Source organism: Streptosporangium pseudovulgare (assembly GCF_014648055.1).
Classification (GTDB): Bacteria; Actinomycetota; Actinomycetes; order Streptosporangiales; family Streptosporangiaceae; genus Streptosporangium; species Streptosporangium pseudovulgare.
Genome location: NZ_BMQJ01000017.1, coordinates 111,867 through 169,537, shown reverse-complemented (window position 1 = coordinate 169,537; position 57,671 = coordinate 111,867). Strand labels below are relative to the sequence as shown.

Annotated in this window: 48 protein-coding genes (2 of these 48 cut by a window edge); 22 read left to right on the top strand and 26 right to left on the bottom strand. The window is 74.3% G+C overall.

The genetic code is table 11. From position 1 onward, the window contains the following. Both IEZ10_RS29655 and IEZ10_RS29650 read left to right on the top strand, forming a co-directional pair. Window positions 1-181: the final stretch of a ThiF family adenylyltransferase gene (locus tag IEZ10_RS29655; protein WP_189249810.1), read on the top strand. The gene continues 920 nt to the left of window position 1, outside the view; only the last 181 of its 1,101 coding nucleotides appear in the window; its start codon lies off the left edge, out of view; its stop codon occupies window positions 179-181. 63 nt (window positions 182-244) lie between these two features. Beyond that, window positions 245-1,579, top strand: coding sequence for an ABC1 kinase family protein (locus IEZ10_RS29650; RefSeq protein ID WP_189249809.1), 1,335 nt, complete (start codon window positions 245-247; stop codon window positions 1,577-1,579). A gap of 426 nt (window positions 1,580-2,005) precedes the next feature. On the opposite strand, the gene IEZ10_RS29645 is transcribed toward IEZ10_RS29650, so the two are convergent. The 5 genes from IEZ10_RS29645 to IEZ10_RS29625 all read right to left on the bottom strand — a co-directional run bounded on the left by IEZ10_RS29645 (window position 2,006) and on the right by IEZ10_RS29625 (window position 6,126). Then, window positions 2,006-2,200, bottom strand: a complete 195-nt coding sequence (locus IEZ10_RS29645; RefSeq protein ID WP_189249808.1) for a hypothetical protein — start codon at window positions 2,198-2,200, stop codon at window positions 2,006-2,008. Between the two features lie 96 nt (window positions 2,201-2,296). Continuing rightward, window positions 2,297-2,566 carry a WhiB family transcriptional regulator gene (locus tag IEZ10_RS29640; RefSeq protein ID WP_179826406.1) on the bottom strand — a complete coding sequence of 90 codons (270 nt, stop codon included), beginning with the start codon at window positions 2,564-2,566 and terminating at the stop codon, window positions 2,297-2,299. Between the two features lie 128 nt (window positions 2,567-2,694). After that, window positions 2,695-3,030 carry a hypothetical protein gene (locus IEZ10_RS29635; RefSeq protein ID WP_189249807.1) on the bottom strand — a complete coding sequence of 112 codons (336 nt, stop codon included), beginning with the start codon at window positions 3,028-3,030 and terminating at the stop codon, window positions 2,695-2,697. 115 nt (window positions 3,031-3,145) lie between these two features. After that, window positions 3,146-4,012 (bottom strand): acyl-CoA thioesterase, encoded by an 867-nt coding sequence (locus IEZ10_RS29630; protein ID WP_189249806.1) that lies wholly within the window; start codon window positions 4,010-4,012, stop codon window positions 3,146-3,148. Beyond that, window positions 4,009-6,126: an ATP-dependent DNA helicase UvrD2 gene (locus IEZ10_RS29625; protein ID WP_308426321.1), complete on the bottom strand. Its 2,118-nt coding sequence runs from the start codon at window positions 6,124-6,126 to the stop codon at window positions 4,009-4,011. The genes IEZ10_RS29630 and IEZ10_RS29625 overlap by 4 nt, the downstream gene beginning before the upstream one ends. 188 nt (window positions 6,127-6,314) lie before the next feature. Here IEZ10_RS29625 and IEZ10_RS29620 point away from each other — a divergent pair, with 188 nt between their 5' ends. Continuing rightward, entirely contained in the window at window positions 6,315-7,334 is a 1,020-nt protein-coding gene (locus tag IEZ10_RS29620; RefSeq protein ID WP_229811769.1) for an alpha/beta hydrolase, read from the top strand. A gap of 184 nt (window positions 7,335-7,518) precedes the next feature. After that, the gene (locus tag IEZ10_RS29615; RefSeq protein ID WP_189249805.1) at window positions 7,519-7,773 is read left to right on the top strand and encodes a mycoredoxin; all 255 of its coding nucleotides are present in this window, start codon (window positions 7,519-7,521) and stop codon (window positions 7,771-7,773) included. Between the two features lie 105 nt (window positions 7,774-7,878). Here the strand turns inward: IEZ10_RS29615 and nudC are convergent, their stop codons facing one another. Next, complete coding sequence (gene nudC, locus IEZ10_RS29610; protein WP_189249832.1) at window positions 7,879-8,856, bottom strand: NAD(+) diphosphatase; 978 nt, start codon at window positions 8,854-8,856, stop codon at window positions 7,879-7,881. Between the two features lie 216 nt (window positions 8,857-9,072). Between nudC and IEZ10_RS29605 the strand changes: the two genes are divergently transcribed. From IEZ10_RS29605 to IEZ10_RS29590, 4 genes are all read left to right on the top strand, one after another. Then, window positions 9,073-10,368 carry an ATP-grasp domain-containing protein gene (locus IEZ10_RS29605; protein WP_189249804.1) on the top strand — a complete coding sequence of 432 codons (1,296 nt, stop codon included), beginning with the start codon at window positions 9,073-9,075 and terminating at the stop codon, window positions 10,366-10,368. 113 nt (window positions 10,369-10,481) lie between these two features. After that, window positions 10,482-12,275: an IucA/IucC family protein gene (locus IEZ10_RS29600; protein WP_189249803.1), complete on the top strand. Its 1,794-nt coding sequence runs from the start codon at window positions 10,482-10,484 to the stop codon at window positions 12,273-12,275. Then, complete coding sequence (locus IEZ10_RS29595) at window positions 12,272-13,846, top strand: IucA/IucC family protein (protein WP_189249802.1); 1,575 nt, start codon at window positions 12,272-12,274, stop codon at window positions 13,844-13,846. The genes IEZ10_RS29600 and IEZ10_RS29595 overlap by 4 nt, the downstream gene beginning before the upstream one ends. Further along, window positions 13,843-15,015 carry an alanine racemase gene (locus tag IEZ10_RS29590; RefSeq protein ID WP_229811768.1) on the top strand — a complete coding sequence of 391 codons (1,173 nt, stop codon included), beginning with the start codon at window positions 13,843-13,845 and terminating at the stop codon, window positions 15,013-15,015. Before IEZ10_RS29595 ends, IEZ10_RS29590 begins: the two co-directional genes overlap by 4 nt. Here IEZ10_RS29590 and IEZ10_RS40110 read toward each other — a convergent pair. Further along, on the bottom strand, window positions 14,991-17,270 hold the full coding sequence (locus IEZ10_RS40110; RefSeq protein ID WP_189249801.1) for an ATP-binding domain-containing protein: 2,280 nt from the start codon (window positions 17,268-17,270) through the stop codon (window positions 14,991-14,993). The genes IEZ10_RS29590 and IEZ10_RS40110 overlap by 25 nt on opposite strands. A 64-nt stretch (window positions 17,271-17,334) precedes the next feature. Here IEZ10_RS40110 and IEZ10_RS40105 point away from each other — a divergent pair, with 64 nt between their 5' ends. Further along, the gene (locus tag IEZ10_RS40105; RefSeq protein ID WP_268246389.1) at window positions 17,335-18,111 is read left to right on the top strand and encodes a TetR family transcriptional regulator; all 777 of its coding nucleotides are present in this window, start codon (window positions 17,335-17,337) and stop codon (window positions 18,109-18,111) included. A gap of 243 nt (window positions 18,112-18,354) precedes the next feature. Beyond that, on the top strand, window positions 18,355-19,557 hold the full coding sequence (locus IEZ10_RS29570; RefSeq protein WP_189249800.1) for an erythromycin esterase family protein: 1,203 nt from the start codon (window positions 18,355-18,357) through the stop codon (window positions 19,555-19,557). 42 nt (window positions 19,558-19,599) lie between these two features. Here the strand turns inward: IEZ10_RS29570 and IEZ10_RS29565 are convergent, their stop codons facing one another. The 11 genes from IEZ10_RS29565 to IEZ10_RS29515 form a co-directional block, all read right to left on the bottom strand. Next, a complete protein-coding gene (locus tag IEZ10_RS29565; protein ID WP_189249799.1) occupies window positions 19,600-23,430 on the bottom strand; it encodes an ATP-dependent DNA helicase in 3,831 nt (1,276 codons plus the stop codon). A gap of 133 nt (window positions 23,431-23,563) precedes the next feature. Further along, window positions 23,564-27,001 carry an ATP-dependent helicase gene (locus IEZ10_RS29560; RefSeq protein WP_189249798.1) on the bottom strand — a complete coding sequence of 1,146 codons (3,438 nt, stop codon included), beginning with the start codon at window positions 26,999-27,001 and terminating at the stop codon, window positions 23,564-23,566. Between the two features lie 363 nt (window positions 27,002-27,364). Next, window positions 27,365-30,271: a CDP-glycerol glycerophosphotransferase family protein gene (locus IEZ10_RS29555; protein ID WP_229811767.1), complete on the bottom strand. Its 2,907-nt coding sequence runs from the start codon at window positions 30,269-30,271 to the stop codon at window positions 27,365-27,367. Between the two features lie 67 nt (window positions 30,272-30,338). Further along, entirely contained in the window at window positions 30,339-30,659 is a 321-nt protein-coding gene (locus IEZ10_RS29550; RefSeq protein ID WP_189249797.1) for an MGMT family protein, read from the bottom strand. Next, window positions 30,647-31,015 (bottom strand): hypothetical protein, encoded by a 369-nt coding sequence (locus IEZ10_RS29545; protein WP_189249796.1) that lies wholly within the window; start codon window positions 31,013-31,015, stop codon window positions 30,647-30,649. Before IEZ10_RS29545 ends, IEZ10_RS29550 begins: the two co-directional genes overlap by 13 nt. A gap of 131 nt (window positions 31,016-31,146) precedes the next feature. Further along, window positions 31,147-32,424 (bottom strand): S8 family peptidase, encoded by a 1,278-nt coding sequence (locus tag IEZ10_RS29540; protein ID WP_189249795.1) that lies wholly within the window; start codon window positions 32,422-32,424, stop codon window positions 31,147-31,149. After that, window positions 32,418-33,362 carry a hypothetical protein gene (locus IEZ10_RS29535; protein ID WP_189249794.1) on the bottom strand — a complete coding sequence of 315 codons (945 nt, stop codon included), beginning with the start codon at window positions 33,360-33,362 and terminating at the stop codon, window positions 32,418-32,420. The genes IEZ10_RS29540 and IEZ10_RS29535 overlap by 7 nt, the downstream gene beginning before the upstream one ends. A gap of 32 nt (window positions 33,363-33,394) precedes the next feature. Next, window positions 33,395-34,930, bottom strand: a complete 1,536-nt coding sequence (locus tag IEZ10_RS29530; RefSeq protein WP_268246388.1) for a S8 family serine peptidase — start codon at window positions 34,928-34,930, stop codon at window positions 33,395-33,397. After that, window positions 34,924-35,658, bottom strand: coding sequence for a hypothetical protein (locus IEZ10_RS29525; RefSeq protein ID WP_229811766.1), 735 nt, complete (start codon window positions 35,656-35,658; stop codon window positions 34,924-34,926). Before IEZ10_RS29525 ends, IEZ10_RS29530 begins: the two co-directional genes overlap by 7 nt. Before the next feature lie 260 nt (window positions 35,659-35,918). Beyond that, window positions 35,919-37,100 (bottom strand): adenylyltransferase/sulfurtransferase MoeZ, encoded by a 1,182-nt coding sequence (gene moeZ / locus IEZ10_RS29520; RefSeq protein WP_179825278.1) that lies wholly within the window; start codon window positions 37,098-37,100, stop codon window positions 35,919-35,921. Between the two features lie 90 nt (window positions 37,101-37,190). Next, window positions 37,191-38,132 (bottom strand): alpha/beta fold hydrolase, encoded by a 942-nt coding sequence (locus IEZ10_RS29515; RefSeq protein WP_189249793.1) that lies wholly within the window; start codon window positions 38,130-38,132, stop codon window positions 37,191-37,193. Window positions 38,133-38,433: 301 nt separating this feature from the next. Here IEZ10_RS29515 and IEZ10_RS29510 point away from each other — a divergent pair, with 301 nt between their 5' ends. Both IEZ10_RS29510 and IEZ10_RS29505 read left to right on the top strand, forming a co-directional pair. After that, window positions 38,434-38,793, top strand: coding sequence for a hypothetical protein (locus IEZ10_RS29510; protein WP_189249792.1), 360 nt, complete (start codon window positions 38,434-38,436; stop codon window positions 38,791-38,793). A gap of 378 nt (window positions 38,794-39,171) precedes the next feature. Further along, window positions 39,172-39,558 (top strand): hypothetical protein, encoded by a 387-nt coding sequence (locus tag IEZ10_RS29505; RefSeq protein ID WP_189249791.1) that lies wholly within the window; start codon window positions 39,172-39,174, stop codon window positions 39,556-39,558. A gap of 174 nt (window positions 39,559-39,732) precedes the next feature. On the opposite strand, the gene ku is transcribed toward IEZ10_RS29505, so the two are convergent. Next, complete coding sequence (gene ku / locus IEZ10_RS29500; protein WP_189249790.1) at window positions 39,733-40,659, bottom strand: non-homologous end joining protein Ku; 927 nt, start codon at window positions 40,657-40,659, stop codon at window positions 39,733-39,735. Window positions 40,660-40,865: 206 nt separating this feature from the next. Between ku and IEZ10_RS39335 the strand changes: the two genes are divergently transcribed. The 3 genes from IEZ10_RS39335 (at window position 40,866) to IEZ10_RS29485 (ending at window position 42,252) form a co-directional block, all read left to right on the top strand. Beyond that, entirely contained in the window at window positions 40,866-41,186 is a 321-nt protein-coding gene (locus tag IEZ10_RS39335; protein ID WP_229811779.1) for an Rv3202a family protein, read from the top strand. 59 nt (window positions 41,187-41,245) lie between these two features. Beyond that, window positions 41,246-41,875, top strand: coding sequence for a TetR/AcrR family transcriptional regulator (locus tag IEZ10_RS29490; RefSeq protein ID WP_179825285.1), 630 nt, complete (start codon window positions 41,246-41,248; stop codon window positions 41,873-41,875). A gap of 146 nt (window positions 41,876-42,021) precedes the next feature. Beyond that, window positions 42,022-42,252, top strand: coding sequence for a DUF3107 domain-containing protein (locus IEZ10_RS29485; protein WP_189249789.1), 231 nt, complete (start codon window positions 42,022-42,024; stop codon window positions 42,250-42,252). 560 nt (window positions 42,253-42,812) lie between these two features. Here the strand turns inward: IEZ10_RS29485 and IEZ10_RS29480 are convergent. Further along, on the bottom strand, window positions 42,813-43,463 hold the full coding sequence (locus IEZ10_RS29480) for a ferritin-like fold-containing protein (RefSeq protein WP_189249788.1): 651 nt from the start codon (window positions 43,461-43,463) through the stop codon (window positions 42,813-42,815). A gap of 176 nt (window positions 43,464-43,639) precedes the next feature. On the opposite strand from IEZ10_RS29480, the gene IEZ10_RS29475 reads away from it, so the two are divergent. Further along, window positions 43,640-45,691, top strand: a complete 2,052-nt coding sequence (locus IEZ10_RS29475) for a DEAD/DEAH box helicase (RefSeq protein ID WP_189249787.1) — start codon at window positions 43,640-43,642, stop codon at window positions 45,689-45,691. A 177-nt stretch (window positions 45,692-45,868) separates the two neighbouring features. After that, a complete protein-coding gene (locus tag IEZ10_RS29470; protein WP_189249786.1) occupies window positions 45,869-46,741 on the top strand; it encodes an alpha/beta fold hydrolase in 873 nt (290 codons plus the stop codon). A 42-nt stretch (window positions 46,742-46,783) separates the two neighbouring features. Here IEZ10_RS29470 and IEZ10_RS29465 read toward each other — a convergent pair whose 3' ends face one another. The 3 genes from IEZ10_RS29465 to IEZ10_RS29455 all read right to left on the bottom strand — a co-directional run bounded on the left by IEZ10_RS29465 (window position 46,784) and on the right by IEZ10_RS29455 (window position 49,143). Beyond that, a complete protein-coding gene (locus IEZ10_RS29465) occupies window positions 46,784-47,692 on the bottom strand; it encodes a RecB family exonuclease (protein WP_189249785.1) in 909 nt (302 codons plus the stop codon). A 4-nt stretch (window positions 47,693-47,696) separates the two neighbouring features. After that, window positions 47,697-48,419, bottom strand: a complete 723-nt coding sequence (locus IEZ10_RS29460; RefSeq protein ID WP_189249784.1) for an MBL fold metallo-hydrolase — start codon at window positions 48,417-48,419, stop codon at window positions 47,697-47,699. Window positions 48,420-48,480: 61 nt separating this feature from the next. Further along, the gene (locus IEZ10_RS29455; RefSeq protein WP_189249783.1) at window positions 48,481-49,143 is read right to left on the bottom strand and encodes a DUF6758 family protein; all 663 of its coding nucleotides are present in this window, start codon (window positions 49,141-49,143) and stop codon (window positions 48,481-48,483) included. Between the two features lie 74 nt (window positions 49,144-49,217). On the opposite strand from IEZ10_RS29455, the gene IEZ10_RS29450 reads away from it, so the two are divergent. Further along, window positions 49,218-49,616, top strand: coding sequence for an NUDIX hydrolase (locus IEZ10_RS29450; protein ID WP_189249782.1), 399 nt, complete (start codon window positions 49,218-49,220; stop codon window positions 49,614-49,616). Window positions 49,617-49,646: 30 nt separating this feature from the next. Here the strand turns inward: IEZ10_RS29450 and IEZ10_RS29445 are convergent, their stop codons facing one another. Together IEZ10_RS29445 and IEZ10_RS29440 are read right to left on the bottom strand one after the other, a co-directional pair. Beyond that, complete coding sequence (locus IEZ10_RS29445; protein WP_229811765.1) at window positions 49,647-52,712, bottom strand: sialidase family protein; 3,066 nt, start codon at window positions 52,710-52,712, stop codon at window positions 49,647-49,649. 403 nt (window positions 52,713-53,115) lie between these two features. Continuing rightward, entirely contained in the window at window positions 53,116-54,057 is a 942-nt protein-coding gene (locus tag IEZ10_RS29440) for an HpcH/HpaI aldolase/citrate lyase family protein (protein ID WP_189249780.1), read from the bottom strand. 161 nt (window positions 54,058-54,218) lie between these two features. On the opposite strand from IEZ10_RS29440, the gene IEZ10_RS29435 reads away from it, so the two are divergent. Further along, entirely contained in the window at window positions 54,219-54,788 is a 570-nt protein-coding gene (locus tag IEZ10_RS29435; RefSeq protein WP_189249779.1) for a biotin transporter BioY, read from the top strand. 37 nt (window positions 54,789-54,825) lie between these two features. Next, window positions 54,826-55,191: a hypothetical protein gene (locus IEZ10_RS29430; protein ID WP_189249778.1), complete on the top strand. Its 366-nt coding sequence runs from the start codon at window positions 54,826-54,828 to the stop codon at window positions 55,189-55,191. A 91-nt stretch (window positions 55,192-55,282) separates the two neighbouring features. Here IEZ10_RS29430 and IEZ10_RS29425 read toward each other — a convergent pair whose 3' ends face one another. After that, window positions 55,283-56,227, bottom strand: a complete 945-nt coding sequence (locus tag IEZ10_RS29425) for an EamA family transporter (RefSeq protein ID WP_189249777.1) — start codon at window positions 56,225-56,227, stop codon at window positions 55,283-55,285. Window positions 56,228-56,358: 131 nt separating this feature from the next. On the opposite strand from IEZ10_RS29425, the gene IEZ10_RS29420 reads away from it, so the two are divergent. Both IEZ10_RS29420 and IEZ10_RS29415 read left to right on the top strand, forming a co-directional pair. Beyond that, window positions 56,359-57,606, top strand: a complete 1,248-nt coding sequence (locus IEZ10_RS29420) for a magnesium transporter MgtE N-terminal domain-containing protein (protein WP_229811764.1) — start codon at window positions 56,359-56,361, stop codon at window positions 57,604-57,606. Continuing rightward, window positions 57,599-57,671, top strand: partial view of a DUF1003 domain-containing protein gene (locus IEZ10_RS29415; RefSeq protein WP_189249775.1) — the beginning only. Its footprint extends 389 nt past the window's final position; 73 of the gene's 462 nt are visible here — the first part of the coding sequence; its start codon is at window positions 57,599-57,601; its stop codon lies off the right edge, out of view. The genes IEZ10_RS29420 and IEZ10_RS29415 overlap by 8 nt, the downstream gene beginning before the upstream one ends.

Sequence of the window (57,671 nt, the reverse complement as noted above, 5' to 3'; positions counted from 1 at the left end):
CGCGGCAGGTCAGGCGCTTGCCCTGCTCGACGACCGTGAGCCTATTGTGACCAACAGCACATTAGATGTATTGCCTGATTGGAGATGGAAGCGGCGATCCTGGAGTGTTCATCCTCAATGTCGTTGCTTCCGAAACGACTTTGGTTCCCCAACAATGGTCGCGTCGGCTACCTGCCGCTGATAGACACCACACCGAAGGGAGGGAGCGGCGTCTCGCTGTACGGGGACCGGCCGCGAAGCCAAGGTGAGTGACCTTCCGCGCCGCGCCGTCGCGCGCTCCGCCAAACTGGCGTCCCTTCCGATCGGTTTCGCCGGGCGCACCGCTCTCGGCCTGGGAAAACGGATCGGGGGCAAGTCCGCGGAGATCGTCTCCCAGGAGATCCAGCAACGCACCGCCGAGCAGATCTTCAAGGTCCTGGGAGAGCTCAAGGGCGGGGCGATGAAGCTGGGCCAGGCCCTGTCCATCTTCGAGGCCGCACTGCCCCAGGAGATCGCCGGGCCCTACCGCGCGACCCTGACCAGGCTCCAGGACGCCGCTCCGCCGCTTCCGGCGGCGACCGTGCACAAGGTCCTCATCGAGCAGCTCGGGAACGACTGGCGGGACAACTTCCTGTCGTTCGAGGACAGGCCGACCGCGGCCGCGTCGATCGGGCAGGTGCACAAGGCGGTCTGGCACGACGGCCGGACGGTCGCGGTCAAGATCCAGTATCCGGGCGCCGGCAAGGCGCTGCTCTCCGACTTCGCCCAGCTCGCCAGGCTGGGAAAGCTCTTCGGCGCGCTGCTGCCCGGGCTCGACGTCAAGAGCGTGCTCACCGAGCTGCGCGAGCGGGTCGCCGAGGAGCTGGACTACCTCAACGAGGCCCAGGCCCAGCACGCCTTCGCCCTGGAGTTCAGGGACGACCCCGACTTCGTGGTCCCCGACGTCATCGCCGCCAACGAGCAGGTGCTGGTCTCGGAGTGGGTGGACGGCACGCCCCTGTCGCGGATCATCACCGACGGCACCAAGGAGGAGCGTGACCGCGCCGGGCTCCTGCTGGTCCGGTTCCTGTTCTGCTCCCCCGCGCGGGTGGGCATGCTCCACGCCGACCCGCACCCGGGAAACTTCCGGATCACCGGCGACGGCCGGCTGTGCGCCCTCGACTTCGGCGCGGTCAACCGGCTGCCGCAGGGTTACCCGCCCGCCTTCGGGCAGCTCACCCGCATCTTCAACAGCGGCGACATGGACAGCGTGGTGCAGGGACTGCGGGACGAGGGTTTCATCCTCCCCCACATCGAGGTCGAGCCCGAGGCCCTGCGGGCGTTCCTCGCCCCCTACGTCGAGCCGACCACGGTCGAGGAGTTCACCTTCAGCCGCGAATGGCTTCAGGAGCAGGCCGCGACGGTCACCGACCTGCGGCCCGGCAACGTCACGCGCCAGCTGAACCTGCCGCCCTCCTACGTGCTCATCCACCGTGTCCACGCGGCCGGGATCGGCGTGCTCTGCCAGCTCGGCACCACCGCCCGTTTCCGTGACGAGGTGGTCCGCTGGGTTCCCGGTTTCGACGAGGACGACCCCTGGGAACAGGCCGCCGCGGGCTGATCCACCGTGAACGGGGGCAGGTCGCCGCGGGCTGGGAACGTCGCGGATCGGGACACCGGGGGCGGGAACACGAGGGCTGAGGCGGCACGGGGAGACACCGCCTACCGGGATGCCGCGGCGAGCCGCCGCGGGAGGGGGCGGGAGACGACGAAGGGGCCCGCCGTGGCGGGCCCCTCTGGCTCATCTCGTGCAGTGCGATCGCGTGGCCGTCCGGCCCCCGTGAGTACGGCCGCGTGACCAGTCCGGTCCCCGTATGTGCAGCCGCGTGACCCCCGGTTCCCGTGCGCCCGGCCGGGTGGTCGTCCGGTCCTCGCGGGCCGGCCGTCCTTCACGAAGCCCGGTGGCCTTCACGAAGCCCGGTGGCCTTCACGAAGCCGGGTGGCCGGCCGCCCGTCCGGTGGACGTCCGGCCATCCCGTCTCTTCGATCAGCCCAGGCGCAGCAGCGCCCGATGGAGACGCGAGGTGGCGCGCTCGGCGTCACGGCGCGCGCGCTGAAGGCGCAGGACGCCGGTGGCCAGGCGCTGCTCCTCGGCCTCACGGTGAAGGGTTCGTATTCGGTCCCTGACCAGTTCTTCTTGCATAGAGGAGACGGCCTGGCCCTGGGTGGTGAAGTAGGTCATCGGAAGTGGTCCTTTCGGAAGGTTCTGGGTTCTCGGTCGATCAGTTCTTGGTCTACCGGGGTTCGGTCTACCGGGGTTCGGTGTGCCGGGTCTCGGTCAGGCGGCGAGGGGGGTCTTGCGAGGACGCCCGCGCGGACGCTTCCTCGGAACGATGACCCCCCTCAGGATGAGCTCACCGCCCCACACGCCCCACGGCTCCTCGCGCTCGAGCGCGCGGGCCAGGCAGGCCTGCCGGATGGGGCAGCCTCCGCAGAGCGCCTTGGCGAACTCCACATCCTCAGGAGACTCGGCGAACCAGAGGTCCGGGTCGGTACGACAGGGGATTTCGGCTTCGTCGATCAGGTCCATGATCGTCTGGGCCCCCATCTTGTTCACCTCTCTGTATGGGTGTTGATCTTTGGTTACCTCTGGGTGGGGGTCAGGAATGACGCGGACAAACAAGAAGGCCGCGGATCCTGATTGCGGATCCGCGGCCTGGAGGCTCTTTACCCCGGTCAGGTGATGACCGGAGGTTTCCTCCAGGGATGCGGACCACGCAGTCCACCGATTCGGACGTGCTTGGTCGGGGCGTAGCTGCCGCCCGCGAGAGCCGGAGCGTCTGCGAGAGCCGGAGCGCCCGCGAAAGCCGGAGCGCCCGCGACGCCGGCCGCCACCTCAGCGGCGGCGGCAGCGACGAACAGACGACCGGCCTTGATCTGGGCAGACTTCTCCTGCCGACGCCGGGAGACCAGATCAGCCGCGAGGATGGCCCGGCCGCCACAAGGCAGGGCGGTGTCACCGCATGCGAAAGCGAGCCCGGTCTGGGGCAGCATCATCATGTTGATCTTCACAGCGGACTCACCTCCGTTAACGGATCGTCGGGCTATGACACCCGACTTGCTTGACCATGACCCTAAACCCGCCCCCGGGGGGCGGGCAACATATTTTCTACCTGCAGTTTCGTAACTAACTGACTCGGATCATGGCCTCCTGGACCACCGACACGGCCAGCTCCCCGGAACGGGTGAACATCTCGCCCCGGGCCAGCCCCCGCGCACCCCCGGACCACGGGGACTCCTGGGCGTACAGCATCCAGTCGTCGACGCGGAAGGGGCGGTGGAACCACATCGCGTGGTCGAGCGACGCGCCGGAGATGTTGGAGGCCCCCCAGGCCAGCCCGTGGGTCAGCAGGACCGTGTCCACGAGGGTGAAGTCGGAGGCGTAGGCGGCGAGCACGACGTGCAGCAGCGGGTCGTCGGGAAGCTCGGCGTCGTAGCGGAACCACACGTTCGTGTTCGAGCCGCGCAGCTCGGGGTCGCGGTGGGCCTCCCAGGTCAGGGGGGTGACGTAGCGCAGGTCCACCGGGCGCGGCCTGGCCAGCCAGTCCCGGTAGGGGGAGTCCTCCGCGACGAGCTGGCGCATCCGGTCCTGGAACGAGGGCAACTCCTCCGGTGCCGTCACCGGCGGCATGACGGCGGCCTGGTGCTCGACGCCGGACTCCATGATCTGGAAGGAGGCGGACAGCGTGAAGATCGCCTTGCCGTGCTGGATGGCCACGACCCGGCGGGTGGTGAAGGACCGGCCGTCGCGGACCCGCTCGACGTTGTAGACGATCGGGACCGCCGGGTCGCCCGGCCGGATGAAGTAGGCGTGCAGTGAGTGGACGTAGCGGTCCGCCGGGAGCGTCCGTCCCGCGGCCACCAGGGCCTGCGCGGCCACCTGGCCGCCGAACACCCGCTGGATGCGCTCTTCCGGGCTGCGGCCCCGGAAGATGTCGAGCTCGATCTGCTCCAGATCGAGCAGGTCCAGCAGCTCCTTGAGCGCCTCGTTCACAGGTCCTCCGTCTGGTTTCCGGCAGCGCGGCACAGGCGGAGCACCGCCTCGCCGTACCGGTCAAGTTTGACGCGTCCGATTCCCGGTATCGCCATCAGGTCCCGTTCGGACAGGGGTGCCCGTTCCGCGATGGCCTGCAGGGTGACGTCGGTGAAGACCACGTATGTCGGGACCTTGGCCTCCTTGGCGGCGTCCGCGCGCCAGGACCGCAGGGCCGCGAGGAGCCCCTCGTCGTAGTCGGCGGGGCAGGTGGCGCATCGGCCGAGCTTCTGCTCGGCCGCGGCCATCAGGGTCTTGGCGCAGACCCGGCAGCTCACCGGCGCGGCGACCGTACGGCGTTCACGACGTTCGCCGTGCTCCCCGCGCCCGCCGTCCCCGCCGCGCCCGCCGCGTCCGCCGCGTTCCGGTGACGGGCCGCGGGCGGCGGCCCGGCCCATGAGACCGTCGAGGAACCGGGACGGCCTGCGCGAGCGGCGTCCCCCGGGCGAGCGCGCCAGCGCCCACGACACGCACAGGTGGACGCGGGCCCGGGTGATGCCGACGTACAGCAGGCGGCGCTCCTCCTCGATCTGCTCGGGCGTCTCCGCGTAGACGATCGGCAGCATCCCGTCGGTGACGCCGGCCAGGAAGACCGCGTCCCACTCCAGGCCCTTGGCGGCGTGCAGCGAGGCGAGCGTCACCCCCTCGACCGCGGGCGCGTGCTGCTCGGCGGCCCGCCGCTCCAGCTCCGCCACGAAGGCCGGCAGGTCGGCGCCGCCCGTGGCGAGCTCCTCGGCGAGGTCGGCCAGCGCCTTCAGCGACTCCCACTTCTCCCGCGCCCTGCCCCCACCCGGGGGCTGGGCGGTGAGGCCGATCCCGGACAGGACGCCGTGGGCGGTGGAGACCAGGTCGTCACCGGCGGAGGCGGAGCGGGCCGCGCCGCGCAGCAGCACGACCGCCTGCCGTACCTCGGGGCGCTCGAAGAACCGGTCGGCGCCGCGCAGCAGGTAGGGGATGCCGGCCTCGGTGAACGCCTGCTCGTAGACCTCCGACTGGGCGTTGACGCGGAACAGCACGGCGATCTCGCGGCTCGGCACGCCGCTCCGGATGAGCCCGGCGGCGGCCCTGGCGACCCCCTGGGCCTCGGCGACCTCGTCGTCGTACTCGGTGAAGACGGGTTCGGGGCCGTCGGGGCGCTGGGCGACCAGGGTCATCTTGTGGGGGGTCCGGGCCCGGTCGAGCACCCGGTTGGCCAGCGAGACGACCTGGGGGGTGGAGCGGTAGTCGCGGACCAGCCTGATCAGGGCGGTGTCGGGGTGCTCCACCGGGAAGTTGGTGAGGTAGCGGGGGGTCGCGCCGGTGAACGAGTAGATCGTCTGGTTGGGGTCGCCCACCACGCACAGGTCGTCGCGCCCGCCGAGCCAGGTGTCGAGCAGCAGCTTCTGCAGGGGGTTGACGTCCTGATACTCGTCGACGACGAAGTAGCGGTACTGCCGGCGGATCTCGGCGGCCACCTCGCGGTGCTCGGTCATCACCGCGGCCGTGAGCTCCAGGATGGTCTCGAAGTCGACCAGGTGCCGCTCCCGGCGGAGCCGCTCGTAGGCGTCGTAGAGCCGGAAGACCTCCTCGGCCGGGATCGGCGGGGTGCGGCCCGCCTTGGCGGCGGCCTGGGCGTAGTCCTCGGGTCCGATCTGGGTGGCCTTGGCCCACTCGATCTCGGAGGCGACGTCGCGCAGTTCCGAGCGGTCGAGGTTCCTGCGGAGGGAGCGGCCGGCGTCGGCCAGCAGCGGCAGCTTCGACTCGATCACGCTGGGCGGGTCGCCGCCGATGACGCGCGGCCAGAAGTAGGTGAGCTGGCGCAGCGCGGCGGCGTGGAAGGTCCGGGCCTGCACGCCCGGCGTGCCCAGCCGCCGCAGGCGCTGCCGGAGCTCCCCGGCCGCGCGTGTGGTGAACGTCACCGCCAGCACGCTCTGCGCCTCGACCACCCCGCTGCGCACGGCGTACGCGATGCGATGGGTGATGGCCCTCGTCTTGCCGGTCCCGGCTCCCGCCAGCACGCAGACCGGCCCGCGCACGGCCTCGGCCACCGCGCGCTGCTCGGGGTCCAGGCCCGCCAGGACGTCATCGAGGTCCACGTCGAGCTCCACGAACGCCCCCACAGACTGTCGAACGGGTCGGACGAAAACATCTTCCCAGCCGGCACCCACGACCCGGTAAGCCCGAGTCCGTGCCGCGGCCAACCTATGTCGCCCCCCAAGATGCATAAACCACTGCCTTTCCTCCACAATGTGAGCGAAGTGGACTTCGGGGAAGGACGAGACTCGTGCGAGCAGCGGTGACGGTGAGTGCGCTGGCCCTGGCGGCGTTGGCGTCCGGGCCCGCGATGGCACACGCCTCCTCCATGTCCCCGGCCGTCCACGTGTCCGCGGCGTCGCCGGCCGCGCCCGCCGCGGCGGGGTCCGCGTCCGCCGCGGCGGCGAAGGGCGATCCGACCCCGACTCCGACCCCCACCCCGACCCCGACCTCCACCTCCTCGGCGCCGGCCACCGGCGACTCCGACCCGCTGACCAAGGGCACCGTCGTCGACACGATCGCGTACGGCCGGCACACCCTGCAGCGGATGGACGTCTGGTACCAGCCCGACGAGCTCAAGCGGCCGGGCGTCTTCCTGATCCACGGCGGCTGGTGGTCGAGCGGCGACAAGAAGCAGATGTCGGAGATCGCCCGGAGCTACGCCGAGCTGGGCTACACGGTCTTCAACCTCAACTACCGCCTCTCCGGCAACGCGGCCTGGCCCGCGCCCCGCACCGACACCTTCGACGCCATCGCCACCGCGCGCAAGCACGCGGCCCTGTGGTCCTTCGACCCGGACAACTACGTGGTGATCGGCTTCTCCGCCGGGGGCCACCTGGCCACCGCCGTCGGCACCTACGGCGAGCGGAGGCTGCCGGGGCTGCGCGGCGTGGTCGGCGTCTCCCCCGTGATCTCGCCGATCACGGCCTACAACGACGGCGCCGACACCACCGACGGCTACCGGCTCAAGCTGCGCGAGTCCGCCGTCCGCCTCGCCGGGGGCTGCGAGCCCGTCGAGTGCCCGAAGGTCTGGAACAGCATGGAGGTGCCGCTCCACGCGAGCCGCGGCGACGCCCCCACGCTGACGCTGCACTCGGAGGAGGAGTTCGTGCCGGTCCAGCACAGCCTCCGGCTCCAGGAGCGCCTGAAGCGTTTCGGGGTGCCGATGACGGTGCTGACCCAGCCGGGCGCCGACCACAGCGCGCCGATGTACCGGCAGCCCGGGGTGGCCGAGACGGTGCAGGAGTGGGTCGCGGCCCGGCTCCACTGACGGCCCCGGCCGCCTCCCGGGAACCGGGCGGGCAAGCCCCGGGAACCGGGCGGGCGGGCCCCGGGGACCGGGCGGGCGGGCTCCGGGAACCAGGCAGGCAGGCTCCGGAAAACGGGCGGGAAGATGAACGGCCTTCGCTTTGTTGCCATGAGCGCCGAACATCACTTGAGGGGATGATCAAGACATGGCGCTCACCGTTTACACGACCACCTGGTGCGGTCCCTGCCGGCGGCTGAAGACCCAGCTCACCCGCGAGGGCATCGCCTACCGGGAGGTCGACATCGAGCGGAACCCCGAGGCCGCGGAGTTCGTCATGAGCGTCAACAACGGCAACCAGACCGTGCCGACCGTCGTCTTCGAGGACGGCACCGCGGTGACCAACCCCTCGGTGATCGAGGTCAAGGCCCGGCTGCAGGCCGCGGCCGTCGCCGGCGAGTAGCCGCCGCACCGGCGGGGACACGGCGGTCCCGGCGGGAGGCGGATCCTCCCCCTGCCGGGATCACCGCTCCCCGGACGGCGGAACCCGGCGGGACGGCGGCGCGGATCACCAGTCTCCGGACAGCGGCTCGCCGTACCAGGTCTCGATCAGCCTCCGGGCGATCGACAGCCCGGACGGCAGCCGCACCTCGCCGCTCTCCAGCGCGGCCAGCAGCTCCGCGCGGCCGAACCAGCGCGCCTCGGCGATCTCCTCCTGGTCGAGGACCAGTTCGGTGGAGGTCGCCCGCGCGAAGAAGCCCATCATCAGGCTGCGCGGGAACGGCCACGGCTGGCTGCCGAGGTAGCGGGCGCCGGTGACCCTCACGCCGACCTCCTCGGCCACCTCGCGGGCCACCGCGTGCTCCAGCGACTCGCCCGGCTCCACGAACCCGGCCAGCACCGACATCCGGCCCTCGGGCCACTGCGGACCCCTGGCCAGCAGGCAGCGGTCCTGTTCGTCGTGGACCAGCATGATCACCGCGGGATCGACCCGGGGGAAGTGCTGGCCGCCGTCGCGGGGGCAGACGCGGACGTGCCCGCCCGACCGCACCTCCGTACGGCTGCCGCAGCGCGGGCAGAACTCGTGGGTGGAGTGCCATGCCTCCAGCGCGACCGCGTAGACCAGCAGCCCGGCGTCCAGGTCCCCGAGCAGCGAGCCGACCTGGCGGAGCCCCGCGGCGACGACCTGCCCGTCCGGGACGGCGGAGGCGGCGACCGGGGAGACGAGCCGCCCGTGCGAGGCGCCCAGGGCCGGCTCCGGGAGCGGCGCGGAGACCGCGAAGTAGGCGACGCCCCCGGCGTCCACGCCGAGGAGGTAGCGCTCGCCCGCGGGCGCGTCCGCCGGAGCCGAGAAGACCAGCGAGAACTCCTCGCCGGACCGCCTGACCAGGGCGTTGCCGTCGTCGACGACCACGACCCGGGTGACGGGATCGGCCCACGTCTTCTCCAGCCACGCGGCGTCGCCCCGCAGCGCCGCCGAGCGGTCGACGGCGCTGCGCGCGAGGAGCAGCGGCCCCAGTAGTCCGTCCTGTGCTGTGATATCCACGATCTCCACGCCGTTCGCCTCCCGAACCGACTGGTCATCCTACGCCGCGCCCCCGGATTCCCCCCGCCTCGGCTCCCGGACCGGCCGAGGGGACTGGCATCCTCATCTCAGGCCGGACATGTACCGTGTTTACGCCGAGACGCCAGCGCGATGATCTCCATCCGGTTAGGATGCAACTAGTTAGGTTAGCCTTACCTGATACTCGGGGGCCCTGCATTGCGCCTGTACCTCACCGCGCTCAAGCCGACCGACTCGGTCACGGACGGGTTCCTCCCCGCGGCACGCGCGCTGGCCTGCGACGTCACGATCCTGACCGACCGCCCCGAGCAGTACGCGGCCTCCGGGGCCGAGGTGCTGCGGTGCGACGTCCGCGACGCCCGCTCGGTGATCGACCTCATCGCCCACCACCGCGCGCCCGACGCGATCTTCTCCAACTCCGACCACATCCAGGCGGAGACCGCCCTCGCCGCCGCGTACTTCGGCCTGCCCGGCAAGGACTGGCGGGCCTGCCTCGCCGCCAAGAACAAGGCGCTCACCCGGCGGCGGCTGGCCGAGGCCGGGATCGAGACCGTCCGATCGGTACGGCTGGCACCGGACGACCCCGTCCCTCCCGACCCGCCGTTCCCCGCGGTCGTCAAGCCGCGCGAGGGCGTGGCCAGCGAGGACGTCGTGCTGGTGGCCGACGCGGGCGAGCTCGCCGCGGCCGTGCGGGCGATCCGCGACCGGCGGCCGGGCGAGGCGCTGGTGGTGGAGGAGTACCTCGACGGGCCGCTGCACACGCTGGAGACCCTCGGCGACGGCACGGACCTGCGGGTGCTCGGCGGCTTCCGCACCACGCTGGGTCCGCCGCCGCACTTCGTGGAGGAGCGGCTCGACTGGGCGGACCCGCCCGGAAGGGAGCACGTGCTGCGGGCCCTCGCCGCACTGGGCGTGGGCTTCGGGGCCTGCCACACCGAGTACGTGATGACCCCGGCCGGGCCGCGGATCATCGAGGTCAACTACCGGGTGATCGGCGACCACTGCGACTTCCTCCTCGCGGACCTGCTGGGCGTCCCGCTGTTCGAGCGGATCCTCGCCGTCCACCTGGGCGGACGGGCCGGGGCCGGACCGGGGACCCCCGCGGGGACGACCCCGGCCGGTCACGCGGGGACGGAGGAGGCCGGACGGGGTCCGGGATCGGGAACCCCCACGGACGGCGACGGTCCCGCGGGCCTCATAGGCCTCATGAGCCTCGCGGGCCCTCCCGGCCGGCCCGCCGGGCACGGGACCGTACTGAGCCTGGTGGCCGGCCGCCCGGGGACCGTGACGGCGGCCCCCGGCGTGGTGGACCCCGCCCCCGGTGACCGGGTGCGGCTCTGGCACCGGCCGCTGCGCGCCGTCGGCGACCGGATCGAGCCGTCCAACACCAACCGCGACTACCTGGGCATCGTCCGCGCCATCGGCCCCGACCGGGCGAGCGTGGACGACGCCCTCGCGGCCTTCACCGCCACCGGACGGTGGGAGGTCGCATGAGCCACGCGAACGGCGGGCGCGGCACGGACGGCAGGCGCCCCGCGAACGGCGGGCGTCGTGTGAGCGGCGGGCGCCCCGTGAGCGGTGCGCGCCCGGTGAAAGGGGGGCACGGCATGGACGGCGAGCACCGGACGGGCGGGGCCGGCGGGCGGGAGCCGTACCTGGCGGCCCGGGTCCTGAACGCGCTGCTGCGCGAGGACTACGGCGGCCTGGCCGGGCGGGTCACGCGGAGCAGGGACGGCGTCGTGCTGCTGCTGCCCACCGGCCGGCAGGTACGGCTGGCGGCGGGGTCGCCGTTCCAGGACTTCGTGGTGGCCCCGCAGGAGGCGCTGCGCCTGGCGGAGGTCCTGCACGCGCTGCGGGAGATCTCCGCGCCCGCGGACGCCGCCGGGGTGGAGGCGTTCGCCCGGGAGTGCCGGGAGGCGCTGCGCGCCCTCGAACTCCACGACGCCCACCGCGAGGAGACGCTGACCCGCCTCGCGCGCCGTACCCCGGCGGACCGGCGGACCGGCGGCGGTTCCGGCGGGCGGCTTCCGGGCGCTCCCGGCACCGGCCCTGAGGCCGGGGCCGGGCCCCGCGGCCAAGCCGGAACCCCAGCCGGAGCCGGGAACGGTCCCGAGGCCGACGCCGGGCGGCTCGACGCGGTGCGCTACGAGGCGCTGGCCGCCTTCGTGGACCACCCGGTGTACCCGACGGCGCGCTGCCGGACCGGGCTGACCGACGAGGAGCTGGTGGCGTACGCGCCGGAGTTCGCGCCCGTCTTCGAGCTGCGCTGGGCGGCCGTGCCCCGGGAACGGGTCACCGGGGCGGCCCTGCCGTGCGCGCCGGAGTTTCCCGCGGTCGGGCTGCCCGGCGAGCTCGCCGGGACGTACGTGCTGTTCCCGGTCCACCCGCTGACGGCCCGCGCGGTCGAGGAGATCCCGTGGGCGGTCCTGGCGCCGGAGCCGTACCTGGAGGTCCGGCCGACGCTCTCGACGCGCACGGTCGCGCTCGACCGGCGCGCGCATCTGAAGCTGCCGCTGACCACCAGCACGCTGGGGCTGCGCAACCGGCGGTCGATCAAGCCGGAGACGCTGGCCGACGGGGCGCGGGGCGAGCTGCTGCTGCGTCGCATGCCCGACCCGCGGGTGCTGCTGGCCGACGAGCAGACCTACGCCCACGCCGGGCACGAGTACCTCGGCTGGATGTTCCGCCGCCATCCGGCCGGGGAGGTCGTCCCGGTGGCCGCGCTGCCCGCTCCCCTGCCGGGCGGCGGGCTGGTCGCCGAGGAGCTCGCCGGGCGGTGGTACCGGGGGGACATGGCGGAGATGCTCCAGGACTACCTGCGGCTGCTGTTCTCCTACAACGTGCGGCTCTTCGTCCGGTACGGCACCGCGCTGGAGGCCCACCAGCAGAACCTGTCGCTGGTGTTCGGCGACGGCCCGGCCAGACTGCTGGTCAAGGACTACGACGGCCTGCTGACCTCCCCCGGGCGGCTGCGGGCGGCCGGGATCGAGGTGCCGGACTTCACCGACGAGCGGATGCTGACCGACGACCCGCACGCCCTCGCCGACGTGTTCGTGACCATCACCCTGCACCTGGCCGCGACCGCGGTGACGTCCGCGGTGCTGCCGCCGCCGCAGGCGTTCCGGCTGGTCCGCGACGCCCTGGCCGAGGCGCTGGACGGACACGGCTACGACCCCATGGCGCGGCTGCTGCGGGCCAGGACCCTCGACGCCGCCCGGCTGGTCGGCAAGTCGATGGTCACCGCCGGGACCCTGGTGGACAAGGCCCGCACCGGGGCACGCGACGTGAACAAGTTCTACGGCACCAGCGGCCCCAACTACCTGCGCCAGCTCCCCGCCGGGCCCCCGGCCCCCCGCGACGGCTCCGCCCGCGGCGCGGCCGGGAGAAGGGCGTCCTGTTGACCGGCCTCGCGCTCGACTCCCCGGCCGCCGCCGCCGAGGAGGCGTCGCTGGCCGCGCTGCTGCGCTGCTGCGTCCGGGAGGTGGCCGGGCCCCGCGGGCTGGTGTGGCACGCCGAGCCGTACGTGCTGCTGCGGGTGGCGGGCACCCTGCTGCGGGCCCGGGTGTACGGCGGGCTGGCGCTGCGGTTCGACGGGCCGCCGGAGTGGCTGGAGGACGGCCGCTGGCGGCCTTTGTCGGTGGACCTGCTCGTCCGGCTCGTCGAACGGGAGCTGGGCGAGGCCGCGGACGCGGCGAACGAGGAGTTCGCGACCCAGGTGGGGGCGAGCCGGGAGGCCATGGCGGCGCTGGTCGCCGCCCGCCGGGACGTCCCGCCCCCGGCCGACCCGTGGCTCGCCTCGGAGCAGGGGCTGGTCTTCGGCCACCCGTTCCACCCCAGCCCGAAGGCGCGCGGCGACGCCGGCTGGCTGCGGCACGCCCCGGAGGCGCACGCGAGCTTCCCGCTGCGGCTGCTCGGGGTGCGCGACGACGTGCTGGCCGAGGCGGGCGACACCGGCCCGCTCGACGGGCTGGGCGCCGCCCCGCCGGGCTACACCCTTCTGCCGGCGCATCCGTGGCAGCTCGACCTGCTCGCCGCGGAGCTGGCCGCCCCGCTGGCCGACGGGAGGCTGGCGGACCTGGGAAGCGCCTCCCGGGCGTCGGTTCCCACCTCGTCGGTCCGCACGGTCTACGAGCCGGGGATCGACCGCTGCCTGAAGTTCAGCCTGGACGTGCGGATCACCAACTGCGTCCGGAAGAACTCCTGGTACGAGCTGGCGGGCGCGGTCGAGCTGACCCGGCGCCTCGCGCCGGTGTTCGCCGGGCTGGCCGAGCGGTTCCCCGGCACCCGGTGGCTGCCCGAGCCCGGCTACCGCTCCGCCGCCCTGGGCACCCGGCTGCTGGAGGGGCTGAGCGTGATCGTCCGGGCGAGCCCGTGGTCGGTCTGCCCGCCGGGGGTGACCCCGCTGCTGAGCGGCGCGCTGGCCGCCGCCGGTGACCGGCCCGCCGACCCCGCGCGATGGTGGCGGGCCTACGTGGAACGCGTCGCGCCGCCGGTGCTCGACGCCTACCTGAGCCACGGCGTGGTGCTGGAGGCCCACCTGCAGAACGTGCTCGTCGGCGTGGACGCGGCCGGGCTGCCGGTGGAGGCCGTCTTCCGCGACCTGGAGGGCGCCAAGCTCGTCGCCGGCCGGCACGACCTCGACGGGCTGCCGGACGAGGTCGCCGCGGCGCTCACCTACGACGAGGACGGGGGCTGGAACCGGGTGGTCTACTGCCTGATGGTCAACCACCTGCCGGAGATCGCCGCCCGGCTGGCCGGCCCCGATCCCGGCGCGGCGCGGGAGCTGTGGGCGGTGGCCGGGGAGGTGCTGGCCGGGTACGCCGGGTCCCGGGGGCGGCCGCGCCGGCTGTCGGACCTGCTGGCGGGCGCTCCACTGCCCGCCAAGGCCAACCTCTCGGTCCGGTGGGCCCGCGCCGCCGACCGCCGCGCCGGGTACGTGCCGGTCGCCAACCCGCTGGCGATGGTCTCGTGACGGCCGTCGTCCCGCCGTACGGCCCGGCGTCCGCCGGTGCGGGTCCGGCTCTGGCTCCGGACGGTGCGGGAGCGGCCCCGGAGCCGGGCCGCGGCGCCCCGCCGTACGGCCTGGCGCCCGCGGACCTGCCCGCCTACGTCTACGACCTCGCCGCGCTCGACGGGCACGCCGCCGCGGTGCGGGCCGCGCTGCCGGGCATCGAGCTGTACTACGCGGTCAAGGCCAACCCCGACCCCGAGCTGCTGCGGGTGCTGGCCCGGCACGTGGACGGCTTCGAGGTCTCCTCGGCGGGCGAGCTGGCGCACGTGCGGGGGCTGCTGCCCGATGTCCCGACGGCCCTCGGCGGGCCGGGCAAGGCCGAGGCGGAGCTGACCGCGGACGTCACCCGGCTGCACGTGGAGAGCCCCGGCGAGCTGCGGCGGCTCCTGGCCTCGGGCCGCCGCGCCGACGTGCTGCTGCGGGTCAACCTCGACGTGCCGGTGGGCGGGGCGTCGCTCGCCATGGGCGGCGGCGCGACGCCGTTCGGCATGGACCCCGCCGACATCGCCCGGTGCGCGGCGGCGCTGGAGGGGCAGGACAGGGTACGGCTGCGCGGCGTCCACGCCCACCTGGCCAGCGGGCTCGCCGCCGCCGAACTGCTGAGGCTGGCCGCGGCCGTGCTGGAGTACGCCCGCGCACTCGGGGTGACGGAGGTCAACCTCGGCGGCGGTATGGCGGTGTCCTACGCCGACCCGGACGACCGGTTCGACTGGCGCTCCTACGGCGAGGGCCTGGCGCGGCTGCGCCGTCCGGGCGAGATGCTGCGGATCGAGCCGGGGCGGTCCCTGACCGCCTACTGCGGGCGGTACGTGACGCGGGTGCTCGACGTCAAGCGGGTCCACGGCGAGCTGTTCGCCGTGGTCGCCGGGGGCACCCACCACCTGCGCACGCCCGCCGCCAAGGGGCACTCTCAGCCGATGGCCCCGCTGCCGCCGGGCGGGCCGGTCACGATCGCCGGGCAGCTGTGCACGCCCAAGGACGTCCTCGCCCGCCGGGCGCCGGTCGCGCTGGCCCCCGGCGACGTCGTGGAGTTCACCATGGCCGGCGCCTACGCCTGGAACATCTCCCACCATGACTTCCTGATGCACCCGCCGCCGTCGTTCCGCTACCTGGGGCGGCCGGCGGTCTGAGGCGGCAGCGGGCGGGAACCCGGCACGCCGGTCCGGGACGGCAGCGGACGGGGATCCGGCACGTCGATCTGAGACGGCAGCGGACGGGAACCCGGCACGCCGGTCCGGGACGGCAACGGGCGGAAATCGGTCACGTCGATCTGGGGCGGCAGCGGACGGGAGTGCAGCACGTCGAGCCGGGAGACCGCGCGGGTGAGCGCCACGTAGAGCCGGTTGAGCCCGCGCTCCTCGGCCTCGGCGATGGCCGCGGGCTCGGCCACCACCACGTGGTCGTACTCCAGCCCCTTGGCCATCGTCACGGGCACGACGGTCACCCGGGCCGGGCCGGCGACGTCGGGCGCGGCGCCCCCGCCGATGTTCCTTCCGGCGCCGGCGGGCGCGGCGCCGGCGGGTTCGACGTCCCCGCCGGTGTTCCCGCCAGTGTTCCCATCGGCGTTCCCATCGGCGTCGGCGGTGACGGCCGCGGCCGGGACGCCGCCGTCCCGCAGCGCCGCGACCAGCGTCCCGGCGTCGGCGGCGGCGGCGATCACGCCGACGGAGCCCTCGTGGCGCAGGGCGTCGCGCACCGCCTCGACGACGGCGCTCCGCAGGTCCGGCGCCTGCCGCACGCGGAGGCGCCCGTCGGACCGGAAGGACCGCGTCGGCGGGACGTCGGCCTCCAGTGCGCCGAGCAGGCGGTTGGCGAGCTCGACGACGGCCGCCGGGACGCGGAAGCCGGTCGTCAGCGCGACCACCCGGGCCTCAGGCTTGCCCAGGTGGGCCAGGTGCTCCGGCCAGACGCGGGCGGCCCACGGCGTCGTGCCCTGGGCGAGGTCGCCCAGCACGGTGATCGAGCCGTACTCGCTCCTGCGGGCGACGGCCCGGCACTGCATCGCCGACAGGTCCTGCGCCTCGTCGACGATGACATGGCCGTAGCCGTCGGGCCGCTCCAGCAGGCCGGCGACCTCGTCGAGGAGGACGGCGTCGGCCGCGGACCAGCGGGCGCTCCGGAACGTGCGGGGCGGTCGCGTCCACAGGATCGCCGCCTGCTCCTCGGCGGTCAGGATCCCGCCGGCCGCCCCGGCCAGGGCCGCGGGGTCGCCGAGCAGCCCGGCCACCACCTCCTCCGGCCGGACGGCGGGCCACACCTCGTCGACGAAGGGCCGCACGGCCCGGGTCACCGTACGGGCCCAGGCGGTTCCGGTGGTCCGCCCGCGGGCCTCCGCCCGCCGCCGCACCGCGTCGACCACGCGTGCCGTCACCCGCTCGCGCCCGACCCCGTACGGCGGCGCCTCGCGCCGGGTGTCGTCCACGATCCGGCGGAACTCCTCCTCGGGGATCCGCCAGCGGTAGGACCCGTCGGGCACGGCGATCGGTCCGGTGGGCCTGCGCACCCGTCCGTACAGCGCCCGGTGCAGCACCTCGGCCATGCGGGCGTCGTGCTTGACGCGCGCCGCGGCCTCACCGTCGCGGCCGGACACCGGGCCCCGGGCCAGCAGCCGCTCCACGGTGGTCTGCTCGACGTCGATCTCGCCCAGCGCGGGCAGCACCGCGGAGATGTAGCCGAGGAACGCGCGGTTGGGGCCGAGCACCAGCACGCCCCCGCGCTCCAGCCGCTGCCGGTGGGCGTACAGCAGGTAGGCGGCGCGGTGCAGCCCGACGGCGGTCTTGCCGGTGCCGGGAGCGCCCTGGACGCAGATCGACTCGGCGAGGTCGGCGCGGACCAGGTCGTCCTGCTCCGGCTGGATGGTGGCGACGATGTCGCGCATCGGGCCGACGCGGGGACGCTCGATCTCGGCCGCCATGATGCGGCTCGCGGCCCCGAGCTCCTCGCCCCGGTCGAGCCGCTCGTCCTCGAAGCCGGTCAGCGTGCCCCCAGCCCAGCCGAAGCGCCTCCGTACGGCGACGCCCCGCGGATCGCGGGCGCCGGCGCGGTAGAACGCCCGGGAGACGGGGGCCCGCCAGTCGATCACCAGCGGCGGGCCTCCGCCCTCGCCGGAGATGTGGCGCCGGCCGATGTGGTAGCGCCGGCCGCGGTGCTCACCGGCGTCGGCGCCGGAGCCGAAGTCGAGGCGGCCGAAGAAGGGCGGCCCGCCGGCGTCCTCCTGGAGTTCCTTGGCGAGGCTCTTCAGGTGGCGCCCGAGCCGTTCGGCGCTGTAGCGGTCGCCCGCGACGTGCTCGCCGACGACGACGTTGAACCGCGCGCCGTCGATCATCGCGCGCAACGCGGCCTCGCATCGCGCGACGTGGACCCGCTCCTCGTCCAGTTCCGGCATCGGCGCTCCAATGAGTTAACTCGGTTAAGATATTGACCAAGTTACACCTTGCTAGGCTGAGCGGGTGACAGGACTGCGGCACCTCAAGAAGCAGCGGACCCACGAGGCCGTCTCCGCGGCTGCGATCTCCCTGTTCCTGGAGCGGGGGTTCGACGCCGTCTCGGTCGCCGAGGTCGCGGCGGCGGCCGAGGTCTCGAAGCCGACCCTGTTCAAGTACTTCCCGACCAAGGAGGACCTCGTCCTCCACCGCATCACCGACCACCGGGGAGAGGCCGCGCGCGTGGTGCGGGGGCGCGGGCCGGGCACGGACCCGCTGACCGCGCTGCACCGGCACTTCCTGGACGGGCTGGCCCGCCGCGACCCCGTCACCGGCCTGAACGACGACCCGGAGGTGCTCGCCTACCACCGCATGATCTTCTCCACCCCCAGCCTGGCGGCCAGGTTGATGCACCACATGACGGCCGACGAGGAGGCGCTCGCCGAAGCGCTCACCGAGACCGCCGCGGGTCCCGGAGGCGTCGGCGGCTCGGGAGGCGCGGAGGGGCCCGGCGGCTCCGGTGGTTCCGGTGGTTCCGGTGGCTCCAGTGGCTCCGGTGGTTCCGGTGGTTCCGGTGGCTCCAGTGGCTCCAGTGGCTCTGGTGGCTCCGGTGGCTCCGGAACGATGGACGACCTCGTCGCGCGTCTCGTCGCCGGTCAGGTGCTGGCCGTCCAGCGGGTGCTGGCCCGCCGCAACTGGGCCGAACTGGCCGGCGGGCGGACGGCCTCGGAGGTCCACCCGGAGGCGGTGGCCGCCGCCGACCGCGCGTTCGCCCTGCTGCGCGACGGACTCGGCTCCTCCTGACGTGCCCGTCACCGGGTTCGGTCTCCCGACGTACCCTCACCGAGCCCGGCTTCCCCGGCGCGCCCGTCACCGGACTCGGCGGATCTCCCACCACGGCTTTCCGGCGTGCCCGCCGCGTGGTCCCGCCACCCGCCCGAGCGCCGAGCATCAAGTACCGAGCCGCCGTTTTGAAGGTTCGGCCTCGCGAGATCGCCATCATCGTGGAAAAGTCTCAACCGAGCGTTCAAAGATAGCGTCTAAGGCATGGTCACCGACATGAAAGACGCCGTCCATGCCGTCGACGCGGCCGCCGTCATGAGCCTGCTCCCCACCCGGCCGCGGGTGCTCGCCCTGGGCGAGCCCACCCACGGCGAGGACCTCCTGCTCGACGTGCGGAACGAGCTCTTCCGGCAGCTCGTCGAGCAGGAGGGCTACCGGACGATCGGGATCGAGAGCGACTGCCTGATGGGCCTGGTCGTGGACGACTACGTCACCTCGGGCACGGGCACCCTCGACGAGGTCATGGAACGCGGCTTCAGCCACGGGTGGGGAGCCTTCACGGGAAACCGCGAGCTCGTGCGCTGGATGCGCGAGTACAACGACGGCAGGCCGCCGTCCGAGCGGGTGCGCTTCGCCGGTCTCGACGGCCCGCTGGAGATCAGCCATGCCATGAGCCCCCGCCAGGCCCTCACCGCGCTGCACGGCCACCTCGCGGCCCGGCTGGACGCGGACCTGCTCCCCTGCGACGCGGAGACGCTCGACCGCCTGCTCGGCGCCGACGAGCGGTGGGCGAATCCCGCCACGATGATGGACCCGTCCGAGTCCGTGGGGCGGTCGGCCGAGGCCGGGGAGCTGCGACTGCTCGCCGACGACATGGTGGCGCTGCTCGACGCGGAGACGCCGCGCCTCATCACGACGTCCTCGCGGGAGGAGCGGGACCGGGCCCGCCTGTACGCGCGCGCCGCCGTCGACCTGCTGCGCTACCACCACTGGCTGGCCGACACGTCGCCCGGCCGCATGTCGCGGCTGCTGGGCCTGCGGAGCTCGATGATCGCCGCCAACCTCCTCACCGTCGCCGAGCGGGGCCCGGTGCTGGCCCACGCCCACAACGTCCACTTCCAACGGGGCAAGAGCACGATGCGGATGGGCGACACGCCGTTCGAGTGGTGGAGCTCAGGCGCGATCGTGAGCCCCCATCTGGGCGAGGAGTACGCCTTCCTGGCCACGGCCCTCGGCACGATCCGGCACCGGGGAGTGGACGCCCCGCCCCCGGACACCGTCGAGGGGCTCCTGTACACGCTCCCCGAGGAGCGCTGCCTCCTCGACCCCCGCCGGGTGGCCGCCGCCCTCGACGACGCGCCGCCCGCCCCCCGCGTCTCCCCCTGGTTCGGCTACATCCCGATGGACCCGGCCTACCTGACCGGGGCCGACGGGATCGTGTTCGTCAAGGATCTCCCGCCGGACTAGCCTCCCCGGACCCGGCGCGGCGATCACCGCCGGAACGGCGCGTCAGCCGATGACAGGGACCGACTCGATGAGCGCGACCAGGCCGCGCTCGTCGAGGAGGTCGGCCGGACGGACGGTCTCGTTGGACCTGACGTAGTGGAACGCGGCGCTCACCGCCGGCAGGGGGACGCCGGCCAGGTGGGACCAGGCCAGGCGGTAGGCGGCGAGCTGCACCGACGCGGCCGACTCCGCCTTGCGGCCCTCGGGGCGGCGGCCGGTCTTCCAGTCGACGACCTCGTAGCGGCCGTCCGGGGTCTGGAACACCGCGTCCATCCGGCCCCTGACCAGCCGGTCGGCGATCATCGTCTCGAACGGCACCTCGACCTCGATCGGCTCCCGGGAGGCCCACTCGCTCTCCTCGAACCGGGCGCGCAGCTCCTCCAGCCGGGCGTCGGCCTCCTCGAAGCCGTCGTCGAAGGCACCGGGCAGGTCGAGCTCGTCGATCAGCCGCTGCTGGCCCCAGCGCGACTCCAGCCAGCTGTGGAAGGAGGTGCCCCGGCGGGCCAGGGGCGCGGGTTTCCGCGGCACGGGACGGCGGATCCGCCGGGCCAGGGCCTTGGGGTCGGAGGCCAGCGTGACGAGCGAGGAGACGGTCAGGTGGGTGGGCAGCTCCACCCGGCCGGTGCCGCGCCGCCGGTTGGTCTCCCGCTCCCTGAGCAGCAGCTCGGTGTCGCGCGCCCACGCCCTGGCCCGCTCACGGTCCCAGCCGCGCAGCTCGGCGAGGGTCCTGGCGTGCCGGTTGCCCGGATCGTCCCCGAACCCGGCGAGGTGGGCGGCCTGGTCGGCGATGGTCACCGCCGCGTCCTCCCGCCCGTCCGGGCCGGTGACGGTCTCGGCGACGGTCCCGGGAACGGACTCGGGGGCGGGCCCGGAGAGCACGGCCTCGGAAAGCGCGGGCTTGGAAACAGGCTCGGAAAGCGCGGGCCCGGAAAGCACGGCCTCGACGCCGTCCCGGCCGCCCCCTTCCACGGGTACGGCCCGCCCGCCGGACGAGCCCTCGACCGCGAAGGCGCCCCGCGCGTCCGGGGAGGGCGCCGGAAGCCCGCCGCCGGAGTCCTCCGGACGCTCCGGAGCGTCGCCGGAGGGATCCCAGGCGTCCTCCGGGACGTCCCAGGGGTCGTCCGGGAAGGGGACCTCCTCGTCCTCCGGCGGGAGCTGCGGGAGGGGTATGTCGCCGAGCGGCTCGTGCGGGCCCGCCGTACCGGCTCCGGGTCCGCCCGCCGTACGGCCGGCGCCGGCCGGGTCCGCGGGGGCGTCGCCGCCGGTGAGGGCGGCGAGGGCGGCCTCGACCAGGGTGGCGCCGTCGAGGACGGCCGCGTAGCGCGCGTCGTCGGGGCTGACCGGCCAGGCCGACTCGGCGGGCTCGGCGAGCAGCGGGTTGGCGGCGTCCTCGGCCGCCTCGGGCGCCCAGGCCGCCACCCGGCCGCAGGTGTCGCGGATCTCCAGCAGGAAATCGGACGGCAGGAGCGGCTTGGACCCGGTGCCCCAGCGGTAGCCGGAGGCGATCAGCAGGTAGTGGGCGCGGGTGACCGCGACATAGGCCAGGCGACGCTCCTCCAGCAGGTCGCGGTCGCGGCAGCGCTCGTCGAAGTCGGCCAGTTCCTCCTTCGACAGCCCGGTCAGCCGGGGCAGGTCGGAGGCGTCGCCGCGCAGCTGGTAGGGCAGTTTGCGGGGGTTCTCCGTCCACCTGGGGCTGGTCGTCGGGCGGGCCGGGAAGATCGTTCCCACGGTGAGCGTCCCGGCCTTGGACAGCGCCTGCGACATGCCGGGCACCACGACGACCGGCCACTCCAGGCCCTTGGAGGCGTGGACGGTCATCAGCTTCACGCTGTTGCTCTCGCCCACCCGGCCGGCGTCCAGGCCGTTCTCCTCCTCGTCGGCCGCCTTCAGGAACGCCAGGAACGCCCCCAGCGTCGGGTCCTCGGAGTCCCCGGCGAACCGGGCGGCGGCGTCGAGGAACGCGTCGAGGTCGGCGCGGGCGGCGAACGGGCCGACGGCCGTCCCCCGGGCCGCCACCTCGATGTCCAGGCCGAGCCTGCGCTCGATCTCGGCGATCAGGTCGGGCAGCGGCTGTCCGGTGTGGGCGCGCAGGGTCCGCAGCTCCTGCGACATGGCCAGCAGCCGCACCCGGGCCAGCGGCGAGAACGCCTCCTGCCACTCGGGGCGGTCGGGCAGCTCGTCGAGGGCGTCGACCAGGCTGCCGCGTTCCTCGGCGAGGTCTGCCACGACCTGGTCCAGCGGGTCTGATCCGGGGGACGGGGCCTCGGACTCCTCCCGGTGCTCGCGGTTCAGCTCGCGCGCCCGGTCGCCCAGCTCCTTGAGGTCGGCCGGGCCGATGCGCCAGCGCGGGCCCGACAGCAGGCGCACCAGGGCGTCGCCCGCCGACGGGTCGTAGATCACCCGCAGCGTGGCCACCACGTCGGCGACCTCCGGTACGGCGAGCAGCCCGCCCAGGCCGACCACCTCGACCGGGATGCCGCGGGCCTCCAGCGCCCGGCGCAGCGCGGGGAACTGGGACCGCTTGCGGGCCAGGATCGCCACGTCGTGGGGTTGCAGGCACTGCGGGCCGCCCCAGGCGCTCTGCTTGGCCTTCTTGCGCTCGCCGTCGCCCCACGGCAGGCCGTCGGGCGCGCTCTCACCACCCAGCAGCCGCGAGATCTCGGCGGCGACCCACTCGGCCTCGTCGTCGGCGGTCTCGTGGAAGGCGCACACCACCCGGCCGCGCTGGACGCGGTTGCCGCCCGGCACCAGCACCGGCACGTCCCGCGACTCCATCCGGAGCGGAAGCTGCACCCGGGCCGCGACGTCCAGCACGGCGTCGCCGTTGCGGAAGCTGACCGACAGGAACCGGACCGGGGCCGGCTCCCCGGAGGGGGTGCGGAAGTCGCGGGGGAAGCGGCTGAGGTTGCCCGACGACGCGCCGCGCCAGCCGTAGATGGACTGGCAGGGGTCGCCCACGGCGGTCACCGGGTGACCGCCGCCGAACAGTGAGCGCAGCAGGACGAGCTGGGCGTGGCTGGTGTCCTGGTACTCGTCCAGCAGGACGACGGCGAACCGGCCCCGCTCGATCTCGCCGACCTCGGGGTGCCCGGCGGCGATCCGGGCGGCCAGCGCCATCTGGTCGCCGTGGTCGACGACCTCGCGCCGCCGCTTGAGCCTGCCGTACGCCTCCACCAGCGGCAGGAGCTGCTCGCGGGCCCGCTGGGTGACCAGCGGGCGGCGCTGGGCCAGGGTGGGCGAGCCGGGCAGCCCGCCGTAGCGGTCGGCGAGCCAGGCGCCGACCTCCCGTACGTCCGCCGGGGTGCGCAGGTGCTCGGCCAGCTCACCGGCCAGCTCCAGCACCGCCCGGGTGACGGTGGCCGGGCCCCACTCGATCTGCTCCATCGGCCCGTCGTAGCCGCTGACCACCCGCTGGGCGAGCTGCCAGGAGACGGCCGGGCTGATCAGGCGCATGGTCGGCTCCAGCGCCTCGCGCAGGGCGTGGTCGGTGACCAGCCGGGCCGCGTAGGCGTGGTACGTCGAGATGGTCGGCTCGCCCTCCAGCAGCTCGGCCGGGACCTGCGCGGCGGCGACCAGGCCGTTGAGGCGCTCGCGGACCCGGTGGGCCAGCTCGCCCGCGGCCTTGCGGGTGAAGGTCAGCCCGAGGATCTGGTCGGGGCGGACCAGGCCGTTGGCCACCAGCCAGACGACCCGCCCCGCCATGGTCTCGCTCTTGCCGGACCCGGCGCCCGCGACGACGACCATCGGCTCCAGGCCGGCCTCGATCACCTCGGCCTGCTCCGGGGTCGGGGGGAGGATGCCCAGTTTCTCGGCGAGCTGGATCGGGCTCAGCACGCGGCGCCCCCGCGCGGTACGGCCCGGCCCACCGGAGGGCGGCGCGGAGTGACGCGGGACGCCGGGGAACGGCGCGGAGTGACGCGGGACGCCGGGGAACGGCGCGGCACGCCCCCGCGCCGGACGGTACGGCTCAGCACACCTGGTCTCCGTTCTTGCTGACCGGGCAGCTCGACCGCACGGCGCACGTGCGGCAGCCGTCGTTGACCTTGGCCTGGAAGAACGGCCCCGACATGCCGGTCGCGACGGTCTCGACCATGTCGCGGGCCCAGCCGGGGTCGGCGTCCTCCGACAGGGGCCGCTGGATCTGCTCCTTGGCGTCCTTCTTGCCCGCCGCGTCGCCCACCTGGACCAGTGCCGCCCCGCCGGGCTCGGTCATCCCGTGCCGCTGGAAGGCGCCCAGCAGCGCGGCGAGCTGGTACACCCCGAGCTGGGGATGGCGGTCGAGGTCGGCGTCCTTGGGGCCGTTCTTGCCCGTCTTGATGTCGATGATCACGGCCCGGCCGTCGGCGTCGCGCTCGACGCGGTCGACCCGGCCCTTGATCTGCACGCCGTCGGCGAGCGTGGCGACGAACGCCTCCTCCAGGCCGACCAGCTCGCGGGGGTTGTCCCGGTGCCAGCGCAGGAACTTGGCGACCATCTCCTCGGCCACCCGGCGCTGCTTGCGGTTGTACCAGACGCCGCCGAAGTCGAGTTCGCCCCAGACGTCGTCCAGGCGCTTGCCGAGCGTCTCCTCGCTCGGCATGCCCGTCGCGGCCAGCACGGCCAGGGCGTGCACGACCGTGCCCAGGCCCCGGGCCGCGTCGGTGCCGCCCGCGCCGACGGAGGTCTCCAGCAGCCAGCGCAGGCCGCACTTGGTGAAGTTCTCCACCGTCGAGGGCGAGATGCGCACGATGCCGTCGGGCCAGTTCAGCGGGCGGTCGTCGGAGACCGGGGTCAGGGCGTACCACTCGTCGGGGTGCGCGCCGGGCACCCCGGCCACGGCGAGCCGGGCCAGGTGCTCGGCGGCGGCCCGGCGCAGCGGGGCCGGCCGGGTCGGGTCGGTCACCGCCGAGCGGAGGTCGGCGACCAGCGCCGACATGCTCAGCCAGCGGGAGCGCTCGTCGACGCCGGCCTCCTCGTCCGAGCCGGGCACCAGCTCGGTGAGGAACCGGGAGGGGCGCTCCTCGCTGTCCTCCCCGCCGACGGCGGTGACGACGAGCCGCTTCCCGGCCCGGGTCGTCGCGACGTAGAACAGGCGGCGCTCCTCGGCCAGCACCTGGGAGGTCAGGGCGGCGGCGACGGCCGACGGGCTCTCGTGCTCGGAGCCGCGGGCCCGGGCGACCATGTCGTCGGTGCGCAGGACCGGGCCGTGCGGCCGCAGGTCGGGCCAGACGCCCTCCTGGACGCCGGCGACGACCACCACGTCCCACTCCAGGCCCTTGGAGCGGTGCGCGGTCAGGATGCGCACCGAGTCGGCGTCGGGGGCGCGCTCGGCGAGGGAGTCTCCGGGGATCTCCTGGGAGACGAGGTCCTCCACGAACACCTCGACGCCGGCGTGCGGCAGCCGGTCGACGAACTTGGCCGCGTGGTCGAACAGCGCCACCACCGCGTCGAGGTCGCGGTCGGCCATGGCGCCCCGGAACCCGCCCGCGAGGCTCGTCTCGGTCCACTTCTCGGCCAGGCCGGTGGCCTTCCAGACGGTCCACAGCACGTCCTCGGCGGTGCCGCCGCGCCGTACGGCCTCGGTGGCGCTGGCGATGAGCCGGGCGACCCGCTCGGCGGGCAGCGCCACGTGCGGCTCGACCCGGACCAGCTCCCGGGCGTCCTTGAGCGCGGCGACGAGGAGTTCGCCGGACGAGCGGGGCGCCGGCGCCGCGCGCTCCTCCAGCGGGACCGGGAGGCCGTCCTCCTCCGGCCCGCCGGTGCCGTCCCGCGGACCGGCCGCGCCGCCGGGCACGTCGTCACCGGGCGCCGGGGCGTCCCGGAGCACGTCGCCGCGCGCGTCGTCGCCGGGCATGTCACCGCCGGGAACGTCGTCATCGCGGAGCAGGTCGCCGCCGGAAGCGTCGTCGCCGGGCAGGTCACCGCCGCGCGCGTCGTCACCGCCGGGCACGTCGTCGTCGCGAAGCAGGTCACCATCGGAAGCGTCGTCGTCGCCGGGCACGTCACCGCCGGGAACGTCGCGTTCGTCGGGGTGGAGCAGCGCCTCGTGCTCGGCGATCCGCAGCGCCCGGCGCAGGCGGCGAACGCCGATCATGTCGGTGCCGCCGAGCGCGCCGGTCAGCAACTCCTCGGCCATGCCCTCGTCGAGGTTCTCCGGGTGGAGCGCGACCTGGATCAGCCGGATCAGCGGCCGCACGCCGGGCTCCTGGAACAGCGGCACCTCACCGCCGCCGACCACCGCCGGCACCCCGGCGCTCACCAGCGCGCGGCGCAGCAGCGGGACCTGGCGGGTGGCCGAGCGGACCAGCACCGCCATCCGCGACCAGGGGACGCCGTCCAGCAGGTGCGCCCGGCGCAGTGTGTCGGCGACGACGGCGGCCTCCTGGGTCGCGCCGTCGGTCACCACGACCCGGACGTCGCCGGGAACGGCGTCCGGCAGGGCGCGCAGGTCGCGGTGGTGGGCCGCGCCGCCGAGCGGGGCGGGCAGGCGGGCGGTGACGCGGCGGGTGGCCCGGAGCAGCTCCGGGCCGCTGCGGCGGCAGACGCGCAGCGCCAGGACGGGCGCCCTGGCGCCGTCGGCGCGGCGGAACCGGTCGGGGAAGTCCATGATCCCGCGCACGTCGGCACCGCGGAAGCCGTAGATCGACTGGTCGGGGTCGCCGACCGCGACGAGGTCGCGGCCCTCCCCGGCGAGCTGCTGGAGCAGCAGCTCCTGGGCCGGGTCGACGTCCTGGTACTCGTCGACGAAGACGACGTCGTAGGCGGACCGCTCGCGCAGTCGCGCCTCGGGCTCGGCGAGCAGGGCGGCGGCGGCGCGGATCAGGTCGGCGTAGTCGAGCACCGGCTCGGCGTCGAGGTCGAACCGGGTGTGGTAGCGGTCGGCGAACCGCCCGGCGGCCACCCAGGAGGGGCGGCCGTGCAGGCGGCCCAGCTCGACGAGGTCGCGCCCGCCGAGGCCGATCTCGGTGGCGCGGGCCAGGAAGTCGCGCAGTTCCTGGGCGAAGCCGCGGGTGGCGAGGGCCTCGCGTATGTCCTCGGGCCAGTGGAGGGCGCCGTCCTCCAGCTCGCCGTGGAGCAGGCGGCGGATCTCCAGCAGCTGCTCGGGGGCGGTCAGCACGCGCGGCGGCACCCGTCCGGCGAGGACGGCCTCGCGGCGCAGCAGGGCGTAGGCGTAGGAGTGGAAGGTCATCGCCAGCGGGGTGCGGGTGGTGCGGCGGACCCGGGCGGTGATGCGCTCGCGCAGTTCCTCGGCGGCCCTGCGGCTGTAGGTGAGGACCAGCACCCGTTCGGGGTCGGCGCCCCGCCGCTCGACCCGGTCGACCACGCTCTCCACGATCGTGGTGGTCTTGCCGGTGCCGGGTCCGGCGAGCACGAGCAGCGGGCCGCTCTCATGCGCCACCACCGCACTCTGGTGCTCGTCGAGCACGGGGGCAACAGCCCTCCCCGCGCCCTCACGACGTACCAGACGCCAACCCTGACCACTCACAACTCGTCATTCCACCAGATCCCGGGCGATGATCGTGCCGAGTCCGCGTGAGTCGCACGGTGAAAGACGCGGCCGGCGCGGGCGGGCCGCCCGGGGGAACCCGCCGGACCTCGGTGGGAACGCCCCCGGAGGATCCGGAGGCGTCGGAAATCTCACAGGATGTCCGGAGCCCTCATCGGAGCCGGGGCGCCGCGGCGGCTTCGCGGGGCTCCCGTCGAGGTCGGGGGTCGAGGTCGGGGCCTCACCGGAAGACCGGGGCGCCACGGAGCGCCGGGGCCCCACCGCGGCTCCGGGCCCCGCGCGTCAGGAGCCGCCGAAGACGTGGTCCACCAGCCGGCCGGTCGCCTTGCCGTCGTCGCGGGGCGCGTAGGTGCGGCGGAACCGCTCGTAGCGGTCGGCGTGCGCGGCGGCCACCTCGTCGATCGTCCGCAGCGCCTCGATCACCTCGGCGGCGGTCGTCAGCAGCGGCCCGGGGGCCTCGGCCGCGAGGTCGAGGTACAGGCCCCGCTTGGCCGAGTAGCGCTGCGCGTCGTAGGTGAAGAAGAGCATGGGCCGGCCGGTCACGGCGAAGTCGAACATGATGGCCGAGTAGTCGGTGATCAGCACGTCGGCGATCAACAACAGATCCGTCACTTCCGGATATGTCGTGACGTCCAGCGCGAGATCGCGCGGCACGTTCGGGGCCGCCTGCATCGGGTGTCCCCTGACCAGGAACGTGTGACCCGCCCCGAGGACCCGCCGCGCCTCGGCGAGGTTCAGCTTCACCGAGGCGTTCCTGCGGTCGTAGTCGCGGAAGGTCGGCGCGTAGAGCACCACGGTGGAGCCCTCGGCGACGCCCAGCTCGCGCCGCACCCGCGCGGCGATCTCGTCCCGGTCGGGGGACGACAGCACGTCGTTGCGCGGGTAGCCGCTCTCCAGGATCTCCCCGCGGTAGCCGAACGCCTTGCGCAGGATCGGGGTGGCCCACGGGCTCTGGGAGACCAGCAGGTCCCAGCCGCGCACCTCGGCCGCCTGGCGGTGCCAGGCCGGCGGCTTCGGGTCGCGCGACATGTGCGGCAGGTCGTTGCCCAGGAGCTTGAGCGGGCTGCCGTGCCAGGTCTGCACGACCGTCTGGTCCTCGCGGGCCCGGAACCACGGCGGCAGGAAGCCGTTGGCCACGACGTACCGCGAGCGGGCGAGCGCCGCGTAGTGCTCGCGGCTGCCGGAGCGGACCACCGTCGGGCGGATGTCCGGGCCGAAGCCCAGTTCGGCCGATCCCGGCGGGACGAACGCGCCGTCCTTGACCACCCAGATGTGCTCGCGGTCGTCGCCGCGCCGTACGCGCTCCTCGTAGACCGCGCGGACGTTGCCCTCGTACTGGCGGCCGTCGTAGGAGACGTAGACGGTCGCGTCGGTCGCCTCCATGGCCCGCTGGGCGGGGTAGAACGTACGCTGCAGCGCGTACAGGCCACCGGCGCCCTTCTCGTCGTCGGGCACGTGCTCGGCGACGGTCAGCACGGGCACGTCGAACCGGGTGGAGACCAGGCGGTACTCCCGCCCGTCGCGGACCTTCGTCTCCTCGTCCAGCGAGTCGAGGAGGGCGTGGTCGGCGCGGACCGGCACGATCTTCCCGCCGGGGTCGCGGACCGCCATGGTCCAGGTGCCGCTCGCCAGCGAGACGGTCCCGGCGAAGCGGGGCATCGCGGCGGGCGCGAACCGCGCCGTGAAGCGCTCGCCGTCGCGCTCCAGCGGCACGGTGTGGATCAGGCCGGTGCGGTGCTTGAGGCTCAGCTCGACCGCGCCGGGGGCGGCGGGATAGGAGCCGGCGAGGGTGAGCGTGCCGTCCGCGGCCCAGGCCGCCTCGGAGATGACGGGGCGGACACGCTGGGCGGAGACCGACACGCGGTCGCGCCGGTCGCCCAGCACGGTGATCTCCCGCTCGCCGATCACCGAGCGGCTCTCCGCGGCGCCGCCCAGCATGACGGGGGCCGCGGGCTCGCCCTTGGGCTCGACCCAGAGCCTGCCGCCGTCACGCTCCTGCAGCAGGGAAGGTACGGCGAGCGGCACGACGACGTCGGTGCCGCCCTTGACGGGGGTGAAGTCGGCGGCGATGCGGTGACCGTCCAGCCGCGCGTTGCCCCTGGTGTGCTGCTTGCCGGGCAGGAAGACCCGCAGCTCCAGCCGGTCGCCGTCCAGCGTCACCCCGGTCAGCTCGGCCCGGGTGGGCTGCAGCGCGATCTGCAGGGCGCGGTCGGAGGTCCAGACCGGGCGGATCCACCGGCGGTGGCCGATGTCCAGGCCCGCGGGCCGCTCGGTGCGGCCGGTGGAGGGGCCGCGCAGCAGGCCGACGGCGCGGGCGCCGCGGCTCCAGATCACGATCTCCGCGCGCCACGTCGTGGTGTCGCGCACGACGGAGCGGCGGCGCAGCAGCCTCCTGCCGCCGCGCAGCACCACCCGCGCCCCGGCGCGCCAGCGCAGCGACCAGGGACGCAGCTCGGCGACGAAGCCGGACCAGTCGTAGTTGCAGCCCGCCTCGGCGGCGCCGTGGGTCGCCGAGGGGTCGAGGACGCGGCGGGTGCGCAGCCGTACGGGCGGCAGCCCGCGGGGGCCGCGCAGCACGACGGTGGCGCGGTTGAAGCGGGGGCCGCGGACCGACAGGCCCGCGAGGTAGGCGTGGCCGGTGATCCGCAGCCGTCCGCCGGACCAGGAGATGTCCTCGATCCGGGTGATCGGGACGAGGTCGGCGGCGCGCAGCCGGAACATGCTCTCCGGGAGCTCGTCCTGGAACGGCAGATCGGCGTACCAGCGCATCTTCCTGCGGACCCGGCGGGACGGCTCGGCGGCGGCCGTGACGATCTTCTGCAGCGCGTCGCCCTCGACGAGGTCGTCCGCCTCGCGGGTGTCGACCAGATGGAAGGCGATCCTGCGCGCCACCGGCAGGTCGCGCTTGACCCTGGCGTCCACTCCGGCGAGGTACGGCTTGACGAGGGTGACGAACTCGCGCCTGCGGGCGGCGCCGCGCTTGACCGCGAGGTCCAGCCGGGTGCCGAGCGGGCCCGCCAGGACCTCGGCGTCGAACCGGCGGCGCTGGGCGGGCGTGAGCCCTTCGGCGAGCACGGTCGCCATCATCGATTCCAGGGGCTCCCCGCGGTCGCAGAGATCCTGGACGACCTTCAGACGGTCGGCGACGGGATCGCCGCCTGCCCGCGCGGGTGTGACGCCGGTGGCCATGGGGGGAGGCACCGCCTTTCGGACAGATCGCTGTCCTACGCCATCGTAGTGGGCCCGCGGACGTCGATTACGCCCGATTTCTGGGTGTGCCGTCCCATCTGGCCGCGCGGATGTCGGCGCGTGAGCCCCGCAGCGGAGTGCCCTCCCGGCGCCAGTGCTCCAGGCACCGCCGCTCGTGGCCCGGCGGCGGGGTGCCGTCGGCGTGCACGACGCGCCACCAGGGCACGCCGCCGCCCCACAGGGACATCACCCGGCCGACCTGCCGGGGGCCGCCCTCGCCGAGATACTCGGCGACATCGCCGTAGGACATGACCATCCCCGGCGGGATGCGCTCGACCAGGTCGAGCACCCGCTCGGCGTACGGTGTCGGGTGGCCTACCGGCTCCATGCGGCCGGTCCGGCGGCCAGGATCTCGTCGACCTTGCCGAACTCGTACGACGCCGAGCCGTTCAGCTGCTCCAGGCGGCCCTCGCGGATCGCGTAGGTCTCGCCGTCCTCACCGACCAGGCTGGCGTTCAGCAGCGTCGAGACCCGGGCGAGCTGGGCCACGTGCCAGTCGGACCCGGGCGCGCCGGACAGGCCGCCGTTCCAGACCGCGACGGCGTGCAGGCCGTCGGCGTGGCGGGCCAGGACCTCACCCGTCTCCTGTGAACCGCGGAACTCGAACCCCGCCTGCCCCAGCACAGTCGCGAGTTCCGCGAAGGCGAGAGGCGCCGGGCGCTCCACGCGCAACTCGTACCCCATGAGGGGCGACCCTAGCGAACCTTTGATCGCCTTCGTGCCGGAGATCCGAAGATCGGACCGCGCCGCACCCGAAGAGTGTCCGAACGGTGTCCAAACCGCGTTCGAATCGAGTTCGAACCGTCCCCGCGGGCTCATCCCTCCGGCCCGCGTCGGGGCCACGGCCACGGCGGCCGGCGCCGAAGGCCGCCCCGTTCCCCGCCGCCGCGCGGGCCGGACGGCGCGGGCCGCCGGTTGAGCGCCGCCGCGGCCCCGGCGAAGGCCAGCACCCCGGTCAGCAGGCCGGTGCCGTACAGCCACAGGCGCAGCGGGTCCGGGCCGGGCCGTTCCGGCGGGGCCGGCGCACCGGACCCGAAGTGCCCGCCCGGGGGCTCCCCGGCCCCGGATCGGGCGCCCGCCAGCTCCCCGGCCCTGGCCAGCGCCGCCGCGGCGTCGACCATGCCGAACCCGACGTGGTCGTCGTATCCGGCGGCGGGCGCGGAGGTGGCGGTGGAGGTCAGGGCCCGCGACACGAGATAGGGCGGCAGATCCGGATATTTCGCTTTTATCAGTGCGGCGACCCCGGCCACCAGCGCGGTCGCCGCACTGGTCCCCTCGGACGTGCCGTACCCGCCGCCCGGGAGCGTCACCGGCACGCCCACCCCCGGCGCGGCGACCATGACCGACAGGTTGTCGCTGCTGAACGGCGCCGGCTCGCCGCGGGCGTCGACCGCGCCCACCCCGATGACCCCGGAGTATCCGGCCGGGAAGCTCCAGAAGGAGGTGCCGTGGCTCGCGGTGTAGGCCGAACCACCGTCGTTCCCGGCCGCCGCGACCAGCACCACGCCCCGCGACAGCGCGTAGGAGACCGCCTCGCGCTCGGCCCGGTGCGGCCCGTAGGCGCCCAGCGACATGCTGACGACCTTGGCCCCGTGGTCGGCGGCGTAGCGGATCGCGCGGGCCAGCGGGCTGTCGGCGCCCTGCCGCCGCTCCACCCTGGGCGGCGCGGCGGCGATCCCGCCTTCGCCGTCCTCGTCCTCGCGCGGCACCAGCGGCAGCGAGAGGATCCCGGCCTCCGGCGCGACACCGAGCAGGCCGCCGTCGCCCTTGCCCGCCCCGGCGATGAGCGAGGCCATCGCGGTGCCGTGCATGCCCGGCGCGGAACCGCCCGGAAGCGCGCTCTCGGCGGATCCCATGTCGGGCCCGGAGACGACCCTGCCGCGCAGCTCGGCGACCCCGGCGTCCACCGCGCTGTCCACCACGGCGACGGTGACCCCCACGCCCCGGGTGACCTTCCAGGCCCGCTCGACGTCGAGCGCCCGCAGCACCCAGCGCTGGTCCTGGCGCACGTCCGCGGCGGCCGGCGGCGCGGGGACCAGCAGGAAGAGCGCGGCCAGGGCGCCCGCCGCCCGCGGCAGGCCCCGCCTCAGCACACGTTCCCCTGGGTGCACTGGGGCACGGCGCTGGGCTCGTCGCCCAGTGCCCGGGCGATGCGCCCGGCGACCGACTGCGCCACCGGCCACAGCTCGCTGTGCAGGTTCTCCTCCGGCGCGACCGCCTCGCGGGTGCGCCCGTCGGCGTACCCCGCGGTGAAGAACACGATGTAGGGGCCGACCCCGATCCAGGCGTTGCGCTGGCGCTGGGCCGCGCCGAACAGGGCGCTCGCCGTACCGGGGAACGCCACGGGCCGCACCCCCACCCGGTCGTCGACGGCCAGCCGGGAGGTGGCCGCCGCCCGCCGCTCCTCGTCGCCGAGGACGGCGATGCCGACGGTGACGACGAAGGTCGAGGTCTGGTCGGCGTAGGTGGCCCGCAGCAGCGTGCGGCAGCCCTGCTCGGCGAGGGTCGCGCCGACCGGGGCGTCGGTGCCGGCCCGGCAGGAGACCTCGGGCGCCATGCCGATCCGGCGGGCGTACTGCTGCGTCCCGCCCAGGCCGACGTACTGCAGCTCGGTGGGGAAGACCAGGGTCGCGGGCCAGGTGCGCCAGCGCCCGGCGATCTCGTCCTTGACGTAGCGGTCCTGCTCGGCGGGGGTGAGGGGGCGAGACCCGCTCTCGTGGACCAGCCCGGCCGCGCCGACCAGCACGTTGGTCATGGCGATGACCAGGATCACGCCCGCCAGGAGCAGGAAGACCGCGCGGAACCGCACCCCCTGCTCCAGGGTCTCCCGCACGACGCGCTCGGCGGCGGCGCGGTCGCGGGACGCGGCCGGCCAGGGGCGGACCCGCCGGGAGACGGCGGGGGCGGGGCCCCGCCGCGCCCGCGCGGCGCCGGACGCCCGGGAACCGGGCGGCGGCCACCCGCCGCGGGCACCGGCCGCCGGGGCCACCAGGCGCCGTCGCGGCTCCTGCGAACGCCCGGGCATCGACATACTTCGATGCTACGTCGCCGGGCCCCGCCGCCCTATGCCTCCCCGCCGCCCGGGGTGGTTCGTGTGTCCCCGCCGTCTGGAACCGGTCGCGCGCCGCCGTTCTCCGGCGCGGCATGGATGATCGCATCGCCGTTCTCCGGCGCGGCACGGGTGACCGCATCGCCGTTCTCCGGCGCGGTACGGATGACCGCGCCGCCGTTCTCCGGCGCGGCACGGGTGACCTCGTCGTCCGGGACCGGCCCGGCCGCCCGGCGGCGGCGTGCGGCGCGGGCGGAGACGGCGAGCACCGCCAGGGACGCGACGGCCCCCAGTCCCGCGGCCCCGGCGATCCCCCCGTACATGTTGATCATGTCCCGGTCCCGCCGTACGACCTGCACCGGCCCGGCCGCGCGGCCGACCGGGCGCGCGGGGTCCTGGAGCGAACCCGCCCGGGCGGTCAGGGTGTGGCGGTGGATCCTGGCGGCCTCGGCCAGCGCCCGGGAGGCGTTGACCACCCCGAACCCCAGGCCGGTGTCGTAGCCGCCGCTCGGCCGCCGGGTGGCTCCGGCGGTGAGCGCCTGCGCCACCAGCGCGGGCGACATACGCGGATATTTCGCTTTTATGAGGGCGGCTACCCCCGACACCAGCGCTGCCGCCTGCGAGGTGCCCCTGCCCACCCAGTACTCGTCGCCGGGTCCCGCGCCGAGGACGTCCACCCCGGGCGCGGCCAGCAGCACCGAGGGGTTGCGGTTGGAGAACGACGCCCGGCGCAGCCTCCGGTCCGCCGCGGCGACCGAGACGACCCCGGGGAAGGCGGCCGGGTAGGAGTAGGGGGCGTAGCCCGTCCCGGCGGACTCCCGGGCCCCGTCGTTGCCCGCGGCGGCGACCAGCACGACCCCCTTGGAGATCGCGTAGCGGATCGCCGCCCGTTCCTCCTCCGTCGCCAGTTCCTTGGAGATCGACATGTTGATCACGTCGGCGCCGTGGTCCACGGCGTACCGGACGCCCCTGGCGACCACGTTCTCGAACCGCGCGGCGGTGTTGAACCGCCGGAAGCCCGGCTCCTCGTCCTCCAGGATCACCCGCACCGACAGCACCTCGGCCTCCGGCGCCACGCCGACGACCCCGTCGGCGTCGCCCGGACCGTGCCCGTGCCCGGCGATGAGCGAGGCCATGTAGGTGCCGTGCAGCCGCGCGGGGGCGACGCCCGGCGGGTTGGCGCCCCGGGTGAAGTCCCTGCCCTGCACCACCGAGCCGGCGAGGTCGCGGTGGGTCGCGTCCACCCCCGAGTCGAGCACCGCGACCGTCACGTTCTCGCCCCTGGAGGTCCGCCAGGCGTTCGGCAGGTCCAGCGTCCGCAGAACCGGCTCCTGGGCGGTCCGCACGTCGTCGGCGCGGGCGGCGGTGGCGGGGCCCGCCGTAGCGGCCGCGGCCAGGAGGAACGCCGCGACCGCCGGGACCGCGCGTCTCGGCGCCGCCGTGGCCGTCCGCCTCGGCGCCACCGGAACCGCCGGGACCGCCGGGACCGCCCGTCCCGGCGTCACCGCGCTCCCCGGCACGGCGCTCCCCGGCACCGTGCGCCTCAGCACCGCCACTCCGCGGAGGCGCAGTCGGGCCGCGCGGGCGTGGCGAGGTCGGCGAGGATCCGGTCGGCGATGTCGCCGGCGAAGGCGAACACGGTCGGCCGCTGGGTCCCGGCCGCGCGGGCGGGCCGGCCGTCCACCTGCCCGAACGTGGCCAGCACCAGGTACGGCCCGGCCCGCCGCGCCAGGCCGCCCTGCCGCTCGTCCTGGCCGAACCGGTCGGTGACGGTGCCGGGGTAGGCCAGCGCCCGCAGGCCCGGCGCCGGACGGTCGCCCCCGGGCAGCGCCGCCTCCGCCGCGGCGGCGCCCCGCTCCGTCCCGAAGGCCGCGACGCCGACGGTGACGACGATCCCCTGGAGCCCGTCGATGTAGGTGGCGCGCAGGATCCCCCGGCACCCGGCCCGGCGCAGCGCCCCGTGGAGCCCGGCGTCCACCGCCCGGTCGCACCGGGTCTCCGGTGAGATGCCCACGCGCAGGGCGTTCTCCCGCCCGCCCTGCTCGGCGGCGTAGCCGACGGACTCGGGGAAGATCCGCCCGGCGGGCCAGGTCTGCCAGCGCCGGGCCAGCTCGCCGAGGGAGGCCCGCTCCAGCTCGGCGGGGGTCGGCCCGCGGGTGAGCTCGGCCGCGGCGGTGCGAGCCGCCACTCCGGCCACGATCACGCAGGTCAGCGTGAGCAGCGAGGCGACGACCAGCGTCGGCCAGGCTCGCCCTCGCCGATCGTCAATCCCGCTCACGCCTTGACCTTAGTGCGGCCGGAAGAGTGCGAACCGCCACAAAAGCAAGTGTGAACCGCCGCGGAGGTCGGCGCGAGCCCTCGTGAGAACCGGCGGGAAACTCCGCGGATGCCGACCGGGACCGCGGTGGAACGACGACCGCCCGGCCGCGCGGGGTGCGCGGCCGGGCGGCCGTACGGGGGTGGCCGCCCGTTCGGCGGCCGGTGGGCCGGGGTCGTCCGCGGCCACCGGGCCGCCGGGCGACGCCGCCCCTCGTCCGATCAGTAGGTCGGCAGGCTCGGGTCGATCGTCTTGACCCAGCTCAGCACGCCGCCGCCCACGTGGACGGCGTCGGAGAAACCGGCGTTCTTGACGATCGCCAGGCACTCGGCGGACCGGGCGCCGGACTTGCAGTGCAGGACGATCTTCTTGTCCTGCGGGAGCCGCTCCAGCGCGGAGCCGTTGAGGAACTCGCCCTTGGGGATGAGCACGGCGCCGGGGATGGAGACGATCTCGTACTCGTTCGGCTCGCGGACGTCGACGACGAAGACGTCCTCGCCGGCGTCCTGCATGGCCTTGAGGTCGGCCGCGCTGATCGTGGAGCCGGAGGCGGCCTCCTGGGCCTCGGCCGAGACCGCGCCGCAGAACGCCTCGTAGTCGTCGAGCAGCTCGGTGACCGTCGGGTTCTTGCCGCAGAGCACGCACTCGGGGTCCTTGCGGACCTTGACCGAGCGGTAGTTCATCTCCAGGGCATCGTAGATCATCAGGCGGCCGACCAGCGGCTCGCCGATGCCGGCGATGAGCTTGATGGCCTCGTTGACCTGGATGGAGCCGACCGAGGCGCACAGCACGCCGAGCACGCCGCCCTCGGCGCAGGAGGGCACCATGCCGGGGGGCGGGGGCTCGGGGTAGAGGCAGCGGTAGCAGGGGCCGTGCTCGGCCCAGAACACGCTGGCCTGGCCGTCGAAGCGGTAGATCGAGCCCCAGACGTACGGCTTGCCGAGCAGGACCGCGGCGTCGTTCACCATGTAGCGGGTGGCGAAGTTGTCGGTGCCGTCGACGATCAGGTCGTACCCGGAGAAGATCTCCATGACGTTGTCGGTGCTCAGCGCGACGTTGTGCACGACCACGTCGATCAGCGGGTTGATCTCCCGGACGCTGGCGGCGGCGCTCTCGGCCTTGAGGCGGCCGACGTCGGACTGGCCGTGGATGACCTGGCGCTGCAGGTTGGACTCGTCGACGACGTCGAAGTCGATCACGCCCAGCGTGCCCACGCCCGCGGCCGCGAGGTACAGCAGCGCGGGTGAGCCGAGGCCGCCGGCGCCCACACAGAGCACCTTGGCGTTCTTCAGGCGCTTCTGACCGGCCATCCCCACGTCGGGAATGATCAGATGGCGCGAGTAACGACGCACCTCGTCGACGGACAGCTCGGCTGCCGGCTCTACCAGCGGTGGCAACGACACAGTTCTGCTCCCGTTTCAGGGGTCTTCAAGGGGCGGCCGGGCACAGGGCGAGCACGGCGCGCACCACTGACAACCCGGGGGACGCCCCGGTCATTCCCCGATCCGCGACCGGGCACTCCCGGCACTCCGGGCGTTCCCGGCGCTCCCGGTGCTCTCGGTGATGAGCTGCCTGGCCTCCCTGGCCACCCGCTCCGGGACCTCCATCTGTGCCACGTGCCCGGCGTCGGGCAGCAGCACCAGTCGCACGCGCGGGAACGTCCGCCAGGCACGGGCCGCCATCCGGGGGTTGACCAGCCGGTCGTAGCGGCCGTGGACGACCAGCGTGGGCGCGGTCACCCTGGCCGCCTGCCGCCAGAGGTTGTCCTCGCCGCGCCGGAAGTACTCGGCGACGAGCCCGCGCGCCGAGCCGATCATCGACGCCCCGGCGTACGGCAGGCCGTCCCGGCGGCGCAGTTCCTCGGCGGCCTCGCGCAGCCGGTCGGGGTGGACGCGGCCGAGGTCGGCGTAGCACATGGCCATCGTGGCGTTGATCCTGCGCTCCGGCGGCAGCATGCTGAGCCGGTTCGCGGCCCAGTCGCCCAGCCTCGGCACCGTCGACAGGGCCACCCGCGCCGGGCCGTACCGGGGGGTCAGGTCGGGCAGCGCCGGGGAGACGAGCGTGAGGGAGCGGACCAGGTCCGGACGGGTCGCGGCGATCCGCACCGAGACCGCGCCGCCCAGGGAGTTGCCGAACAGGTGGACGGGCCCGGCCGAGATCCGCTCGACCAGCGCGGCCACCGAGCGGGCGTGGGCGTCGACCGAGTAGTCGCCGTCGGGCGGCTCCGGGGAGTGCCCGGCTCCCGGGAGGTCGACGGCGTGCCCGGTGACCAGGTCCGACAGGTGGCCCATCAGGTCGGTCCAGTTCGTCGCGGAGCCGGCCAGTCCGTGCACGTAGACGGCGGTCTCCGCCGGTCCCGGCGGGGTGGCCCGCACGTGGAGGCGCTGCCCTCCGATGTCGACCATCTCGCCCGGCCAGACCGGAATCGGCTCCATGACCCCTCGTCCTCTCGTGTCGCGCCCGTGACGGCCTCTGGTTCGACGATAGCCGGTCACCTCCCCACCTCGACACAAAAGCGACATTAAAGACATTTCACAGCAAAACAATTAATAAGAGTCTAACCGCGGCGATAAATAGATAAGGCAGAAGTAAAAGCCGCCAATCTCTGTTTGTTGCCCAAGGTGGACGGAAATCAAGTCTGCGAGAGATCGGCCCTTAAGGGCCATCTCGGACATTTTCCGAGGAATCGCGAAAATGTCAGAGCGGGGCAACCGATCCTTTCAAGGGGGAAACGCAATGCCCAAGTTCAAGAGCGTCTTCGCCGGTCTCGCGGTCAGCACGGCGCTGGCCGGCGGCATCGTCAGCCTGGGCGCGGCCACCACCGCGACCGCGGCCAACGCCGCCGTGGCCCAGACCACCGTCGCCGGCTTCCAGACCTGTGGCGGCGGCGGCTGCGGCTGGCGTCGTTGCGGTTGTGGCGGCGGCTGTGGTCGCCGGTGCAGCCACAACCGCTTCCGGCTGAGGGTCATCACCGTCAACAACAACCACAACAACGTCCGGGGCGACAACCTGCAGGCTCAGCGTCAGCGCCAGTTCCAGGAGGACCGGGACTTCGAGTTCAACCGGTTCGACCCGTTCGTGGGTGGCGAGGACTGACCGGTCGCCCGGCCGGGACGCGGCACGCGGCCCTAGCAGGTGACCGCGCGCGATCCGGCTCGTGACCGTGACGAGTTCCAACCCGCCCGGGGGGTGAGGCCCGGGCCCGCACGGGGGCGCCGTTCTCCGCGAAAGACGGTGACCGCCCGGCGGGCTCGGGTGCCCCGGGGAGACGAAACGACCCGGCACGGCGCCCACCGGCCGACACGGGCATTCCCGTACGGCATCGTCCGAATGGGGCCGGGCGGCCGGCGCCGCCGGAAATCCCATTCCATGGCCGCCGCCCGTAACGGCGCGCCATCCGGGGGACGGCACGCGGTTTTTCAAAAAGCGCAGAGAAAACGAGCGGGGAACCGCTCACACAAAGGGGATGGACAAATGTTCAAGACTGTTCTTGCTGGCCTCGCGGTCGGTACCGCGATGACCGGCGGCATCGTCAGCCTGGGCGCGGCCACCACGGCCGCCGGCGCCACCGTGGCGCCGACCACCATCGCCGGCTTCCAGACCGGCTGCGGCTGCGGCGGCGGCTGGGGCGGCTGCGGCGGCCGCCACTGGAGCCACCGGCGCTTCAGGCTGAGGGTCACCACCGTCAACAACAACCGCAACGACGTGCACGGCGACAACGCCCAGGCCCAGCGCGAGCGCCAGGCCCAGACCCGCCGTGACTTCGAGTTCGAGCGCTTCAACCCGGTGATCGGCGAGCCCGAGCGCCGCCGGGGCGAGGGCGGCGGTGGCGGCGGCGACGCGGCCGCGCCGACCAGCTGACGCTCCACCGGTCGCGGGCGGACCTCGCTCCGCGCGCATCACGACGGGGGCCTCACCGGCGTCGAGCCGGCGGGGCCCCCGTCCCCGCGTTTCCGCGCTCCCGGGAGCGGAACGACCGCCGCCGTACGGTGGCCTCCGCCGTACCGGGGACGGTCCCGCCCCGGTACCGCGGCGTCAGGCGGGGCGGCGCGCCTTCCCCCTGCGCGGCGCCTTCTCCGCCCCCTGCTCCCCGGTCTTCTCCCCCTGCTCCCCGGCTCGCCCCCGGGCCCCGCCCTCTCCGGCTGCGCGGGCGGACCCGCGCGCGGCGGCCGGCGCCCCGCCGGACGGCTGCCGGCGCTTGGCCGCCTCGACGCTGGCGCGGAGCGCGGCCATCAGGTCGGGCGCGGGACCGGGTTCGGGCGCCGCGGCCGGCACGACGACCTCGCGTCCCGCGACCTTGGCCTCGATGACCTCCTGGAGCGCCTCCCGGTAGGCGTCCTTGTACAGCGCGGGGTCGAAGTCGGCGACCATGCTGTCGATCAGCGACTCGGCCATCCTCAGCTCCTGGGGACGAACCTCGGCCTCCTCCTCCAGGAACCCGAAGTCGGCCTGACGCACCTCGTCGGGCCAGAGCATCGTCTCCAGCACGAACACCCCCTCCCTGACCCGGAGGACCGCCAGCGACTCGCGCTGCCGCAGCGCGACCTTGACGATCGCCACCCGCCCGGAGCGTTCGAGCGCGTCGCGCAGCAGCACGTAGGGACGCACGCCCTCGGAGTCGGGCTCCAGGTAGTAGGACTTGTTCAGCAGGATGGGGTCGATCTGGGCGGCCGGGGAGAACTGGAGCACCTCGATCCGCCGCGAGGTCGAGAGCGGCAGGTCCTCGAAGTCCTCGCTCTCCAGGACGACCATCTCGCCGGTCGGCAGTTCGTAGCCCTTGGCGACGTCGGCGTAGGGCACCTCCTGCTCGCAGACCTCGCAGATCCTCCGGAACCTGACCCGGCCGGCGTCCTCCTTGTGCACGAGGTTGAAGGTGACGTTGCGCTGCTCGGTCGCGGTGTGCACCCCGACCGGGATCGTGACCAGCCCGAACGCGATCGCGCCTTTCCAGATGCTCCGCATGGTCTCTCCCTGTCTCGGGACCGCCCCGCCGATCTTCGCACGTACGTTCGGAATGTGAACGAGGTGGATGTAAACACTCACCAACAGGGCAGTTACCCGCCATGGGGGTTCCGATGCCCCGCCTTTCACGGCGGGCGGGACCCGAGGTCGTACGCTGGGCGATGTCCGATGTTCGCCCGGTCACACGGAAGAACGGAAGAGAGCGGATGGCTGAGATGAACGTGCAGGGGCAGGGTCCGGCGGACCTGGACGACGAGACGCTCACGGACCTTCCCGATGAGGAGGAGATCGGAATCGAGACGACCGACGCCGACGCCGCCGAGCAGACCCGCCCGGTGCGCGACGACACCCCCGGCCGGGTCTCCGGAGCCTCGCCCGAGACCCCCGAGGCCGACGCCGCCGAGCAGACCCGCCCGGTGCGGGAGGACGGCCCCGACTGGCCGGACCACATCCCGCTCGACGCCGACCCCGCCGACGCCACCGAGCAGACCCGCGTCGTGGAGCTCGACGAGGACGACTATCGCTGACCTGGTTACCCACGCGTAGGATGTCGCAGGACAGCAGGAGCACCCGCAAGGAGAACGCCGTGACCGCTACCCCGGACGCCAAGCCCCGGGGCACCCGGCTGCCCCGGATGGCCCGCCGTCGCCAGTTGCTCAGCGCCGCCCAGGAAGTCTTCGTGGAGAACGGCTACCACGCGGCGGCGATGGACGAGATCGCCGAACGGGCCGGCGTCAGCAAGCCGGTGCTCTACCAGCACTTCCCCGGCAAGCAGGAGCTCTATCTCGCCCTGCTGGACGTGCACGTGGACGACATGATCGCCCGCTGCCGCGACGCCCTGGCCTCGACCACCGACAACAAGCAGCGCGTCCAGGCGGCGATCGGGGCGTTCTTCGACTTCGTCTCCACCCAGGGCGAGGCGTTCCGGCTGGTCTTCGAATCCGACCTGCGCAACGTCGCCCCGGTCCGCCAGCGCATCGAGCGCAACCTCCGCGAGAGCGCCGAGATGATCAGCCAGGTCATCCAGGAGGACACCGGCTGCTCCAGCGACGAGGCCAGGCTCCTCGGCGTCGGCCTGGTCGGCATGGCCGAGGTCAGCGCCCGCTACTGGATCAGCAGCGGCGGCTCCATTCCCAAGGACGCCGCCACCCAGCTCATCGCCCGCCTGTCGTGGCGCGGCATATCCGGCTTCCCCCGCACCACCGCCGAGCACTGACGGGGCGGAACGGCGAGTACCGCCGGAGCGGCGCGACCGGGCGCCGGCGGGGCGGACGCGCCTGTTCGCTTGACGCGATCAACCGGCGCGTCGGATCCCCGATGGGGCGACCATGGGACGAGCAACCCTCGTCGAAAGGGAGCAGGATGGAAATCAAGATCGGCGTGCGCTCCGTGCACCGTGAGCTCATAGTCGAAACCGAGCTGACGGCCGAGCAGATCGAGGAGGAACTGCACAGGGCCCTCGCTCCCGAGCGCGGCGTCTTCAGCGTCACCGACACCGGCGGCCGCAAGGTGCTGGTCCCCATCTCCTCGCTCGGCTTCATCGAGATCGGCGAGGAGGAGAGCCGGCCGGTCGGTTTCGGCGGCACCCTCTGACGGATGCGACCCCGGCCGTGCTCCTGACGCCCCGGCGGTCCCCGGGAAAGGATCTATCACCGGGGAAGAACCCGCCCTGAGACGGCCACGCGGCCCGCGTCCGGCCCGCACGGACCGAGCCGGCGCGGGTCGTCGGCGCGTCCGCGGGCGGGTCGTCCCGGCCGTCTCCACGCGGTGGGCGGCCGGTCCCCCGGTCAGTCTCCCGGGCAGTGCCCCGGCCGGTCCTCCCGCCCCGCGAGGCGGCACCCCGGCGGGCGCCTGTCCCGGTGGACGGGGTGGCGTCCCAGGCTGACGGCGGGGCAGTCCGCGTCTCCCCGGCGCAGCACGGCGCGGAGCGCCCAGCGGTTCGGTCCACATCTGGTCGGAGGAGTGCCGTAGCGGCGCGGGACCCTCATGTCTCGCACCGTACAACCGTCCGGCGCCTTCACGCTCCCCGATCAGCCGACGGATCCCGGACGGCCCCGCGGTCCCGGACGCTCTCAGGAGCGGCCCGCGGCCCCGGACGGGCTTCCGGAGCGGTCCGCGGGCTTCCGGAGCGGTCCCGTGATCCGGACGGCCTCTCAGGGTCCCGGGGTCAGCCCCAGGGCGGACATCCGCTCGCCGTGGGCCTCGGTCAGCCTGCCGAACATCCGGGTGATGTCCTCCCCCGCCGCCTCCACCAGCAGCGCCGCCAGCTCCGGCCGGGCCTCGACCACCCGCCGGCCCTGGCTGAGCGACTCCCCGACGAGCCGCCGGGCCCACAGCGCCAGCCGCCCGCACACCACGTGGTCGTTCTCGATGGCCGCGCGCACCCGCTCCACCGCGAACTGCGAGCGCCCCCCGTCGACGAGCACCTCGTCGACCAGCCGGCGGGTGTCCTCGTCGACCCGGGTGGCCGCCTCACGGTAGAAGTCGAGCGCGATCCCCGTACCCACGTACGCCTTGACCAGGGCCTCCAGCCAGTCGTGCGGCGCTGTCCTGGCGTGCCAGTCGTCCAGCGGCCCGACGAACGGCGCCATCGCCTCCTCCGGGTCCGTACCCAGCGCCGCGAGCCGGTCGCTCAGCAGCCGGAAGTGGGCGTACTCGGTCACGGCCAGGTCGCCGAGCGCGGCCCGGTCGGTCAGCGTGGGGGCGAGCCGGGCGGCGTCCTCGGCGAGCCGGAGGAAGGCGGTGAGCTCGGCGTAGGCGAGGACGCCGAGCAGGTCGGCGACGCCGGGAGGGGAATCACTCATGCAGGGAAGCCTACGAGTTGCCGGACCCCGCCATTCCGCAGGAATACCAAGAAATCGGTTCCGCGTTGTGGTATCGAGTACACTGCTCTGTGAAAGTGCGACCGCACCCGTGTTAACCCAGGAGATTTCACCTCCTGGACGCCCCCGAAGTCGGCATGACGCCGCAGCGGTCGCTGATGACATCAGAGGGCCGGCCCTTCCGCGAGGACCCGGGCACGGGGAAACTTTTCAGCCCGTGGTCCCGGCAGGACTGCCTTCAACGGAGACTTAGGCAGGCCAAGCTGACGACGTTCCGAGACCTCGGAGTCACCCCGGAGATCGCCGATGCCCTGGAGACCGAGGGCATCACCACGCCGTTCCCCATTCAGGAGATGGCGCTTCCCCTGGCACTCAACGGCCAGGACATCATCGGACAGGCGCGCACCGGCACCGGCAAGACGTACGCCTTCGGCGTCGCCATGCTGCAGCGGGTCGGCAAGCCCCGCAAGAACCGCAAGAAGCCCCGCGGGCTGGTCGTCGTGCCGACCCGCGAGCTGGCCGTCCAGGTCACCGAAGACCTGGTCACGGCGGCGGGCAAGCTGGGCTCGCGGATCCTCACCGTGTACGGCGGGCGCGCCTACGAACCCCAGATCGAGGCGCTCAAGCAGGGCGTCGACGTCATCGTCGGCACCCCGGGCCGCCTGCTCGACCTGGTCAAGCAGAAGCACCTCGACCTCAGCCAGATCAACGCCCTCGTCCTGGACGAGGCCGACCGCATGCTCGACCTGGGCTTCCTGCCCGACATCGAGCGGATCATCAAGCTCATCCCGGCGGAGCGGCAGACGATGCTGTTCTCCGCGACGCTGCCGGGTGAGATCGTCGCCCTGTCCCGGCGTTATCTCAGCCGCCCCACCCACGTGCGGGCCGAGAACAACGACGCCGAGGCGGAGGCGACGCCGCAGACGACCCAGTTCGTCTGGCGCGTGCACCGGATGGACAAGGTCGAGATCGTGGGCCGCCTCCTGCAGTGCGAGGGCCGGGGCCTCACGATGATCTTCTGTGAGACCAAGCGGGCCTGCGACAGGGTCGTGGAGGACCTGAAGGAGCGCGGCTTCGCCGCCGCGGCCGTCCACGGCGACCTCGGTCAGGGCCAGCGCGAGCAGGCGCTGCGCGCCTTCCGCAACGGCAAGATCGACGTTCTCGTGGCGACCGACGTCGCGGCGCGCGGCATCGACGTCGACGACGTCACCCACGTCGTCAACTACGACTGCCCGCAGGACGAGAAGGCCTACGTGCACCGGATCGGCCGCACCGGCCGGGCGGGCAAGACCGGCGTCGCGGTGACCTTCGTGGAGTGGGAGGATCTCACCCGCTGGAAGGTCATCAACAACGCGCTGTCGCTCGACTTCGCCGAGCCGGTCGAGACGTACTCCACCTCCCCGCACATCTACGCCGACCTGGGCATCCCCGAGGGCACCAAGGGCGTGCTGCCGCGCGCCAACCGCTCCCGGGCGGGCCTGGCGGCCGAGGAGATCGAGGACCTCGGCGAGACCGGCCGCAGCCGTTCGCGCGGCCCGCGCCGGGGTCGCGAGGAGGAGCCCAGGGAGCGCCGTGAGCGTCCGGCCCGCACTCCCCGGGAGCGTCGCCGCACCCGGGGCGGCCGGAACGCCCAGGAGGCCGTCCAGGCCGCCGGGGCGGCGGAGGAGCCCACCCGGCCCGACGTCGGCGACGTCCATGACACCGGCGTCGCCGAGACCGCCGGTGAGCGGAACGCGCCGCTCGCGGCCGAGGAGGCGCGGCGCCCGGTCGCCGAGCCCGCCGTGCCGGAGACGGACGCGGCGCCCCGCGAGGAGGTCCGGGAGGAGCGCCCCGCGAGGTCCCGCCGCCGCAGGTCCGGCCTGAACCCCGAGGTGAGCCTCGGCGGCGAGGAGCGGAGCGGAGCGGCCCGGGACGACGAGTCCCGGGACGACACCACCCGGAGCGACGCGGTCCGGGAGGACACCGGCCGGAGCGACGCGGTCCGGGAGGAGGAGCCCGTGGCCGACCGGTGGGACAACGAGCCCGACGCCCCGGACTCCCGCCCGCGGCCGGAGAAGATCGTCCCGGCGAGCCCGTTCACGGTGATCTTCCAGTCGCCGGACCTCGCGACGGACGACGACGAGATCGCCCCGTCGGCGGCGTCGGAGCGGGCGCAGAGCCGCCGCCGTCCCCCCGCGCGGGGGCAGCGGGGCCAGCGCCGCCCGCAGTAGCCGGCGGAGCGCGGCAGGAGGCGCGGAGATCGCGAGAGGGCCCGGACCGTGCCCGCCCGGGAGGCGGGAGGCGGTCCGGGCCCTCGGCGAAAGGGGTGCGACCCGACGGGTCGCACCCCTTTTTCCGCATCTCAGACGCACAAAGGCACTCCGCGGGGAGAGGTATCGTGGGGCCACGTGAGTACGCCACGATTTCTGACCCTGCCTCCTGGCGTCCGTTCCCGCCGGATCGAGACGACCGTGGGGACCTTCGCCGCGTTGGAGGCCATGCCGGTCAGTGGCATAGCCGAGCGCTGGCCCGCGCTGCTGGTCCCCGGCCTCACCGGCAGCAAGGAAGACTTCATCGCGGTCCTGCAGACCCTCGCCCAGGCCGGCCGCCAGGTCGTCGCGATCGACATGCGGGGCCAGTACGAGACGGAGGGCCCCGACGACCCCGCCGCCTACACCTGCCCGGCGCTCGGCAACGACATCGACGTGCTGGCCCAGCACGTCGGCGGGGGCGGCCCCGTCCACCTGGTCGGCCACTCCTTCGGCGGCCTGGTCACCCGTGAGGCGGTCATCGACGGCCGCACCAAGTTCGCGTCCTACACGCTGATGAGCTCGGGCCCCTCCGCCATCCCCGGGGTGCGCGCCCAGGTGAGCCGCGCCATGCTCGCCGAGCTGCCCGAGGTGGGCATCGAGCGGCTGTGGCAGACCCGGATGGAGCCGGAGGCGCTGGCGGCCGGCGTGCCCGACGAGATCATCGAGTTCCTGCGCGGGCGGCTGCTCGCCAACTCCGTGACCGGGATGGTCGCGATGACCCACGCGGTGCTGTCGGCGCCGGACCGCTGCGACGACCTCGCCCAGGTCGGGGTGCCCACGTTCGTGCTGTGCGGCGAGCACGACGACGGCTGGCCGCCGGAGGCGCAGGCGGAGATGGCCCACCGGCTGGGCACCGAGTGCATGGTCGTGCCCGGCGCGGCCCACTCCCCCGCGGTCGAGGCCCCGGAGACGACGGCCGCCGCGCTCACCCGGTTCTGGAACGAGTCCGAGGCCCGCCTGCTGAACTGACCGGACCCGCCGGCCCGGAACCGGCCCGGCGGGTCCGGGGGGTCAGTCGTCGGCCAGTCCGTCCCAGGGGTCGCGGTCGCCGGCGGCGGCGCGGCCCTCGGGGCAGTGCTTCCGGAAGTCGCACCAGGAACACAGGGGTCCCGTGCGGGGCGGGAAGACCGCGTCGATCTCCGCCGGGACCTCCGGCGGCGTACGGCCGGCCTCCGGCGACGCGCGGCCGGTCCGCCCGGCGGGACGCGCCGGGCCCGCCCAGGCGCGGTAGCGGTCGTCGGCCTCCGACGCCTCCACCGCGATCTCCTCGGCCCGCCGCAGGTGGCCGGCCAGCGACTCCTCGGTGTGCTCCCACTCCACGATCGAGCCGGTCGGCAGGTGATGCAGCTCCACCCGGCGGCAGGGGGTGCGCAGCATCCGCTCCGAGGCCACGGCGTAGACGGCCAGCGCGAGGGAGAACCGGGCGTCGTCGCCGGTGGGAGGCCGGCGGCCGGTCTTGTAGTCGACCACGACCAGCTCCGCGCCGCGCCGGTCGAGCCGGTCGACGCGGCCGGAGAGGGCGATGACCGGGGTCCGCGCGGCGACCGTCCGCTCGACGCCGACGGGCTCGTCGGCGGGGTCGAGGGTCGCGGCGTAGGCGCCGGTCATCTCCGCGGCCCGCTTCCGCCAGGCCGCCGACTGCTCGGCGTCGCGGAAGCCCTCGCCGATCCACCCCCTGCCGACCAGGGCCGCCGCCGTCTCCGGCGTCCGCCGCTCGTACGGCTCGCGCCACCATCCCGCGAGGGCGTTGTGCACGCTGATCCCCACGCCGGTGTGCGCCCAGGGCGGCCCCTTGGACGGCGCGGGCCGGTCCATGTAGGTGAACCGGTAGCGCCGGGGGCAGTCGAGCCAGGTGTTCAGCCGCGACGGCGTACAGGAGTAGAGCCGCCGCGGCATGCCCTCCAGGGGAAGCTGGTCCATGGGCTCACTGGTCGCGGAGGTCGAGGCGGATGCCGGCCGCCTTCGTGCCGTCGGTCAGCGGCCCCTCGGCCCCGTCCTCGCCGGTCTCCTGACGGCGGGTCAGCGAGCCCGACAGCCAGTCGTCGAACTGCGGCTCCAGGGCGCCGACCGTGGTCTCCTCGCCATGCGCGGGCATCACACGCGTGGCGTGGGGCAGGGTGAACAGCCGGCCGCCGATCGCGGTGAGCTGGTCGGCCAGCGCGGGATACTCGTCGCCGATCCTCCCCGGCCCGTCGGCCTGCAGGGTCTTGCCGGTGAACACCGCGGACAGGGCCTCGCAGTAGAGCGAGACGCCGCCCTGCGAGACGCCCGGGGTGGACATCACCTCCAGCTCGACGTCGGCGACGCCGAACACGCCCTCGTCCTCCATGTCGATGTCCGGCCAGGTCTCCGGCCAGGTCCGCCGCCACAGCGGCCGGTCCTTGGGATGCAGGGCGACCACCGCCTCGTCCCGGGCCGCGACCTCGATGGCCGCGCCCACGTGGTCGGGCAGGCCGTGGGTGCAGACGACGGCCAGCACCTCCCGCTCGCCGACCTTCGCCAGGATCGCCTCCGCGTCACGCGCGGGGTCGATGACGATGACCTCCTCGTCGTCGCCAACGATCCAGGTGTTGTTCTCGACCTCGTGCTCGACGCCGTCGACGTCGACGGTCCCCTCGGTCACCACTCGTTCGATACGCGCTGTCACGCTTCCGAACTTTACCCGTAAGCCGCCGGGGGCCCCGTCTCCTCGGCCCTCTTCGTTCTCGTCAGCCTTCTTCGCCGCTCTCCGCCGGTCCCTCGCCGCCCAGGCGCGGGGAGAACGCGCCGAACGGCAGATCCAGCGCCTGGTCGTGGTCGCGCAGGTCGCGCAGGGACAGTTCGTACAGGGTGACGAGGTAGCCCGCCTCGGACGGCCAGACGACCAGCCACAGCCAGTTGCCCAGCGCCTCCCCGGCGTACACCGCGCGGTCGGGCGCGCCCGCCACGCACCACAGCGGGGTCGGCCGCCCGTTGATGTCGATCTTGGCGTGCGCCGGGCCCTCGTCGAGCCCCGTGCCGGGGTCGGGGCCGTCCAGCCCGGCGAGCCCCGCGCCCAGCCCGACGCCGGGCTCCTCGGCGATCACCAGCATGTCGGCCGGCCCCTGGGTCAGGGACGGCCCGGAGAGCGCGACCACGGTGGCCCTGGCCCCGGTGCGGTCGTCTCCGGCCTCGGCCAGTCCGGTGACCAGGAACCCCTGCGGCAGCGGCCAGGGCAGCCAGACGGGCACCTGGGCGTCGCGGGTGACGGCCTCGACGGCGGCGGCGGAGGGGCGCATCGGCGCCTGCATCGGCAGGACGTCGCCGTGCCGGGCGCATCTCCAGGCGCTCGACCAGACGCTGGGCGCGCGGAGCGGCCCGAAACACCGTGGGCAGGTAGGCGCGGCTCTCACGACTACCCACGGTGCGTCCTCGACGCCCCCTCCGTCAAGGGCACGGCTCGTTATCCGGCCGTAATCTTGTCAACGTGCGGGTAAATTGTGTGGGCGCGATCATCCTTGACGGTTCGGGGCGGCTGCTCCTCGTGCGCCGGGGGCGTCCGCCCGGCGAGGGCCTGTGGTCGGTGCCCGGCGGCCGGGTCGAACCCGGCGAGTCCGACGCCGAGGCGGTGGCGCGCGAGGTGCTGGAGGAGACCGGCCTGACGGTCGCCGTGGGCCGCCTGGCCGGCTCGGTGGACCGGCCGGGGCCCGGCGGCGCCGTCTACGAGATCCGCGACTACCTCGCGGAGGTGCGCGGCGGCACCCTCGCGGCCGGCGACGACGCCGCCGACGCGGGCTGGTTCTCCCCCGGCGAGCTGGCCCGGCTCCCGCTGACCACCGGCCTGCTCGCGGCCCTCACCGAGTGGTCGGTCATCGCTCCCCGGTGAGCGCCCGACGCCGTACGGCGAAGCGACCGGTCACCGCCCCGCGGTGAGCGTCGAGCGCCACACGGTGAGGTGGTCGGCGTCGTAGGTGGTGGAGCGGCCCAGCGCCACCACCCGGTCCCCGGCGATCGCGACCGCGCCGAGCCACTGGGCCCCCTCGCCGCTCTGGTTGCCCTGGTCGGGGTCGTGCCGCCGCCAGGTCGTCCCGTCCTCGGAGGTCCAGACCGCGCTGTCGCCCTCGCCGGGGGCGCCGTCCCAGCCGACCGCCACCACACCGTCGTCCGTGGCCGCCAGATCCTGTACGGCGGCGGCCCGGCCGGCCGGGAGCCAGGAGACGCGCCAGGTCGTCCCGTTGTCGGCCGACACCGCGCCGAAGGGCCGGTCGCCCTGGTCGGTCCGGGCGGTGCCGGTCGCGACGACGCTCCCGCCGTGCAGGACGACGTGGCGCAGCCCGGCCGACGTCGCCCCCGGCGGCAGGAGCGGCTTGCGCGCGGTCCAGTCGGTGCCGTCGGCGGACACCCAGACCACGCCGGTCTCGTGCCCGGCGGTGCCGGCGCCGCCGACGGCCACGTAGCCGGTGGAGGTCGCCGAGACGTCGTGCAGCCGCACCCCGCTGCCGCCCGCGGGCAGCTTCTCCGCCCTGGTGTAGCGCTTGAGGTCGGGGGTGAACCACAGGACGGGGACGCTCCCGGCCGGGCCGCGGTCCTCCCCGGCCAGGACGTAGCCGGAGGGTCCGGCGGCCACCGCGTGCGGGGCGAGGAAGTCGTGGTCGGCCGCGGGGGCGAGGGGACCCGCGATCGGGACCCGCCGCCAGCCGGCGCCGCCCGCCGCGGTGAGGAGCAGCGGCTCGGTGGAGGAGGCGTCGGTCATGGTGCCGCCCACGGCCAGCCAGCCGTGCCTGCCCTGCGCGACGTCGGCGAGCGACTGGCGCCGCGGGCCGCCGAGGGCCTGCGCCGGGCCGGCGGCCGTCCAGCCCTGGCCGTCGGCGCTGGTCCAGACACCCGCGTCGCCGGAGGCGGTGCCGACGGCGACGAACCCGCCCTCGCCGGCCGCCACCCGGGCGGTCTCCCGTTCGGCCCTGGCCAGTCCCTCGATCCCGCCCAGCGGGACCGGCGCGGCCCGGCCTCCCCTGGGGGCGGTGATGAGGATCAGCCGGTTGTCCACGTCGGCGGCGCGCTCGTCACCGCCGACGACGAGCGTGCCGGTGCCGGATACGGCGACCGCCCGCAGCGAGCCGGGGACCTCGCCGAGGTCGGTGGACCTGGCCCAGTCGTGGCCGTCCTTGCTGGTGTAGACGGCGTAGCGCTCGAAGCCCGTCTCGGCGATCGCCGCGACCCCCTGCGGCGAGGAGGTCAGCCGCCGGACGCCGGCGCCGTCGGAGTCCATTCCGGTGATCTTGCCGCACCGGTTCCAGTCGTCGCCCTGCGAGGAGCAGTAGACCTGGACGTCGCCCTTCTCGCCGCGCTGCTGGGCCGGGACGAGCACGAACCCGCCGGCGGAGGCGGCGAGCGTGCCGGGTTCGGGGATGACGCCGTCCAGTTCCGTCCCCGTCCGCAGCCAGGTCCGCCCACCGTCGGCCGAGCGCAGGATCACCGAGGACGACCGCCCCTGCCCCGGGTCGCCGAGCGCGACCACGGCGTCGCCCCTGGCCACGACCGCCTTGAGGCCCCGGACCTTGTCCGGGGCACCGATCTTCGAGGTGTCCACCCTGCTCCAGCCGCGCCCGTCGGGCGAGACCCAGGCGACGGCCCCGGCGGTGCCGTCCGGCAGCACGGCCGTGCCGACCGCGACGAAGCCGGAGGACGTCCTGGCCAGCTCCATGACCTTGTCGCCGACGGTGAACGCGCCCGTTCCGGCGGGGTCCACCGCGGTCCATTCGTAGCCGTCGGCGCTGGTCCACAGGCCCTGGCCGGTGCCGAGGAGGTCGTTGCCCGCGGCCAGCCAGCGGCCGTCGCCGCCCGCCACCGCGCCGACGGCGGTCGGTCCGCCCTGGAAGCCCGCGGGCCCGTTCACCCTGCCGAGCCGCCAGGTCGAGCCGCCGTCGGTGGAGACGAGGAAGAGCGGCCTGGGCACCGGGCTCGTGGTGTCGCTGCCGACGGCCACCACGGTCGAGCCGTCGGCCACCACGGCGTTGAGCACCTGGCTGGAGCCGGTGCCCCCGGCTTCGGGTTGCGCGACGAAGACGGAGTCGCCGGAGCCGCTCTCGTCGCCGACCAGCCGCAGCCCGGTGCCGAAGGGGTCGCCCACCCATCCCCACAGCGCCAGGCCCCCGGCGACCGCGACGGCGAGGACCATGACGACCGCGACCGGGACGACCAGGCCGCGCACGCTCCTGCGCCGTGTCGGGCCGGAGCGGCGTACGGCCGAGGGCGGCGGGGAGGAGCGGTGGTGCCTGCCGCCGCCCGGCCCGCGCCTGCCGGGCGGGCCCTGCGCGACCAGCAGGTCGGGCCGGGCCGGGCGGCCGCCCGGGGGGCGCCCCACGCGGCGCACCGGCTCGAAGTCGTCATCGGACACGGCGTGCGCTTCACCCTCCCCGGCCGCCTCGGCCACGGGCGCTTCGGCCGAGGGAGCCTCGACCGTGGGTGCCGTGGGTGCCGTGGGTGCCATGGGTGCCACGGAACGCACCTGCTCCACGGAACGCGTCGCCCGCGGAGAGGCGCCCGGCACCCGCGGCGGGCCGGATGCCACGAGCATGTCGGGCCGTACGGCGCGGCGAGGGACGGGACGTGGCACGGCGTCCCCGTCCCCGTCCCGGTCCCGGTCCTCGGAGACGGCGCCGGGAGCGGGATCTCCGGGGGCGCCGTCGCGGGAGGCGGAGTAGGGGCGCGTGTGCGGGCGGCGGCGCTCACCGCCCAGCCCCTCGGGGCGCGCCCGCAGGGGCTCCTCCTCCGGGACGGGAGCGGCGAACGGCGGGAGCATCCAGGGGGAGGCCAGCGGCATTCCCCTGGGGCCGTCGTCGGAGGGGCCGGGCGGGAAGTGCTGGAGTGTGGGCGGAAAGTCCTCGGGGCGGCGGGTGCCGCCCCCGGGAAACGCCTCGTCACCGGCGCCGTCGTCCGGCGGCCGTTCCGGTGAGCGCGGGTCGTGGGGGCCCGGGACCACGCTCAGCACCTCCTCGCAGGAAGCCCGTCTCGGCCCGGGATCGCCCTCCCGGACCGTTCCAGCCGTCCCCGTGGCACCCCGCCGCGATCACCAGCCGGGCGGCGAAACCCACGGGACCCTACTCCTACCCCGTTCCGCCGAAACGATCACCTCCGCCGGGCGGGCGGCCGGGGCCGGAACCGTACACAGTCCAGAGCAGCACGCCGGAGCCGCGCTGGCGAGACCTCTCTAGTCAGATTTACGCGTGACCCGCCGGAAACGTCATCTTTTAGGGCCATATTTCCGGAATCTCGGCGGACCGAAACACCGTCCACCCACCCGCCACGACCCGCGCACCCCTCCGGCCCGGCCGCCCGGCCCTCGCGCTCCGGCCGACCCTCGCGCTCCGGCCGGCCCGCCCGGATCAAGCGGACGGCGGGGTGAAGGACTCGGTGCGGACCAGCCCGGCGGCCCGCCCCTTGGCCGCGACCACCAGCGCCATCTTCCGGGACGCCTCGTCGATCATCTCGTCCCCGAGCATGACCGCGCCGCGCCGCTCGACCGTCGTGTAGTACTCGTAGGCGTCGAGGATCAGCTCGGCCCGGTCGTAGTCCTCCTGGGACGGCGAGAACACCTCGTTGGCCGCCTCGACCTGCGTCGGGTGCAGCACCCACTTGCCGTCGAAGCCGAGCGCCGCCGACCGGGCCGCCACCCGGCGGTAGCCGTCCAGGTCCCTGATCGCGAGGTACGGGCCGTCGATGGCCTGCAGGCCGTGCGTGCGGGCCGCCATGAGGATGCGCATCAGGATGTAGTGGTAGGCGTCGCCCTCGGTGTAGCCGGCGGGCTGCTCTCCGACGACCATGGTCCGCATGTTGATCGAGGCCATGAAGTCGGCCGGGCCGAAGACCAGCGTCTCCAGGCGCGGGGAGGCGCCGCCGATGGCGTCCACGTTGACCAGGCCCCGGGCGCTCTCGATCTGCGCCTCGATGCCGATCCGGCCGACCGGCAGGCCGTTCGCCTTCTCGATCTGGGTGAGCAGGACGTCCAGCCAGGCCACCTGGGAGGCGTCCTCCACCTTCGGCAGCATCAGGCAGTCGAGGAACTCGCCCGCCCCCTCCACGACCTCGATGACGTCCCGGTAGGTCCACCGGGTGCCCAGGTCGTTGACCCGCACGACCCGCGTCCTGCCCGACCAGTCGCCCTCGCGCAGGGCCGCCACGACGTTCCGGCGCGCCTCCTCCTTGGCCAGCGGCGCGACGGAGTCCTCCAGGTCGAGGAAGACCTCGTCGGCGGGGAGGCCCTGGGCCTTCTCCAGGAAGCGCGGGTTGCTGCCGGGGACCGCGAGACACGAACGTCGGGAGCGCATGGCGACACCGTAACGGGCCGCCGCCGCCCCGGAGCGCCGGACCCCGGGCTATGGCGGTCATACAAAGTCTCACCCTCGTTCTTGGTGGTGCCCCTGTACACCCCGCGCCGGCGATGTCCGAATAATGAGGAACCAAGCTTCAGCAAAGGGAGACGAGAACGATGGCAAACGCTTCTCCGGCGGTCCGGCCCGCCGTACTGTCCGACCTCATCCCCGGGTCCCGGGTGCGGGATGTCGCGCTCGTCGCCGGCGGAGCGGTCCTGACCGGGCTCGCCGCGCAGCTCACCGTCCCCATGTGGCCCGTCCCGGTCACCGGCCAGACCTTCGCGGTCATGCTCGTCGGCGCGGCGCTCGGCATGAACCGCGCGGCGCTCAGCATGATCCTCTACACCGTGGTCGGCGTCGCGGGCGTGCCGTGGTTCCAGGGTGGCACCTCGGGCTTCGGCGGGGCCACGTTCGGCTACGTCGTCGGCTTCATCGCCGCCGCCGCCCTCGTCGGCAAGCTCGCCGAGCGCGGCGGCGACCGCACCGCCGCCCGCACGGTCGGCACGATGGTCCTCGGCAACCTGGTGATCTACGCGTTCGGCCTGCCGGTCCTGATGGCCGTCACCGGGCTGGGCCTGGGCCCCGCGCTCGCCGCCGGCGTGATCCCCTTCCTGCTCGGCGACGCCGCCAAGATCGCGATCGCGGCCGGCATGCTCCCGGCCGCCTGGCGGCTCTCCCGCCGCTGATCCGGCCGCGGGACGCGCGGGGCCGTACATTCGCCGCATGGGTGTTATCGAAGAGGGCGCCAAGAAGTCGGGGATCCTGTGGCTCTCACTGGACCGGCCCCGGCTCGCCTGGCACGTCTGGCACGACGGCGCGATCTACGTGGTGACCGGCGGCGGTGAGCAGGACCTGCCCGGCCTGACCGAGGCCGGGCAGGTCCGGGTGACCCTGCGCAGCAAGGACAACGGCGCCAGGCTGGTCTCCTTCGACGCGGACGTCGAGGTGGTGGACCAGGAGCGGGCCCCGGAGGCGGTGGCCGCGCTGGCGAAGGAGCGGCTCAACGCCGCCGACGGCGCGGGGCTGACGGCCCGCTGGGCCGCGGGTTCCCGGGTGGTACGGCTGACGCCCCGCGAACCCGCTCCCTGAGCGGAGACCGGCACCGGCTCGACGGTGCGGCCGACGCCCCGTGAGGCGGCCTCCCGGCCCTCCGCCGGCCCCGCCGGGCCGGTCCGCCCGGTCACCCCGCGCGGGCCGGCTCCGGGGCCTCCACCGCCGCCTGGGGCAGGTCCCCGGTGGCCCGCTGGGCCAGGTAGGCGCCGGTCAGGACGACGAGGCCGCCGGCGATCTGGAAGAACCCGAGCGCCTCGCCCGCCAGCACCCAGGCGACCACCGCGCCGATGATGACCTCCAGCGTGGCGACCGTGGCGCCGACCGCGGCCGACAGCCGCCGGATCGCGATGACGCCCAGGACGTAGGCGGCGACCGTGGCGATCACGATCAGCCAGAGCGTCGCGGCCCACACCGGCAGCGCGAGGCCGCCGCCGGCGTCGGCGGTCCGGGTGAACGCCCGCCACGGGATGTCCCACGGCCGGGAGAGCGGGACGAGCGCCACGGCCGCGCCGAACAGTCCCCAGCCGATCAGGCCGAGGGGGTCGATGTCGTCGCCGAAGCCGTCGCTGAGCAGGAAGTACCCGGCGCAGCAGGCCGCCGCCGCGAAGGCGAGCAGCAGGCCCAGCGGGTCGAGGGCCAGGCCCGCCCACACCTCGACCACGACGGCGAGCCCGACGGCCGCGACCACGGCGCCCAGGTAGGCGGCGCGCGGCAGCCGTACCCGCCGGACGAACCGCACCCAGAGCACCACCAGCACCGGCGAGGTGTACTCGATCAGCAGGGTGACGCCCACCGGCAGGCGGGTGATCGCCGCGAAGTACAGTGCCTGCACCCCCGCCACCGCGACCACGGCGTACACCACGAAGAACGGCAGCCGCGAGCGCGGGATGCGCAGCGCCCCCGGCCGGACCAGGGCGAGGACGCCGAGGAGCAGCAGGGCGGACCCCGCCATCCGCACCCAGACCGACTCCATCGGGGACAGGCCGCCGTCCGCGAGGTACTTGGCCATGGTGCCGGAGAAGGCGAAGGAGCAGGACGACGCGACCGCGATCGACAGGGCGGCACGCCTCATAGTCAGCCTCCGTGTAACTACCGTTTCAAGGTTTTGATGCTGTCACGGCGCTCCGGTCCGCGGCAAGGGGCCGTCCGAAATGTGAGCGTCGTTTGAACCGGCCCATCCGAAGCGCGACCTACGCTTCACATGTGAAGATCTTCATCGCGCGCCTGGCCGGGGTCGCGGTCTTCGACCCGGCCGGGGACCGCGTCGGGCGGGTGCGGGACGTGGTCGTGTCCATCTCCGGCACGGCCCCGCCGCGCGTGCACGGACTGGTCGTCGAGGTCCAGGCGCACAGGAGGGTCTTCCTGCCCATCACCAGGGTGCGGGGGTTCGAGGCCGGCGCGGTCGTCTTCAGCGGCCAGATCAACGTGCGGCGGTTCGAGCAGCGGGCCTCGGAGTCCCTGGCCATCGGCGAGATGCTCGACCTGGAGGTGGAGGTCGGCGGGGAGCGGATGACGGTCCTGGACCTCGCCATGGAGGAGACCGGCCGCGCCGAGTGGTCGATCACGAAGGTGGCGGTGGTCCGCGGCGGCCCGCCCCGGGGACTGCGGCGGCGGAGGCGCGGCCCGACCAGGATCGTGGACTGGTCCGAGGTCAGGGGACTCGGCGCGGTGCAGCGCGACCAGGGCGCGGCCAACCTGCTGGTCGCCTTCGAGACGATGCGCGCCGCCGACCTGGCCGGCGCCCTGCACGACCTCCCCGACAAGCGCCGGATCGAGGTGGCCTCGGCCCTCGACGACGTACGGCTCGCCGACGTCCTGGAGGAGCTGCCGGAGCGCGACCGGATCGGCATCATGAGCCGCCTCAAGCCCGCCCGCGCCGCCGACGTGCTGGAGGAGATGGACCCCGACGATGCCGCCGACCTGCTGCAGGAGCTGCCGCCCGAGGACGCCGACGCGCTCATGGCGTTGATGGAGCCGGACGAGGCGGCCTCCGTACGGCGGCTGCTGGTCTATCCCGAGGACACCGCGGGCGGCATGATGACGAGCGAGCCGGTGGTGCTCCCGCCGACCGCGACGGTCGCCGAGGCCCTGGCCCACATCCGGCAGCGGGAGATCACCCCGACCGTGGCCGCGCAGGTGTACGTCGCCCGCCCGCCCATCGAGACGCCCACCGGGCGCTACCTCGGCCTGGCCCACTTCCAGCGACTGCTGCGCGAGCCCCCGTCGGCCCTGCTCGGCGCGGTCATGGACACCTCCATCGACCCGATCAAGCCCGGCTACACGCTGCGCCAGGTGACCCTCTACCTCGCCACCTACAACCTGATGGCGGTGCCGGTGGTGGACGAGGCGGGCCGCCTCGTCGGCGCCGTCACCGTGGACGACGTCCTGGACCACATGCTCCCCGACGACTGGCGCGAACAGTACCGCGAGCCCGGCGGCGAGCATGACTGACCGGCTCGACCTGCCCCGGGAGACGGGGCCGCGGCTGCGCCCGCAGTACGACCCCGAGACGTTCG

Bases quoted from the DNA above. Each gene is read 5' to 3' on its own strand.
- IEZ10_RS29645 (WP_189249808.1), bottom strand. From the start codon at position 2,200: ATGACCTACTTCACCACCCAGGGCCAGGCCGTCTCCTCTATGCAAGAA.
- IEZ10_RS29640 (WP_179826406.1), bottom strand. From the start codon at position 2,566: ATGGGGGCCCAGACGATCATGGACCTGATCGACGAAGCCGAAATCCCC.
- IEZ10_RS29615 (WP_189249805.1), top strand. From the start codon at position 7,519: ATGGCGCTCACCGTTTACACGACCACCTGGTGCGGTCCCTGCCGGCGG.
- IEZ10_RS29600 (WP_189249803.1), top strand. From the start codon at position 10,482: ATGGACGGCGAGCACCGGACGGGCGGGGCCGGCGGGCGGGAGCCGTAC.
- IEZ10_RS40110 (WP_189249801.1), bottom strand. From the start codon at position 17,270: ATGCCGGAACTGGACGAGGAGCGGGTCCACGTCGCGCGATGCGAGGCC.
- IEZ10_RS29570 (WP_189249800.1), top strand. From the start codon at position 18,355: ATGGTCACCGACATGAAAGACGCCGTCCATGCCGTCGACGCGGCCGCC.
- IEZ10_RS29555 (WP_229811767.1), bottom strand. From the start codon at position 30,271: ATGGCCACCGGCGTCACACCCGCGCGGGCAGGCGGCGATCCCGTCGCC.
- IEZ10_RS29550 (WP_189249797.1), bottom strand. From the start codon at position 30,659: ATGGAGCCGGTAGGCCACCCGACACCGTACGCCGAGCGGGTGCTCGAC.
- IEZ10_RS29545 (WP_189249796.1), bottom strand. From the start codon at position 31,015: ATGGGGTACGAGTTGCGCGTGGAGCGCCCGGCGCCTCTCGCCTTCGCG.
- IEZ10_RS29535 (WP_189249794.1), bottom strand. From the start codon at position 33,362: ATGTCGATGCCCGGGCGTTCGCAGGAGCCGCGACGGCGCCTGGTGGCC.
- IEZ10_RS29515 (WP_189249793.1), bottom strand. From the start codon at position 38,132: ATGGAGCCGATTCCGGTCTGGCCGGGCGAGATGGTCGACATCGGAGGG.
- IEZ10_RS29510 (WP_189249792.1), top strand. From the start codon at position 38,434: ATGCCCAAGTTCAAGAGCGTCTTCGCCGGTCTCGCGGTCAGCACGGCG.
- IEZ10_RS29505 (WP_189249791.1), top strand. From the start codon at position 39,172: ATGTTCAAGACTGTTCTTGCTGGCCTCGCGGTCGGTACCGCGATGACC.
- ku (WP_189249790.1), bottom strand. From the start codon at position 40,659: ATGCGGAGCATCTGGAAAGGCGCGATCGCGTTCGGGCTGGTCACGATC.
- IEZ10_RS39335 (WP_229811779.1), top strand. From the start codon at position 40,866: ATGGCTGAGATGAACGTGCAGGGGCAGGGTCCGGCGGACCTGGACGAC.
- IEZ10_RS29485 (WP_189249789.1), top strand. From the start codon at position 42,022: ATGGAAATCAAGATCGGCGTGCGCTCCGTGCACCGTGAGCTCATAGTC.
- IEZ10_RS29480 (WP_189249788.1), bottom strand. From the start codon at position 43,463: ATGAGTGATTCCCCTCCCGGCGTCGCCGACCTGCTCGGCGTCCTCGCC.
- IEZ10_RS29475 (WP_189249787.1), top strand. From the start codon at position 43,640: ATGACATCAGAGGGCCGGCCCTTCCGCGAGGACCCGGGCACGGGGAAA.
- IEZ10_RS29465 (WP_189249785.1), bottom strand. From the start codon at position 47,692: ATGGACCAGCTTCCCCTGGAGGGCATGCCGCGGCGGCTCTACTCCTGT.
- IEZ10_RS29440 (WP_189249780.1), bottom strand. From the start codon at position 54,057: ATGCGCTCCCGACGTTCGTGTCTCGCGGTCCCCGGCAGCAACCCGCGC.
- IEZ10_RS29435 (WP_189249779.1), top strand. From the start codon at position 54,219: ATGGCAAACGCTTCTCCGGCGGTCCGGCCCGCCGTACTGTCCGACCTC.
- IEZ10_RS29430 (WP_189249778.1), top strand. From the start codon at position 54,826: ATGGGTGTTATCGAAGAGGGCGCCAAGAAGTCGGGGATCCTGTGGCTC.
- IEZ10_RS29425 (WP_189249777.1), bottom strand. From the start codon at position 56,227: ATGAGGCGTGCCGCCCTGTCGATCGCGGTCGCGTCGTCCTGCTCCTTC.